General features: G+C 35.8%; 59 protein-coding genes and 1 pseudogene. 46 read left to right on the top strand and 14 right to left on the bottom strand.

What is annotated here, in order from left to right; all coding sequences use genetic code 11:
- Positions 1–205: 205 nt before the first annotated feature.
- From SAY88_RS18950 to SAY88_RS18920, 7 genes are read left to right on the top strand one after another with little or no spacing between them, the layout of a single operon-like run.
- On the top strand, positions 206–1,714 hold the full coding sequence (locus SAY88_RS18950; RefSeq protein WP_332633722.1) for a cobyric acid synthase: 1,509 nt from the start codon (positions 206–208) through the stop codon (positions 1,712–1,714).
- Between the two features lie 13 nt (positions 1,715–1,727).
- Entirely contained in the window at positions 1,728–2,708 is a 981-nt protein-coding gene (cbiB, locus tag SAY88_RS18945) for an adenosylcobinamide-phosphate synthase CbiB (RefSeq protein ID WP_332633721.1), read from the top strand.
- Positions 2,709–2,726: 18 nt separating this feature from the next.
- A complete protein-coding gene (gene cobD, locus SAY88_RS18940) occupies positions 2,727–3,806 on the top strand; it encodes a threonine-phosphate decarboxylase CobD (RefSeq protein WP_332633720.1) in 1,080 nt (359 codons plus the stop codon).
- Positions 3,803–4,354: a bifunctional adenosylcobinamide kinase/adenosylcobinamide-phosphate guanylyltransferase gene (locus tag SAY88_RS18935; RefSeq protein ID WP_332633719.1), complete on the top strand. Its 552-nt coding sequence runs from the start codon at positions 3,803–3,805 to the stop codon at positions 4,352–4,354. The genes cobD and SAY88_RS18935 overlap by 4 nt, the downstream gene beginning before the upstream one ends.
- The gene (locus SAY88_RS18930) at positions 4,351–5,109 is read left to right on the top strand and encodes an adenosylcobinamide-GDP ribazoletransferase (RefSeq protein ID WP_332633718.1); all 759 of its coding nucleotides are present in this window, start codon (positions 4,351–4,353) and stop codon (positions 5,107–5,109) included. Before SAY88_RS18935 ends, SAY88_RS18930 begins: the two co-directional genes overlap by 4 nt.
- A complete protein-coding gene (locus SAY88_RS18925; RefSeq protein WP_332633716.1) occupies positions 5,061–5,699 on the top strand; it encodes a histidine phosphatase family protein in 639 nt (212 codons plus the stop codon). The genes SAY88_RS18930 and SAY88_RS18925 overlap by 49 nt, the downstream gene beginning before the upstream one ends.
- On the top strand, positions 5,651–6,079 hold the full coding sequence (locus SAY88_RS18920) for a bifunctional adenosylcobinamide kinase/adenosylcobinamide-phosphate guanylyltransferase (RefSeq protein WP_332633715.1): 429 nt from the start codon (positions 5,651–5,653) through the stop codon (positions 6,077–6,079). The genes SAY88_RS18925 and SAY88_RS18920 overlap by 49 nt, the downstream gene beginning before the upstream one ends.
- Before the next feature lie 102 nt (positions 6,080–6,181).
- On the opposite strand, the gene SAY88_RS18915 is transcribed toward SAY88_RS18920, so the two are convergent.
- Positions 6,182–6,523 carry a hypothetical protein gene (locus tag SAY88_RS18915; protein ID WP_332633714.1) on the bottom strand — a complete coding sequence of 114 codons (342 nt, stop codon included), beginning with the start codon at positions 6,521–6,523 and terminating at the stop codon, positions 6,182–6,184.
- A 159-nt stretch (positions 6,524–6,682) separates the two neighbouring features.
- On the opposite strand from SAY88_RS18915, the gene SAY88_RS18910 reads away from it, so the two are divergent.
- The 5 genes from SAY88_RS18910 to SAY88_RS18890 all read left to right on the top strand — a co-directional run bounded on the left by SAY88_RS18910 (position 6,683) and on the right by SAY88_RS18890 (position 11,543).
- Positions 6,683–7,882, top strand: coding sequence for a GTP-binding protein (locus SAY88_RS18910; protein ID WP_332633713.1), 1,200 nt, complete (start codon positions 6,683–6,685; stop codon positions 7,880–7,882).
- A 17-nt stretch (positions 7,883–7,899) separates the two neighbouring features.
- The gene (gene dcd, locus SAY88_RS18905; RefSeq protein ID WP_332633712.1) at positions 7,900–8,433 is read left to right on the top strand and encodes a dCTP deaminase; all 534 of its coding nucleotides are present in this window, start codon (positions 7,900–7,902) and stop codon (positions 8,431–8,433) included.
- A 116-nt stretch (positions 8,434–8,549) separates the two neighbouring features.
- On the top strand, positions 8,550–9,548 hold the full coding sequence (locus SAY88_RS18900; RefSeq protein WP_332633711.1) for a CobW family GTP-binding protein: 999 nt from the start codon (positions 8,550–8,552) through the stop codon (positions 9,546–9,548).
- A gap of 162 nt (positions 9,549–9,710) precedes the next feature.
- On the top strand, positions 9,711–10,709 hold the full coding sequence (locus tag SAY88_RS18895; RefSeq protein ID WP_332633710.1) for a permease: 999 nt from the start codon (positions 9,711–9,713) through the stop codon (positions 10,707–10,709).
- Positions 10,710–10,748: 39 nt separating this feature from the next.
- Positions 10,749–11,543, top strand: a complete 795-nt coding sequence (locus tag SAY88_RS18890; protein WP_332633708.1) for a TIGR03943 family putative permease subunit — start codon at positions 10,749–10,751, stop codon at positions 11,541–11,543.
- Here the strand turns inward: SAY88_RS18890 and SAY88_RS18885 are convergent.
- Both SAY88_RS18885 and rpsN read right to left on the bottom strand, forming a co-directional pair.
- Positions 11,540–12,574: a GTP-binding protein gene (locus SAY88_RS18885; protein WP_332633706.1), complete on the bottom strand. Its 1,035-nt coding sequence runs from the start codon at positions 12,572–12,574 to the stop codon at positions 11,540–11,542. The genes SAY88_RS18890 and SAY88_RS18885 overlap by 4 nt on opposite strands.
- Before the next feature lie 30 nt (positions 12,575–12,604).
- A complete protein-coding gene (rpsN, locus tag SAY88_RS18880; protein ID WP_250095498.1) occupies positions 12,605–12,874 on the bottom strand; it encodes a 30S ribosomal protein S14 in 270 nt (89 codons plus the stop codon).
- 419 nt (positions 12,875–13,293) lie between these two features.
- On the opposite strand from rpsN, the gene spoVK reads away from it, so the two are divergent.
- The 5 genes from spoVK (at position 13,294) to SAY88_RS18855 (ending at position 18,962) form a co-directional block, all read left to right on the top strand.
- Positions 13,294–14,247, top strand: a complete 954-nt coding sequence (gene spoVK / locus SAY88_RS18875; protein WP_332633705.1) for a stage V sporulation protein K — start codon at positions 13,294–13,296, stop codon at positions 14,245–14,247.
- Positions 14,248–14,348: 101 nt separating this feature from the next.
- The gene (gene hflX, locus SAY88_RS18870) at positions 14,349–15,701 is read left to right on the top strand and encodes a GTPase HflX (protein WP_332633704.1); all 1,353 of its coding nucleotides are present in this window, start codon (positions 14,349–14,351) and stop codon (positions 15,699–15,701) included.
- A 2-nt stretch (positions 15,702–15,703) separates the two neighbouring features.
- A complete protein-coding gene (locus SAY88_RS18865) occupies positions 15,704–16,960 on the top strand; it encodes a methionine gamma-lyase family protein (RefSeq protein WP_332633703.1) in 1,257 nt (418 codons plus the stop codon).
- A 199-nt stretch (positions 16,961–17,159) separates the two neighbouring features.
- Positions 17,160–18,509, top strand: a complete 1,350-nt coding sequence (gene glnA, locus SAY88_RS18860; protein ID WP_250095502.1) for a type I glutamate--ammonia ligase — start codon at positions 17,160–17,162, stop codon at positions 18,507–18,509.
- 147 nt (positions 18,510–18,656) lie between these two features.
- Positions 18,657–18,962, top strand: coding sequence for a YckD family protein (locus SAY88_RS18855; RefSeq protein ID WP_332633702.1), 306 nt, complete (start codon positions 18,657–18,659; stop codon positions 18,960–18,962).
- 74 nt (positions 18,963–19,036) lie between these two features.
- Here SAY88_RS18855 and SAY88_RS18850 read toward each other — a convergent pair whose 3' ends face one another.
- On the bottom strand, positions 19,037–19,192 hold the full coding sequence (locus tag SAY88_RS18850) for a sporulation protein YjcZ (protein ID WP_332633701.1): 156 nt from the start codon (positions 19,190–19,192) through the stop codon (positions 19,037–19,039).
- A 232-nt stretch (positions 19,193–19,424) separates the two neighbouring features.
- On the opposite strand from SAY88_RS18850, the gene SAY88_RS18845 reads away from it, so the two are divergent.
- A complete protein-coding gene (locus SAY88_RS18845; protein ID WP_332633700.1) occupies positions 19,425–19,646 on the top strand; it encodes a phage holin in 222 nt (73 codons plus the stop codon).
- 222 nt (positions 19,647–19,868) lie between these two features.
- Complete coding sequence (locus SAY88_RS18840) at positions 19,869–20,087, top strand: hypothetical protein (protein ID WP_332633699.1); 219 nt, start codon at positions 19,869–19,871, stop codon at positions 20,085–20,087.
- Between the two features lie 43 nt (positions 20,088–20,130).
- Here SAY88_RS18840 and lexA read toward each other — a convergent pair whose 3' ends face one another.
- Positions 20,131–20,754, bottom strand: a complete 624-nt coding sequence (gene lexA, locus SAY88_RS18835) for a transcriptional repressor LexA (protein WP_250095507.1) — start codon at positions 20,752–20,754, stop codon at positions 20,131–20,133.
- 148 nt (positions 20,755–20,902) lie between these two features.
- Between lexA and SAY88_RS18830 the strand changes: the two genes are divergently transcribed.
- The 8 genes from SAY88_RS18830 to SAY88_RS18795 all read left to right on the top strand — a co-directional run bounded on the left by SAY88_RS18830 (position 20,903) and on the right by SAY88_RS18795 (position 26,672).
- Positions 20,903–21,118: a hypothetical protein gene (locus tag SAY88_RS18830; RefSeq protein WP_332633697.1), complete on the top strand. Its 216-nt coding sequence runs from the start codon at positions 20,903–20,905 to the stop codon at positions 21,116–21,118.
- The gene (locus tag SAY88_RS18825) at positions 21,111–21,761 is read left to right on the top strand and encodes a YneB family resolvase-like protein (protein WP_332633696.1); all 651 of its coding nucleotides are present in this window, start codon (positions 21,111–21,113) and stop codon (positions 21,759–21,761) included. The genes SAY88_RS18830 and SAY88_RS18825 overlap by 8 nt, the downstream gene beginning before the upstream one ends.
- A gap of 87 nt (positions 21,762–21,848) precedes the next feature.
- Positions 21,849–22,088, top strand: coding sequence for a DUF896 domain-containing protein (locus tag SAY88_RS18820; RefSeq protein ID WP_250095510.1), 240 nt, complete (start codon positions 21,849–21,851; stop codon positions 22,086–22,088).
- 143 nt (positions 22,089–22,231) lie between these two features.
- Positions 22,232–24,229: a transketolase gene (tkt, locus tag SAY88_RS18815; protein WP_332633694.1), complete on the top strand. Its 1,998-nt coding sequence runs from the start codon at positions 22,232–22,234 to the stop codon at positions 24,227–24,229.
- Positions 24,230–24,402: 173 nt separating this feature from the next.
- Positions 24,403–24,861, top strand: coding sequence for a sporulation inhibitor of replication protein SirA (gene sirA / locus SAY88_RS18810; protein ID WP_332633692.1), 459 nt, complete (start codon positions 24,403–24,405; stop codon positions 24,859–24,861).
- A gap of 123 nt (positions 24,862–24,984) precedes the next feature.
- Positions 24,985–25,200, top strand: a complete 216-nt coding sequence (locus SAY88_RS18805; protein ID WP_034627753.1) for a YneF family protein — start codon at positions 24,985–24,987, stop codon at positions 25,198–25,200.
- A 360-nt stretch (positions 25,201–25,560) separates the two neighbouring features.
- Positions 25,561–25,953 carry a hypothetical protein gene (locus SAY88_RS18800; RefSeq protein WP_332633691.1) on the top strand — a complete coding sequence of 131 codons (393 nt, stop codon included), beginning with the start codon at positions 25,561–25,563 and terminating at the stop codon, positions 25,951–25,953.
- 344 nt (positions 25,954–26,297) lie between these two features.
- Entirely contained in the window at positions 26,298–26,672 is a 375-nt protein-coding gene (locus tag SAY88_RS18795) for a DUF4183 domain-containing protein (RefSeq protein WP_332633690.1), read from the top strand.
- Between the two features lie 35 nt (positions 26,673–26,707).
- On the opposite strand, the gene SAY88_RS18790 is transcribed toward SAY88_RS18795, so the two are convergent.
- Positions 26,708–27,091, bottom strand: coding sequence for a DUF4183 domain-containing protein (locus tag SAY88_RS18790; protein ID WP_332633689.1), 384 nt, complete (start codon positions 27,089–27,091; stop codon positions 26,708–26,710).
- A gap of 186 nt (positions 27,092–27,277) precedes the next feature.
- On the opposite strand from SAY88_RS18790, the gene SAY88_RS18785 reads away from it, so the two are divergent.
- From SAY88_RS18785 to SAY88_RS18765, 5 genes are all read left to right on the top strand, one after another.
- On the top strand, positions 27,278–27,619 hold the full coding sequence (locus tag SAY88_RS18785; protein ID WP_332633688.1) for a hypothetical protein: 342 nt from the start codon (positions 27,278–27,280) through the stop codon (positions 27,617–27,619).
- Positions 27,620–28,342: 723 nt separating this feature from the next.
- Positions 28,343–28,906 (top strand): DUF3231 family protein, encoded by a 564-nt coding sequence (locus SAY88_RS18780; protein ID WP_431308896.1) that lies wholly within the window; start codon positions 28,343–28,345, stop codon positions 28,904–28,906.
- Between the two features lie 208 nt (positions 28,907–29,114).
- On the top strand, positions 29,115–29,771 hold the full coding sequence (locus tag SAY88_RS18775; RefSeq protein WP_332633686.1) for a hypothetical protein: 657 nt from the start codon (positions 29,115–29,117) through the stop codon (positions 29,769–29,771).
- 131 nt (positions 29,772–29,902) lie between these two features.
- Positions 29,903–30,220 (top strand): hypothetical protein, encoded by a 318-nt coding sequence (locus SAY88_RS18770; RefSeq protein ID WP_332633685.1) that lies wholly within the window; start codon positions 29,903–29,905, stop codon positions 30,218–30,220.
- Positions 30,221–30,545: 325 nt separating this feature from the next.
- Positions 30,546–30,743 (top strand): hypothetical protein, encoded by a 198-nt coding sequence (locus SAY88_RS18765; protein ID WP_332633684.1) that lies wholly within the window; start codon positions 30,546–30,548, stop codon positions 30,741–30,743.
- A 423-nt stretch (positions 30,744–31,166) separates the two neighbouring features.
- Here the strand turns inward: SAY88_RS18765 and sda are convergent, their stop codons facing one another.
- Both sda and SAY88_RS18755 read right to left on the bottom strand, forming a co-directional pair.
- The gene (sda, locus tag SAY88_RS18760; RefSeq protein ID WP_332633683.1) at positions 31,167–31,322 is read right to left on the bottom strand and encodes a sporulation histidine kinase inhibitor Sda; all 156 of its coding nucleotides are present in this window, start codon (positions 31,320–31,322) and stop codon (positions 31,167–31,169) included.
- Positions 31,323–31,769: 447 nt separating this feature from the next.
- Positions 31,770–32,126, bottom strand: a complete 357-nt coding sequence (locus SAY88_RS18755) for a YhjD family protein (protein WP_332633682.1) — start codon at positions 32,124–32,126, stop codon at positions 31,770–31,772.
- A gap of 186 nt (positions 32,127–32,312) precedes the next feature.
- Here SAY88_RS18755 and SAY88_RS18750 point away from each other — a divergent pair, with 186 nt between their 5' ends.
- The 5 genes and pseudogenes from SAY88_RS18750 to SAY88_RS18730 all read left to right on the top strand — a co-directional run bounded on the left by SAY88_RS18750 (position 32,313) and on the right by SAY88_RS18730 (position 36,705).
- Positions 32,313–32,438, top strand: coding sequence for a hypothetical protein (locus SAY88_RS18750; RefSeq protein ID WP_332633681.1), 126 nt, complete (start codon positions 32,313–32,315; stop codon positions 32,436–32,438).
- Complete coding sequence (locus SAY88_RS18745) at positions 32,435–32,578, top strand: hypothetical protein (RefSeq protein WP_332633679.1); 144 nt, start codon at positions 32,435–32,437, stop codon at positions 32,576–32,578. The genes SAY88_RS18750 and SAY88_RS18745 overlap by 4 nt, the downstream gene beginning before the upstream one ends.
- Positions 32,579–32,844: 266 nt before the next feature.
- Positions 32,845–32,940, top strand: a pseudogene (locus SAY88_RS18740) (YneF family protein); the annotation flags it as partial.
- 200 nt (positions 32,941–33,140) lie between these two features.
- The gene (locus SAY88_RS18735) at positions 33,141–34,904 is read left to right on the top strand and encodes an ABC transporter transmembrane domain-containing protein (RefSeq protein ID WP_332633678.1); all 1,764 of its coding nucleotides are present in this window, start codon (positions 33,141–33,143) and stop codon (positions 34,902–34,904) included.
- The gene (locus SAY88_RS18730; protein ID WP_332633677.1) at positions 34,894–36,705 is read left to right on the top strand and encodes an ABC transporter ATP-binding protein; all 1,812 of its coding nucleotides are present in this window, start codon (positions 34,894–34,896) and stop codon (positions 36,703–36,705) included. The genes SAY88_RS18735 and SAY88_RS18730 overlap by 11 nt, the downstream gene beginning before the upstream one ends.
- Positions 36,706–36,733: 28 nt before the next feature.
- Here the strand turns inward: SAY88_RS18730 and SAY88_RS18725 are convergent, their stop codons facing one another.
- Entirely contained in the window at positions 36,734–36,904 is a 171-nt protein-coding gene (locus tag SAY88_RS18725; RefSeq protein WP_332633676.1) for an aspartyl-phosphate phosphatase Spo0E family protein, read from the bottom strand.
- Positions 36,905–37,118: 214 nt separating this feature from the next.
- Here SAY88_RS18725 and SAY88_RS18720 point away from each other — a divergent pair, with 214 nt between their 5' ends.
- Positions 37,119–37,628 (top strand): CcdC family protein, encoded by a 510-nt coding sequence (locus tag SAY88_RS18720; RefSeq protein WP_332633675.1) that lies wholly within the window; start codon positions 37,119–37,121, stop codon positions 37,626–37,628.
- Positions 37,629–37,859: 231 nt separating this feature from the next.
- Here SAY88_RS18720 and SAY88_RS18715 read toward each other — a convergent pair whose 3' ends face one another.
- Together SAY88_RS18715 and SAY88_RS18710 are read right to left on the bottom strand one after the other, a co-directional pair.
- The gene (locus SAY88_RS18715) at positions 37,860–37,976 is read right to left on the bottom strand and encodes a DUF6254 family protein (protein WP_250095518.1); all 117 of its coding nucleotides are present in this window, start codon (positions 37,974–37,976) and stop codon (positions 37,860–37,862) included.
- A 191-nt stretch (positions 37,977–38,167) separates the two neighbouring features.
- Positions 38,168–38,599, bottom strand: a complete 432-nt coding sequence (locus tag SAY88_RS18710) for a DUF2621 domain-containing protein (RefSeq protein WP_250095519.1) — start codon at positions 38,597–38,599, stop codon at positions 38,168–38,170.
- Positions 38,600–38,727: 128 nt separating this feature from the next.
- Here SAY88_RS18710 and SAY88_RS18705 point away from each other — a divergent pair, with 128 nt between their 5' ends.
- The 7 genes from SAY88_RS18705 (at position 38,728) to SAY88_RS18675 (ending at position 44,778) form a co-directional block, all read left to right on the top strand.
- On the top strand, positions 38,728–39,147 hold the full coding sequence (locus tag SAY88_RS18705; protein WP_332633674.1) for a hypothetical protein: 420 nt from the start codon (positions 38,728–38,730) through the stop codon (positions 39,145–39,147).
- 133 nt (positions 39,148–39,280) lie between these two features.
- Complete coding sequence (gene ald, locus SAY88_RS18700) at positions 39,281–40,408, top strand: alanine dehydrogenase (protein WP_332633673.1); 1,128 nt, start codon at positions 39,281–39,283, stop codon at positions 40,406–40,408.
- 205 nt (positions 40,409–40,613) lie between these two features.
- Positions 40,614–42,005 carry a PAS domain S-box protein gene (locus SAY88_RS18695; RefSeq protein WP_332633672.1) on the top strand — a complete coding sequence of 464 codons (1,392 nt, stop codon included), beginning with the start codon at positions 40,614–40,616 and terminating at the stop codon, positions 42,003–42,005.
- Positions 42,006–42,063: 58 nt separating this feature from the next.
- Positions 42,064–42,258 (top strand): hypothetical protein, encoded by a 195-nt coding sequence (locus tag SAY88_RS18690; RefSeq protein ID WP_332633671.1) that lies wholly within the window; start codon positions 42,064–42,066, stop codon positions 42,256–42,258.
- A gap of 276 nt (positions 42,259–42,534) precedes the next feature.
- Entirely contained in the window at positions 42,535–43,440 is a 906-nt protein-coding gene (locus SAY88_RS18685; protein WP_332633670.1) for a phosphatase PAP2 family protein, read from the top strand.
- Positions 43,441–43,649: 209 nt separating this feature from the next.
- Complete coding sequence (locus tag SAY88_RS18680; RefSeq protein WP_332633669.1) at positions 43,650–43,862, top strand: hypothetical protein; 213 nt, start codon at positions 43,650–43,652, stop codon at positions 43,860–43,862.
- Positions 43,863–44,028: 166 nt separating this feature from the next.
- Complete coding sequence (locus tag SAY88_RS18675) at positions 44,029–44,778, top strand: FixH family protein (RefSeq protein ID WP_332633668.1); 750 nt, start codon at positions 44,029–44,031, stop codon at positions 44,776–44,778.
- A gap of 57 nt (positions 44,779–44,835) precedes the next feature.
- Here SAY88_RS18675 and SAY88_RS18670 read toward each other — a convergent pair whose 3' ends face one another.
- Positions 44,836–45,033, bottom strand: a complete 198-nt coding sequence (locus SAY88_RS18670; protein ID WP_332633667.1) for a hypothetical protein — start codon at positions 45,031–45,033, stop codon at positions 44,836–44,838.
- An 854-nt stretch (positions 45,034–45,887) separates the two neighbouring features.
- Between SAY88_RS18670 and SAY88_RS18665 the strand changes: the two genes are divergently transcribed.
- Entirely contained in the window at positions 45,888–46,019 is a 132-nt protein-coding gene (locus tag SAY88_RS18665; RefSeq protein ID WP_332633666.1) for a hypothetical protein, read from the top strand.
- A 454-nt stretch (positions 46,020–46,473) separates the two neighbouring features.
- Here SAY88_RS18665 and SAY88_RS18660 read toward each other — a convergent pair whose 3' ends face one another.
- Entirely contained in the window at positions 46,474–46,638 is a 165-nt protein-coding gene (locus SAY88_RS18660; RefSeq protein ID WP_250095528.1) for a hypothetical protein, read from the bottom strand.
- Between the two features lie 113 nt (positions 46,639–46,751).
- Positions 46,752–47,117: a hypothetical protein gene (locus tag SAY88_RS18655; protein ID WP_332633665.1), complete on the bottom strand. Its 366-nt coding sequence runs from the start codon at positions 47,115–47,117 to the stop codon at positions 46,752–46,754.
- Positions 47,118–47,424 lie beyond the last annotated feature (307 nt).

Here is a 47,424-nt window from a genome sequence, read left to right as displayed (position 1 = left end):
ATGAGCGAAGCCGCCGTAATGTTTTAAGCCATTTAGGAGCGGTCTACTCCTAAAAGGCGCACGGCGAGTGTAGCCATTGCAAGCATGTTCGCACGAATATGTAAAAAACATGTACCTTGCTTGTTGATAAACCAAGCATGTTCGCACATTTAAGGCAAAGAGGGACCTTACCTCTAAATAAGGAACAAGTCAGGAGTGAAATCTCATGAATAAAAAAGCTATCCCTTTAATGATTCAAGGTACACATTCAGATGCTGGAAAGAGCGCTCTCGTTACCGCTTTATGCCGGATATTTGCTCAAGATGGATATAAAACAGCCCCTTTTAAATCACAAAATATGGCTTTAAATTCTTATATTACTGTGTGCGGAAAAGAGATTGGTCGTGCACAAGGGGTACAATCTGAAGCGGCGGGTGTTGAAGCGACAACGGATATGAATCCAATCTTGATTAAGCCAAGTGGAGAATCTCAATCTCAAATAGTAGTTCATGGAAAGCCTTATAAAAATATGCAAGCTGGGGCATATCGGCAAGACTTTTTTCAAAAAGGATTAAACTTAATCCGAGATTCTTACGATCGGTTGTCTAATCAGTATGAGCGGATTGTTATTGAAGGGGCAGGCAGCCCTGCTGAGGTTAATTTAAATGACCGCGAACTTGTGAATATGCGTGTTGCACAAATTGCTAATGCACCAGTGATTTTAGTTGGAGATATTGAAAGGGGAGGAGTGTTCGCTAGTTTAGTCGGAACATTGCAACTTCTTTCAAAAGAAGATCGTAAAAGAGTTATCGGTGTGATTATAAATAAATTTAGAGGAGACGTATCTTTATTGGAGCCAGGCCTTACTTGGTTTGAGGAATATACGGGTCTTCCTGTCTTGGGTGTTGTTCCATACATAGATGACTTAATGATTGAGGCGGAAGATTCAGTTGTTTTAAACACTTACTCAACTAAAGTGGATTCATCTAAAGAACTAGATATTGCGGTCATACGATATCCAATGATTTCAAACTTTACCGATGTCGATCCTTTTTTTGAGGAAACCGACTGCCATGTTCGTTTTGTTAGAAAAGCAAGCGAATTAGGGGAACCTGATTTGCTTATTTTACCTGGAAGCAAAAATACAATTGAAGATATGATGTTTTTACATAAGTCGGGAATAGCCAACAGGATACTAGATTTGACACAAAAAGCTACAATGGTAATCGGGGTTTGTGGTGGTTACCAAATGCTCGGACAATGTATTTTTGATGAGCATGGAATGGAGTCTTCACATAATAACGTTGAAGGGTTAGGACTTATATCTATGAAAACTTCCATGACACCTAAAAAAACAACGGTTCAGTCTAATGGAGTGGCTAATTTTGGAGAGTGGGAAATCCCTGTTTCTGGTTATGAGATTCATATGGGTGAATCTCAATATGATAAGGAATGGAAACCATTTATTCAATTAGCAAATAGAAAAGAAGGAACAATTACACAGGATAAAAAAATAATCGGGACATACTTTCATGGCATTTTTCATAATGATTTATTCCGGGAAGTGTTGCTTAACGAGATCAGGCATACAAAAGGCTTAGAACCTATTTATCATAGAGCTTCTTTTTCTAAAAGAAAGGAAGAAGGATTTGATTTATTAGCCAAGGTTGTAAGGGAAAATATACAGATAAACCGTATTCATAAAATAATGACTGATTTTCAAGAAATAAATTAAAAAGGAAATTGACATGTTAGGTACTCTAAATACGTTTAATGATCCAATTTTTATGTTAATTATTATTCTGATTGCGGCTATTTTACTAGATTTGTTAATGGGAGATCCACGGTGGCTCCCACACCCTGTAGTTCTAATTGGTAAGTTAATTTCATTTCTAGAAGCTAGCTGGAATAAAGGGAAAAATCGAGTAAGGAAAGGGTATGTACTAACTGTAACAGTAATTATAGTTGTTTTTTCTGTTACGTTCTCTATCGTCTTCCTTTCCTATAAATTACACCCGGTTGCTGGCGTACTTGTAGAAATATATTTTATTTCAACAACGATCGCTATAAAAGGTCTTCGATCAGCAGCTTTACATGTTTTTACTCCTCTTGTATCCGGAAACATAGATGAAGCGAGAAGAAATCTTGGCATGATCGTAGGACGTGATACGAAAACTCTGTCTGAGAGTGAAGTGGTTAGAGGTACTGTCGAGACTGTAGCCGAAAATACAGTCGATGGAATTACAGCTCCGTTGTTTTGGGCTATGATAGGTGGTGCTCCACTAGCAATGGTATATAGAGCCATTAATACATTAGATTCGATGGTTGGATACAAAAATGAAAAATTCATGCAATTTGGCCGGGCATCAGCCAAGCTTGACGATCTCGTCAATTTGCTTCCAGCAAGGATCACGGCACTTTGTATGTGGCTTTCTTCTTTTTTTATTAAAGGATCGAAAAAGAAACTAGGATGGAAAATAACTTGGAGAGATGCAAGGAAACACCCTAGTCCAAACAGTGGCTGGTCAGAGGCAATGGTAGCTGGTTTACTAGGAATTCAATTAGGTGGAATTAATTATTATAGTGGTATCAAATCGGTAAGAGCTACAATGGGAGATCCGTTAAGAAAAATAATCCGATCTGATATCGAAAAATCAATTTTATATATGCATGGAGGCTGGAGTATTTTCTTCTTGATCGGATTGTGTGTGCTCTATTTGATTAGATAGTATAAATGAGGTGAAAGCATGGAATGGCCCAATCATGGTGGACAGCCAGAAACAATGAGACAACTCTTTAAAATGGAGAAAGATAGAGAAATACTGGATTTTAGTGCAAATATAAATCCTTTAGGACCACCATCTTGGTTAAAAGAAACATTAAGAAATCATTATGATACCATTACTTGTTATCCAGATCCGACGTATTTAAGTAGTAGCGTCTCTGTGGCTAATTATGAAGGTATTGATGAAGGACAGGTTCTAGTAACGAACGGTGGAGCTGAAGCAATTTTTTTAGTGGCGAAATACTTTGAAAAAGGAAAAGCGTTAATAGTTCATCCAACCTTTATGGAGTATGAACGAGCGTGTCATCATTATCATATAGATGTGGAAGATGTCTTTTATGAACCGAAAAATGGATTTCAATTGCCGTTAACATCCATTCAAGAAAAGCTCACCAAAACAGATGTCATCTTTTTGTGTAGGCCTAACAATCCAACAGGTACAGTGGTGAAAGAGGAAGATTTACGTTTGTTGTTAGAGGAAGGGAAAAAAACAGGGACGACCATTGTAGTGGACGAGGCATTTGTTGATTTTCTACCGTCGTCTATTCCTTCTCTTGTTAAATGGTTACGAACGTACTCTAATTTAATTTTATTACGTTCCTTAACAAAAATGTATACAATCCCTGGACTTAGAATTGGATATATGATGGCAAATGAACCAATCATAAACGCACTAAAGGACGAACAAATTCCTTGGAGCGTAAACTCGTTGGCGGATGCTCTTGTTCCAAAACTACTAGAAGATACTTCGTTTGTTGAGAAGACAAAAGGATGGCTAAAGGAACAATCTCAATATGTGTTTAAGAGTTTAACGGATTTGGATTTTCATATTTATCCATCAAGTGTAAACTTTTATATCTTGCAGGATAAGAAGAAAAATACAAATGATCTATTTCAATTTTTATTACGACATGGAATATTAACGAGGCACACTCATAATTTTAAAGGACTTAATGGAGAGTTTATACGAATTGCAATTAGGTCAAAGGAAGAAAATGAACAGCTAGTCTCTGTTCTTAAGAAGTGGAGAAATGAATCGTGATCACTTTTATTTCTGGTGGTGCTCGCTCTGGTAAAAGTCAATTGGCTGAGCATTTAGCTGTTTCAACTTTTAAAAAGGCACAAAAAAAAAACAAAAAAGGACGCTTATATTACATAGCAACATCGAAGAGAAGCGATGCTGAAATGCAAGAGCGCATCCAAATGCATCAAGAAGAGAGAGTAAAAGAATGGGAAACGATAGAAGAACCATACGATTTCTCATCGTTCCTATTAAAGTGTAACAAAGAAGATGTGATCCTTATTGACTGTTTAACAATATGGTTAAGCAATGTCATGTTTGATTTAAATTATAGTATGAGACAAATAGAAGAGGCTGTTAACAGCTGGTTAACGCTGGCAAAAGAAAGACAATTGCATCTCATAATTGTCTCTAATGATGTAAATGAAGGGTACCCACATTCTTCTGAAGGAGTTCAAACATATATTTATACTTTACAATGGATACATAAGAACATTGTGGAACAAGCAGAACATGCTATTCAAGTCATTGCAGGTCTCCCTATGTATTGGAAGGGAGATGAAAGATGAAACAAATGATGTTTGGTTTTATGTTGGCCATTCAGTTTCTATCAAGGTTACCGGTGCCTTTTCAATGTCCTTGGAACAAACAAACAAGTAAATGGGCAGCTAGATGTTATCCTCTTGTGGGTATTGTATTGGGCCAGGTTATGCTGGTCGTGATATGGGCATTTGAATCGTATCTTCCTATAAGTATGATGACTTTACTTGTTCTTACTATATGGGTCTGGCTCACAGGGGGATTGCACTTAGATGGTTGGATGGATGTCGCTGATGCAGTAGGTTCAAATGCTCCGCTTGAAAAGAAGTGGGAGATTATGAAAGACCCTCATGTAGGAAGCTTTGGTATTATTGCGTTTGTATTCTTAATGGCATGGAAAATGATGATGATTTACGCTTTGCTCGAGTCGAAGGCGGCTATTTATGCTTTCCTTTTTATTTTAGCTTTTTCTCGTTTAGGTGCTGTAATATTAATGATTTTTCTTCCAACGGCAAAACAACAGGGGTTAGCTTGGGAGTGGAAGAAAAGCTTAAATTGGGTAGATAGTTTGTATGCTTGTGTTCCTATCTCACTCATCTTGTTTTTCTTCCAAGACTTTCTCTTTTTCATTCCAGCTTACTTATTATTTATCGTTCTGTATGGAATGTGGATTAGACATCGATTCAAAGGGACAAATGGAGACCTACTTGGCACAGCTATTGAAGGAGGCGAACTATGGGGACTAGCCATCGCATGGACTTATATTTCGTTCGTCATGGGATAACGGATTGGAATAAGGGGCGAAGGTACTTAGGCCATACGGATCGAGGAATACTTATAAATGAACTAGATCAGTTAACAGAGTTAAAAGATGAGTTACAGAAAATAAGTTTTGATCAAATATTTACTAGTGATTTATGTCGTTGCCAAGAAACATTGACGTATTTAAACCTCTCTTCGTACGCTTATATTGATTCAAGATTAAGAGAAATGAACTTTGGTGATTGGGAAGGGAAAACTTATGAAGAGTTAAAACATAATTCAGCATATCAAAGATGGCTCGATAATTGGGAGCATTATAGTACACCCAATGGAGAGTCAGGTGAAAGTTTTAAAGCTAGAATCAACTCTTTCTTTGATGAATTATTTCAACGACTATTAGAAAATACGGCAAATTATAATAAACAAATTCTAATCATGACTCATGGAGGGGTCATTCGCTATTTTGTGTCCAAAATGGTATCGTCTCATACTTTTTGGGAAATTACAGTTAAACATGGGCAAGGGATTAGATTGTCGTTAGATTGGGTGAAAGGAGAATGGGTATGCAACTCATTATCGGAGGTGCCTTTTCGGGGAAAAGAAAAATCGTAAGAGAAATGAAGACAAAATGTAGCTGGTTATCTGCATATGATGGTGATTCAGTATCGAAATGGGACGTAAGATGGGAAAAAGATTCAACGTTAGTAATAGAAGGATGGGAAAACTGGTTAGCTGAAAAGTTGAATAGCAAAAAAAATAGTAATGATATTCGAAGGAACATGCAATCTTTTTTTCAGTCATTAAAAGAAGAAGAACAGAAAAGAAATAATGACATCGTTCTTATTATGTTAGAGATGGGTAGAGGAATTGTTCCTCTAAATCAAAATGAGAGAACGTTAAGAGATCTTATTGGATGGATTGCACAAGATGCTGCCAAAGTTGCAGATGAGGTCCATTATGTATGGAACGGATTATCAAAAAAAATTACATAACGTGCTTAGGGGTGACCCTAAAAGGTCAAAATCATACCTTTTAGGATCACCCCTTGTTTGTCGTTCGTTCCGGTAATAAGTAGCTTCACAATTACTTGTATTTTATTGAACGCTTACCAATTCTACAGGTCCATGGTCGTCACAATGATCGCCATGAACATGGTGTAAACGTCCATTCACCAAATAATCCATATGATCGCCATGAGGGACTAGTTCATGACCACAATCTTCATCATGAGTACAACCACAATTCATGGGAACGCACTCATCAGGGTTTGTTTCTGATACAGGGATGTTACACTCATCCCAATGTCCATTGTGTTCATGATGAAGGTGCCCATTGTGTACATAATCAATGTGATCATCGTGTTTAATCTTTGTATGGCCACATGCCACACTATGCTTGTGAGGATGTTTTTCATGAATATGATGGTCTTGTTCCATTTTCGACACTCCTTTTTGGGTAATATAGATTTTTTTTATCTTGTCCGTAGCAAAGGAAGTTCAAACATATTGAAGAAAATCTTTTGACAATATGTATAGACACGGTTTAGAATATGAAAATAGTAATCATTACGATTTATAAGGGTGTAGGAGGTATTTATGAATAAAATCATTCCAGTAACCGTGCTAAGTGGCTACCTTGGGTCAGGGAAAACAACTTTATTAAATCATATCTTGAAAAATCGTGAAGGCTTAAAAGTTGCGGTCATCGTAAATGACATGAGTGAGATTAACATTGATGCGGAACTAGTGAAGCAAGGTGGCGAATTATCTAGAACAGAAGAAAAACTGGTGGAGATGTCTAATGGGTGCATTTGCTGTACCTTGAGAGAAGATTTGTTAATTGAAGTAAAGAAATTGGCCCTTGCAGGAAATATTGATTACATCGTTATTGAATCAACAGGAATTAGTGAACCAACTCCAGTTGCACAAACGTTTTCATATATAGATGAAGAATTAAATATAGATTTAACAAAATTCTGTCGTTTAGATACGATGGTGACTGTCGTTGATGCAAATCGTTTTTGGCATGACTTTCGTTCAGGAGATAGCTTACTCGATCGGAAAGAATCATTAGGTGAGGATGATACAAGAGAGATTGCTGATTTACTGATTGATCAAATAGAGTTTTGTGATGTCCTAATATTGAATAAATGTGATCTTGTATCAGAGCAAGAGTTAGAAAAACTTGAAACCGTGCTAAGAACATTGCAACCAAAAGCAAAGATTATTCGCTCAGTTCAAGCTAAGATTGATCCTAGCGAGATCCTAAATACACATTTGTTTAATTTTGAAGAAGCTAGCAATTCAGCTGGGTGGATTCGAGAATTGACAGTAGGGCACGAGCAACATACTCCAGAAACAGAAGAATATGGGATTTCTTCGTTTGTTTATATGAGGAGGGAACCATTTCACTCGGTACGCTTTCATAACTGGGTCAACAATATGCCAACTAACATTGTAAGAGCAAAAGGAATAGCTTGGTGTGCAACTAGAAACAATCTAGCCTTATTAATGTCTCAAGCGGGAACGTCTGTGTCCATTGAGCCAGTTTCCTACTGGGTGGCAAGTCTTCCTAAAGCAGAGAAAAATCAAATACTAAAGGAAAATCCTCATGTATTAAACGATTGGGATGTTGAATATGGTGACAGACATACAAAACTTGTGTTTATAGGGACAGACCTTGACATCGATGAAATAACGAAAGAATTAGATAATTGCCTGTTAACAGATACTGAATTTACAACCGATTGGAAAGTGTTAGAAGACCCATTTAAATGGAACTTACAGAAGTCGTAAGAAAGTAGGGAACTGAATTGATTTTATCTGGAAAATCTATTTTGTCAAAGATCAACAATGAAGAGTTGGAGATCTTTCCTCTTAGTAATGAGCAGATTCAGCCTGCATCTGTTGATTTACGATTAGGAAATCATTTTGTGACGATCGATGAGTATAAAGAAAATTTGATAACACTTGATAAGTCTGTTGCTTACCGTGAGATCCTTCCTCATAATAAAAAAATATTCTTGCCACCACAAACTTTTTTATTAGCAACCACTGTTGAAACGATTAGTTTGCCAAACAATGTAACGGCTTTTGTAGAGGGGAGAAGCTCAATAGGTCGTCTTGGCTTATTTATTCAAAACGCAGGATGGGTTGACCCTGGCTTTAAAGGCCAAATTACTCTAGAGCTTTTTAATTCTAATCGCCTTCCGATTGAACTCACGCTTGGCCGCAGAATCTGTCAACTCGTTTTTGCTGAAGTAAATGAAGAAGCTGAAGCATATAAAGGAAAATACCTATATCAAAGAGGGGCAACGCAAAGCGCAATATATAAGGATATAATTTAAAGAGAATTGACATTAGTGACAGATAATTAAGAACACTAAAAAATCTTAAATAGTAATAATTACGATTTATTGAATGTAAGTATAAGTAGGTCGTAAGTAAATAGGAGGTTGAAAAGTTGTCTAAAATACCAGTATTTGTATTGAGTGGGTTTTTAGGAAGTGGAAAGACATCACTGTTAGAGCGACTACTTCAAGAGTGTTCTCAGAGAAATCTATCGGCTGCTGTTTTGATGAATGAAATAGGCAAAACAGATACAGATGGTGAAAGCCTTTCTAGTAAAAGTAAAATGATAGAAAAGCTGTTAGATGGATGCATTTGCTGTAATAAAAAAAGTGAAGTGGTTCAGAGTATGGAAAAGCTCATCGCATTGAAGCCTGATGTTATTTTTATTGAATTAACGGGTGTAGCTAATCCAGAAGAGGTGGCTGATTCTTTAACAGAACCAGAATTAATTAATATTGTGTATTTAGAAAAAGTCATTACGTTAATTGATGCTGAACATATTCTTTCTTACAATAGCTTGTTTGAGTCGGATCGTGAATTAGTGAAAACAACTAGGAGACAAATAGAAGTGGCCGATTTACTTATTGTAAATAAGACCGATTTAGTGTCAGAATCAAAAAAGCAAAAAATATACAAGGTCTTACTAAAACAAAATTCAATGTCGAGGGTTTTCTTCTCCACGTATAGTAATATCGATTTACATCCATTATTGAATCAAGTAAAGTCTCCAAAGCAAACCATAAAGGTTCGAATAAAAAGGGAACCTCACGATCATCATAAGCATCACGATCACCACAAGCATTCTGACAATCATCACAATCACTCTTATTCTCGTATCAATAGCATTACACTGAAACTATCCTCCCCAACCAGCACAGCTGAAATTGAAACATTTCTCAAAAAGTGGAAGTCGAACCTTCTACGTGCAAAAGGGTATTTATCTCTAGGGGATGGTACATACCTCATGCAGCATGTCATGAAACGAGTAAATTGGGAGCGCTCGTCTTACATTGGAGACCCATACGTAGTTCTTATTGGCATCGAGCTGAATGAGGAAAAAATCAAGGAGGAATGGGGACGGACCGTTCAAAAATTAGGTGCGTCATCATAGTAGCCAAGACGTTAGGATTTTTTATTAATCCTGACGTTTTTTATTTCCAAGTAAAAACGAAAAACCATTAATATTAAAACGGAATTATTTTGATTTGTGTTCATGTTGACATCTTGTCCGCATATATTTGAATAAACAAAAGATGGAGGGCTTTTATATAAAATGCGGACTCAACATAATCTTACAGAAGTGATTGGTTTTATTCTTCTTGGAATCGCGGTTTTGATCATATTTTTTAATGATCAGTTTACAATAAATAATTTGTTTCTTCCAGAGTCACTGTTAACTTTTAATATGATTTTTCTATCTATATTAATTGAAGCCATCCCATTTGTTTTAATAGGTGTTTTTATTGCCGGAATCATTCAAGTTTTTGTGACAGAGGAGCACCTTCAAAGGCTCATTCCCAAAAATAAATTTTTAGCTGTCATTACAAGTTGTTTCATTGGTGCTTTATTTCCAGCTTGTGAATGTGGGATTGTCCCCATCGTGCGTCGTTTAATTGCTAAAGGCGTTCCTCTTTTCGCTGGAGTAGGATTTCTTTTAACAGGTCCATTGATTAATCCTATTGTAGTCTTCTCCACCTATATGGCTTTTGGTGAGGATCTCAAGATGGCTCTTCTAAGGATGGGACTAGGGTTAGTCATTGCGATCAATATTGCTGGAGTCATTTGTATTCTTTTCAGGTCAAATCAATTAAAACGAAACAAGGTATCTGTTGCTATGCAAGCACAGACGGTTTCCAAGCAACCAATTGGGAAGAGAATAAAGTCGATGTTCGAACATGCGATTGATGAATTTTTTGATATGGGCAAGTTTTTAATAATGGGCGCTATATTAGCTGCATTTGTTCAGACCTATGTATCGACTAAGTCCATTCTTGGTTTAGGGGAGGGGATTCTTGCTTCAACACTTATTATGATGGGTCTGGCTTATTTACTTTCTTTATGTTCAGAAGCTGATGCTTTTATTGCCGCCTCATTCCGACATCTCTTTCCACAAACCTCATTGCTCGGCTTCTTAATTTATGGACCGATGCTTGATTTGAAAAATACGATCATGATGATGGCTGTATTTAATATTCGTTTTGTTCTTGTTCTTATGGTGGTTATAACAGGTGTTGTATTAGGGGTTTTACTTTTTGTTCATCCATGGATTTAAAAGGAGGGAGAGACGATTATACAAATACAAGTAAGACAAGTGATAAAGGCTTTCGTGTTACTACTCTTTGCTGTATTTATTTTCATATTACATGAGAGTGGGGAGATTACTCGATTTATTAATCCAGATTATCTATATTTCAGCCAAATAGCTTCCGTTATTTTTTTGTTTTTATTTTTTGTACAAGTACCTCGTATGTTTACAACATCACAAGATGAACATGACCATAGCGAGTGTGGACCTTGGGGATGTAATCATGACTCGGGTGAAGGCGGATTTTCGTTAAGAACGATATTTGCCTATGGTCTTATCACCATTCCTCTTCTAAGTGGCTTTCTACTTCCTTACAAAGATTTCGGTGCAGAGGAAGCACTAAAGCGTGGGGTTAGCTATTCAACCCATGATCATGGTCATTTGGAAGACCATAAACTAATTAAAACAAAGATGGATCATAGAGTACAAGAAATGTTAAATCAGCCTGTACTTTATTTTGATAATGATAATTTTGCACGCTATATCAGCATTGTCACAACTTATCCTGAATTTTTTATAGGAAAGCCAATTGAATTGGAAGGTTTTATATTAGAGGATGATGTTCATTCAAAAAATCACACAGTCATTACAAGGTTTCTAGTAACCCATTGTGTTGCGGACGCTCATGCAACCGGACTTGTTATCGAAAGCGGAGATTCATTAGGAATCCAAGAAAATACATGGATCCGTGTAAAAGGGGAATTGAATGTTAGAAAAGATAATCGGAACCTAATCGCTATTATTAATGTTAGCAATTGGGAAGAAATTCAACCCCCAATAGATCCATATGTGTACCCTTAAACTGATAAGCTACTATAATTATTTGGATTGCAAAGACAACGATCTAATAAAGTTTGAATGGCAGACTGATCCAATTCGGATCCAATGAATAGAAACTCTGTTATTATCCCTAACGATGTTGAAGTATCTATTTCAGTTGTGTCAACTTGGATCGAAGAACCTACTTGTGAAATAAAATAAAGTTCTTGTGCAATGGGGTTATAGCACCTTCCTTTCATTCGAAAGATCTCATTTGGGAACTGAGAGAAACTCGACTCTAAGCGAGTAAAATCGATTGGAGTAAAGCTCTGATAAATAAATGTATCAATCCCATGTTGTCCGATGACTTTCAGTTTATTTCTAGATGAAAATAGTTCAATCTGGTGTGTATATAGGGAAGAGGCTGCTTTTGTATCAAAAGCAGTCTTCCTATTATTCATTTGCCAGTTAAACTCTTCAACTAAATATATTAACGCTTTAGGTTGTAAGCTTCGTATGAACATCATTAATTCACCCATTCGTTCATGTGAAAGCTGTTCTGAATTCATCAAAACAATGGAGTCAGCTAATTCCAATTGGTTAATGAGAGTTTCTCCTAACGTATAAGAAGTGGCAAGGGTGGAATCGGTATAAATAAGGATTTCGTGTTCAGAGAAATACGAAATCCAAAACTTTCTGGAATCAATAACGTGAATGTGAGACGTAAGGAACCATTTTTGACTGCCAATAGTTAAGCTCTCAAAAAAAGTGTGAATATCAGAGATTGGATAAACATCCAGAATGATCTCAGTTGTATTATTATTTTGTGCTTCCTTTTTTAGTGTTTCAAGTAGATTAAAAAATGTATTGATCTCTATATCATGAACAGCTTCGCTTATGAACTGAGTAAGAGTAAAAGGATCATCTGCCTTTTTTAAGAACTCAATATTCATTGGCCGAAAAAGAATAACCTTCACGTTTTCATACTTTCTACCTTTCACTTTCTTAATAAGCTCACACTTTTCTTTTAAAGAGAAGCCTGTTATAACAGTTAGAGATTTTTTCTTTTCCACTTTAACACATCCTTATTCCCTTTATAAATCTTACCAGCTAGATTTTTTTACACCAGGCACTTGTCCTTTATGAGCAAGCTCTCTAAACGCAATTCTAGAAAGTTTAAATTTACGAAGAACACCACGTGGTCTTCCTGTCATCTCGCAACGTCTAGTTAAGCGACTTGGCGCTGAGTCCCTAGGTAGCTTACTCAGTCCTATATAGTCACCTTTTTCTTTTAACTCTCTTCTTCTTTCAGCATAACGAGCAACCAGTTCTTGTCGCTTAAGTTCTTTTGCCACTTTTGATTTCTTAGCCATTAAAACCAGTCTCCTTTGATAATAGTAATCATTACGTTTTATATAATATAGAAAAAGGGTAGTGAAGTAAAGTCTACCTTGAAAAAAACTGTACCCTTTTGTTAGAAGAAGCTAGGAAAGGGTACACGTAAATTTGTTTATTTTATGTACGGATGAAAGTGATAATACCTTTAAAATACACGCAACATATAGTGTTTTGAAAATCTTTAATAAATGATTTAAATGCCGGTACAATTAATAATTTGGAATCCTGCCTTTTTGTCATGCGTAAGATGGTAAAGATAGACAAAAAGGAGGGGCATGTATTTAGCTATATATTAAACAACTTCACTAGGCGATTGTCACATGTTCGCCTATTTTTGCGTATAGTATAAAAAGACAAATTGGTGCTTAAACGGAACAACAAAGGGGTGTGCATCATGAGTAACCCGGTTAACTCCAAGAAAAGAGGACGTATTAATGTCGTATTAAATCATAAACCAATTGAAAAGATGGGCAAAAATGAATCCCTTTTTCAAACAGAACTTGAAAAAGAAGAACATGATATTTTAACCCGCTTTGAAGAGAAACTTGAAGAATATGTTGGATTAGAAGAAGTAAAGCGACTTGTGAATGAAATTTATGCTTGGATTTATATTAACCAACGTCGTGAAGAGCTCGGATTAAAAGCAAGTAAACAGGTACTTCATATGATTTTTAAGGGGAACCCTGGAACTGGGAAAACAACAGTTGCAAGAATTATTGCAGATTTTCTTCACCAAATGGGTGTTCTTGCAAAAGGACATTTTATGGAAGTGGAAAGAGCAGATTTAGTTGGAGAATATATTGGTCATACAGCCCAAAAAACGAGAGAGGTTCTAAAAAAGGCTAGCGGTGGTGTGCTTTTTGTTGATGAGGCTTACTCATTAGCTAGAGGGGGCGAAAAAGATTTTGGGAAAGAAGCTATAGATACGTTAGTGAAAGCGATGGAAGATCATCAACATGACTTTGTCTTAATTTTGGCAGGTTACTCTAAAGAAATGGAGTATTTCTTATCGCTCAATCCTGGTTTGCCATCACGATTTCCGATTGCGATTGATTTTCCTAACTATACTACTGATCAATTAATGGAAATGGTAAGGAGAATGTTAGCTGAACGCGAGTATGAATTAACGACAGACGGAGAAATTCATATACGTGATCATATAAGGAGAATCAGATATGAACAAGAAAGAACATTTAGCAATGGGAGATACATTAGAAATATTATCGAGGAAGCGATCAGAATGCAGGCAGTAAGATTACTAAGGGAGAATGAGTATGATCGACAATCTCTTCTTACGATGAAACGTGAGGATTTTAAATTTCACTCCTCCCATGTGAAATTGAACTAACGAAAGGCCAATTAACCAGAACTTGGTTGATTGGCTTTTCTCGTCAATGTCAGACTTTGATTTGTTTTTTCTATTTTCTTCTAGTTCATGGTATGATGCGTATGAACGTCTATGATGGACAAAATAATGGTAAGATCGAAAAACAAAGGAAGTGGATATTCTTGCAGGAGATTAATCATAAAGAAACGGAGAACGTTATCCTTGTTGGGTGTCAATTTGAAACTGATGACATCGCTTTTGATAATTCAATGGAAGAATTGAAAAGTTTAGTCGAAACAGCAAAAGGGTTCGTTGTTGGAACGATTACACAAAAGCGTCAAAAGCCTGAACCTTCTACCTATATTGGAAGAGGGAAAGTAGATGAATTACAAGTCCTTTTAGATGAGAAGGACGTTGATACGATTGTTTTTAATGATGAACTTTCACCGAGCCAAATACGAAATGTTCATACTAGAACGAAGAAAACGGTCATAGATCGGACTCAATTAATTTTAGATATATTTGCCTCACGCGCGCGGTCGAGAGAAGGGAAGCTTCAAGTAGAGCTAGCGCAGCTTTCATATTTACTGCCACGACTTGCAGGACAAGGTTTAGCCTTGTCAAGGCAAGGAGGAGGAATTGGTTCAAAAGGGCCCGGGGAGACACAGCTCGAAAGCGATCGCCGTCACATTCGCCGAAGAATGGACGAAATTAAACATCAACTAGAAGCGGTTGTTGGACACCGTCAGCGTTACAGAGAGCGTAGAAAACAAAATGAAGTATTTCAAGTTGCGATCGTTGGTTACACAAATGCTGGTAAATCAACGATCTTAAATCGCTTAGCGGAAGTGGATACATTAGAAGAAAATCAATTGTTTGCGACACTTGATCCTACAACAAGACAATTTAATTTACCGAGTGGTATGAAAATTCTTTTATCTGATACCGTTGGGTTTATTCAAGATTTACCTACGACACTTGTGGCAGCGTTTCGTTCTACTTTGGAAGAGCTGCAGGAAGCCAGTTTGCTTTTACATGTAGTTGACAGTTCAAACCCTGATTACGAGCAACATGAGCAAACAGTGAAAGAGTTAATTCAGGAGTTAGATTCAGAGAACATTCCACAATTAATTGTTTATAATAAAAGTGAACAAAAAGATGCAAACTTTTTTCCGACACATGATGAGGATTCCATTGAGATTAGTGCATTTGATGAAGATGATCTCAATAGTTTGAAAGAAGCTATTGAAGAAAAGTTAATGGAGCAAATGACAGAATATCATGTTTTATTGAAGGCAGAGGAGGGAAGGTTGCTTTCTAGATGTCGTGAATCAACGATTATTAAGAAGCAAGAGTGGAATGAAGAAACCGAGCATTATGATATTCAAGGATATGTCATTCCAACTACTGCATTAGGACATGAATTGGCCATTCGTTCAATTATTGAACCAAAGAAAGTGAAAGTTGAGGAATAAATATGTTGAAGTTAAAGCACCAAAATAAGCTTGATCAAATGAAAAAAGAAGTAGAGCAGAAAATAAGGGAGCATCACCAAGAAATAGAAGAGGTTACTCTTCATAATCAGGCAAAGGTCATGGAAGCGTTCCGTAACCATCAAGTAGCTGATTTTCATTTCACACCATCTACTGGATACGGGTATGATGATGTAGGGCGAGATACGTTAGAATCGATTTATGCAGAAGTTTTTGGTGGAGAGTCGGCTTTGGTCCGCCCTCAAATTATTTCAGGGACACATGCGATTGCAACTGCTTTATTTGGTGTACTTAGACCTGGAGATGATCTCCTGTACATTACAGGGAAGCCGTATGATACGTTAGAAGAAATTGTAGGAATTCGTGGTAATGGAAATGGATCATTAAAGGAATTTCAAATTGGTTATGATGCAGTTCCTTTAATGGAATCAGGCTGGATCGATGAAGAGAAAATCAGCAATTCAATTACCGCCAAAACGAAAGTGATTGGAATTCAACGTTCAAAAGGGTACGGGGAACGACCTTCCTTTACAATTGGACAAATTCAAGAGATGATTCAGTTTGTTCGATCGATAAAAGAAAATGTCATTGTGTTTGTAGATAATTGTTACGGAGAATTCGTAGAAACAATAGAGCCCTGTGAAGTAGGTGCAGATATCATGGCCGGTTCTTTAATAAAAAACCCAGGTGGTGGTATTGTAAAAACAGGTGGATACATAGTTGGGAGAAGTGATCTTGTTGAACTTGCTTCATACCGATTAGCAGCTCCAGGAATTGGAGCAGAAGGAGGGGCAAGTCTATACAGTTTATTGGAAATGTATCAAGGTTTTTTCTTAGCCCCTCATGTTGTATCGCAAGCGTTAAAGGGTGCTGTATTTACAGCAGCTATTTTGGAGAATATAGGTATGAACACGTCTCCTAAATGGCATGAAAAAAGAACGGATTTAATACAATCCGTTAAATTTCCTACTGCTGAGAAAATGATTGCTTTTTGTCAAGCAATTCAGGCAGCATCACCAGTAAATTCACATGTGTCCCCACAGCCAAGTCCTATGCCGGGCTACAATGATCCTGTCATTATGGCTGCTGGTACGTTTATTCAAGGAGCAAGCATAGAATTAACGGCAGATGGGCCGATAAGGCCACCATATGTTGCCTATGTTCAAGGTGGACTAACCTATGAACATGTCAAAATCGCTGTATTACAAGCGATTGATTCAATTATGGATGTAAACGAGTGACAAAAGTGTTCATAGTGCTTAGAACACAAGGTTTGGCGCACTTACATAAAGTTGACAGTGTACATTGCATCTAGTAACATTAAACTTGCAATAGATTCAATGTACATAATAGTTGATCAGTTTTTTATGGAAGAAGAAACAAGGCCTTTGCGACTTGTTTTTCTAAATATATTTAAGTTTTGAAAGGGGAATACAAGAAATGGCAAAGTTCACAAAAGAAGATATTTTAAGGATTGCTGAAGAATCGAACGTTCGCTATATTCGTCTTCAATTTTCGGATTTACTTGGAACTATTAAGAATGTTGAAATTCCGGTAACTCAATTAACTAAGGCGCTAGATAATAAGATGATGTTTGACGGTTCTTCAATTGAAGGATTCGTTCGTATTGAAGAGTCGGACATGTATTTATATCCTGATTTAGATACATGGGTTATCTTCCCATGGACACCTGAAAAAGGGAAGGTTGCTCGTCTAATTTGTGATGTTTACCTTCCAGGAAAACCTGGAGAAGAACCAACACCATTTGCTGGAGACCCACGTGGAATCTTAAAGAGAGTGTTAAAAGAAGCTGAAAAAATGGGTTATACAGCATTTAATATCGGACCTGAGCCAGAGTTCTTCTTATTTAAGAATGATGAAAATGGCGAGCCTACATTAGAGTTAAATGATAAAGGTGGCTATTTTGACTTAGCTCCAACAGATTTAGGGGAAAATTGCCGTCGTGATATCGTACTAGAGCTTGAAGATATGGGCTTTGAGATTGAAGCATCACACCATGAAGTAGCTCCTGGTCAACATGAAATTGACTTTAAATATGCAGATGCGGTTACAGCATGCGACAATATTCAAACGTTTAAGTTAGTTGTAAAAACGATTGCACGTAAACATGGCCTTCATGCGACATTTATGCCAAAGCCATTATTCGGTGTGAATGGTTCAGGTATGCACTTGAACATGTCATTATTCACAAAAGAAGGAAATGTATTCTATGACGAAGGAACAGAATCACAATTAAGTGATACAGCTATGCAGTTCTTAGCAGGAATCCTTGAACATGCCGAAGCATTCACAGCAATTACGAACCCGATCGTTAACTCGTACAAGCGTCTTGTACCTGGATACGAAGCTCCGGTTTATGTTGCATGGTCGATGCGTAATCGTAGCCCATTAATTCGTATTCCTTCTTCAAGAGGCGTAAGTACTCGTGTGGAAGTTCGTAGTCCAGATCCAGCTGCAAACCCATATTTAGCTATGGCAGTTATGTTAGCTTCAGGTTTAGACGGAATTAAAAAGAAATTAACTCCACCACCAGCAACAGACCGTAACATCTACATCATGAGCAAAGAGGAGCGTGAGGAAGAAGGCATTGATGATCTTCCAGCTACATTAAAACAAGCAATTGATGCTCTTGTGAAGGACGACGTTCTTGTAAAAGCTCTTGGAGAGCATGCAGTTGAAAACTTCGTAGAAGCAAAAGAAATCGAGTGGGATATGTTCCGCACACAAGTTCACCCGTGGGAACGTGACCAATATATGCAAAATTATTAAGAATGACCAACCCTTGACACTAATGTGTTGAGGGTTTTTTCTATTGGCATAAAAGTGAAATTTTTGAAAAAATATTCGAACCTTAGGAGGATAATTATGGTCATCTTACAAACGCTAATTCTAAATACGTAAAAGGAGTTGGTTTTGTTGAGAAAGATTATATTTGGTTTGTTTGTTGCGGTCGTATTGTCTTCAGGAGTGATGCCGGTAGTTGGTGCGGAAGGACTTTCTGATGTGAAATTAACAGAAGAGCAAAAGACGGAGATGGCTAGCTTGCATAAGGAATTGTTTGATCAGAAGAAAATGATCATTAGCAAATATGTTGAATATGGTGTGTTTACAGAAGAAAAGGGTCAGAAAATCATTTCACATATGGACAAGCATTATGACAAGTTAAAGGAAAATGGATTCGTTCCTAAATGGGATAAAAAACATCATAACCATCAAGAGTAAATCTAATTGAAGGGGTTATCTCAAAAGGTCATTCTTTTGACCTATTTGGATAACCCTTTAAAAAGCCGTTTCGCTTACTTATTACTGACAAAACAAGCACCTGCAATAATTAACAAAATAAACAAAACAAGAATTAATATTAAATCAAATTTACTACCGCCAGCCACCTCATTCGTTGTAATTACGGGACTGCCATATCCATACCCTGAATCATAACCATAATAATACATGTAATAGCCACCTTTCTCTAGAAATATGCAAAAAATCATAGAGTAGTGAGGTAATACACCTCTAAATAAAATGTATACGTTAGCCTATGCAAGACTATAAAAAGTGACAAAGAAATCCCCAAAAATAATACTTGTCCATACCCTTCAACTACTACAATAGGTCATTTTCATCTTTTTTCAGACATAGACTAGCTCTAAAAGCATATGCCAGTCATGTAGGGGAGGGGTTCAAATGGATAAAGCATCAATAAGTCGCTTTACAATTTTAATCTTTGCAGTTATTAATACCGTTTTAAATTTACTTGGGTATCAAACGATTTCAGAAGAGTTTATAAATGATGTTGTTGCTGTTATTTCAGGGGCTTATTTTATTTGGGCAGGATGGAAAAATAATTATATTAGTAAAAAAGGTGTTCAGCAAAAAGAGGTATTAAAAAAACATAAACTTCATTGAAATTTACAAACAGCCCCTGCATTTGCAGGGGCTTACATGGTTTAGATGTTTTTCGTGGAGTGATATTCAGAACCATGTTAATAATATAATGACCCAATATTGTTGTAATATAACAACCATTTAAAATGAAACAAAAAATGGTTGTTTTAGGCTTTTAAAAATAGGAATTCTATATTGTTTTCTTGTGGGTTATCACTAAAATTGAGTATAGGGGTGGTAATAATGAGTAAAAAGACTGTGTTGTTGATTATGTATGTATTATCAGTAATGTTTTTCTTTAGAAGTGTCTTTCGTATACTCTTTAACGAAGGTACAGGTGGTTATGGAATGGTTATTGTCAGTGCGTTAGTCATGACATTTGTACTTCTTACTTATTTAAAAGAGAGGAGAAAAGAAAAGGAACAACAAGAAGCGGAGGCGGTTTCTAAATTTTCCAATTGAAGTAAAAACCAAGCATATCCATTATGGGACATGCTTGGTTTCTTTAATGAATGGTACGGAATACACCAATAACTTTACCTAACACTGTACACTCTTTAAGAAGAATAGGAGCCATTGTAGAATTCTCTGGCTGCAGTCGAATATAATCTTTTTCTCGGAAGAAACGCTTTACAGTTGCTTCATCTTCCTCTGTCATCGCTACAATAATATCTCCGTTATTTGCCGTCTGTTGCTGGCGAACAATGACCATATCTCCATCGAAAATACCAGCTTCAATCATACTGTCACCTTGAATAACAAGGACATACGTATTGTCACCTGATACAAGGTGTTCAGGAAGAGGCAAATAATCTTCAATATTTTCAATTGCCGTAATGGGTAGACCAGCTGTTACCTTTCCAAGCACTGGTACATATGTTGTTTTCTTATCTGGGACTGGTGCTGTTTCATTTTCTAAGTCTAATACTTCAATCGCTCTTGGTTTAGTAGGGTCTCTTCTTATAAAACCCTTCTTCTCTAATCTTGACAAATGTCCGTGAACAGTGGAACTAGAAGCAAGACCTACAGCCTCTCCAATTTCTCTGACTGAAGGGGGATACCCTTTCTTTTTTACTTCTACTTTTATAAAATCTAGTATTTCGAGTTGGCGCTTTGATAGTTTTGACATATGTACACCCCACAAAGTTTCCTAATTTGGATAAATTGTACCATGCGAACATATGTAATGCAAACAATTGTTCTAAAAATCCATTGACACAAACAATTGTTCGTATCATCATAATAAACGAACAGACATTCTTAATGAGGTGAAGGAAATGATTAGACGTTTTTCAGGACAAGAAATTTTCATAATATTAGCAGCGGTTGCTGTATTATTATTTATGTATGCGGCCATTATTTTATCTGCACCTACTCATGAAGCAATAGAAGATAAACAGGTATATAGTGAGCGACAAGTAAGTAATAATTTAATAACTGAAGAATATAGCTTGATGGTTGCTACAATATTTGAGAGAACAGTCCATGAGTAAAGCCGTTATTTATTGTCGTGTAAGTACGAACAACAAGGAACAAATATCTTCTTTGAAAAGGCAAGCAAGAGAGTTAGAAGAGATAGCGGTAAGCAAAGGTTTACATGTAATTGATATTATTGAAGAACAGGCTAGTGGATATGATGTTGATAGAGAAGGAATGTTGCAAGTACTAGATTACTTCCAAACAGGGGAAGCGAACATTCTGTTAATACAAGACGATACAAGATTAGGAAGAGGACATGCGAAGATAGCTCTTCTTCATCAAATACGAAAACTCAGTGTTCGTGTATTAACAATCCAAGCTGATGGCGAATTAAGACTTTCTGAAGCAGATGAAATGGTGCTAGAGATTGTCTCTATTGTAGAAGAGTTTCAAAGAAAATTACATAATAGCAAAATAAAACGGGGCATGAAAGAAGCAATAAAAAATGGATACAGGCCAGAGAGAAATATAAAAAATAGTGTTGGAGCAGGGCGATCGAAAAAAGAGGTTCCCATTGAAGAAATAGTTAGGCTTCGAAACATGGATTTAACTTTTTATGATATCGCAGCGACGTTAAGAGGATTTGGCTATGATATATCAAAAGCAACAGTCCATAGACGTTATCAAGAATATCAGAAAGTTGAAACTAAAAAGTAGTGAGCAATAATCCAATTGTTTTAAGTTGAAAACCGCATTCGGTTACGGTAAAGTAAGGGGATGAATCGGTAGAAAGAGGTGCTCATTATGCTTTCAAAAGAAAAACTAGCTAGAATTAATGAACTATCTAGACGAGCTAAAACAAGTGGATTGACGAAACAAGAAGAAAAGGAGCAACAGTCTCTACGGAAAGAATATCTGCAAACATTTCGTGCATCGTTTAAAAATCACCTACATTCGGTAACAGTCGTTGATGAAAATGGCAATGACGTTACACCTGATGCGTTAAAAGAAAGTAAAAAAAATAAAAATAACCCAATGCACTAAAAAGTCTCTAAATTCAGTCTTTAGAGGCTTTTTTGTATGTTGAAAGATTTGTCTGAATGCTTGTGAAATTTCAGGATACAGTATAAGATGTAAAAGAATAGAGAAAGAAATCAGATATTGTGGAAGGGTAGGGAAATGAAAGCATGACGAAACTAGTAGATCAACTTGCAGTAAATACGATTCGTACACTATCAATTGATAGTATCGAAAAAGCAAACTCAGGACACCCAGGTATGCCGATGGGAGCAGCGCCTATGGCGTATAGTCTTTGGACAAAATTTATGAATCATAACCCAGAAAATCCAGAGTGGGTTAATAGAGATCGCTTTGTTTTATCTGCAGGGCATGGATCAATGCTTCTTTATAGTTTGTTACATTTAACAGGATATGATTTATCATTAGAGGATTTACAGCAATTCCGTCAATGGGGAAGTAAAACACCAGGACATCCTGAATTCGGTCATACACCAGGTGTAGAAGCAACGACAGGGCCACTTGGACAAGGAGTTGCAATGGCAGTGGGGATGGCAATGGCTGAGCGTCATTTGGCTAGCACATATAATAAAGATGATTTCAATATCGTTGACCACTATACATATTCAATTTGTGGCGATGGGGACTTAATGGAAGGTGTTTCTGCAGAGGCTGCGTCTTTAGCAGCTCATCTTAAGCTGGGCCGTCTTATTGTCCTTTATGATTCAAACGATATTTCGTTAGATGGTGATTTGCATATCTCTTTCTCAGAGAGTGTAGAGGATCGCTATAAAGCATATGGTTGGCAAGTAATTCGTGTCGAGGATGGCAATGATTTAGATGAAATCAACCGAGCGATTGAAGCAGCAAAACAAGATGACCGTCCAACTTTAATTGAAGTAAAAACGGTCATTGGTTACGGTTCACCTAATAAATCAGGAAAGTCTGCTTCACACGGTGCTCCATTAGGGAAAGAAGAAGTAGCTTTAACGAAGTCAACATATGAATGGCTACATGAAGAAGAATTTCATATTCCATCTGAAGTAAGTGAAATGTTTGCTGAAGTAAAAGCAGAAGGCGCGAAGAAAGAAGAAGAGTGGAATGAACTATTCGCCAAATACAAAGAATCTTACCCTGAGTTAGCAGCTGAATTTGAGCGTGCAAATAATGGGGAGCTTCCAGAAGGTTGGGATTCAGAAGCGCCAGTATACGAGGCGGGATCAAGTATTGCGACTCGTTCATCATCAGGTGAAGCATTAAATGCTTTTGCTAAGAAAGTTCCTGAATTGTTTGGTGGATCTGCTGACCTTGCCGGTTCTAACAAAACATATATGAAAGATTTAGGTGATTACTCACGTGATCATTATGAAGGACGTAATATTTGGTTTGGTGTACGTGAATTTGCAATGGGAGCTGCTGTAAATGGTATGGCTCTTCATGGCGGAGTAAAAGTCTTTGGTGCAACATTCTTTGTATTCTCTGATTATTTACGTCCAGCTATCCGTCTAGCAGCTCTTATGAAGTTACCGGTTATTTATGTATTTACTCATGATAGTATTGCTGTTGGTGAAGACGGACCAACACACGAACCTGTAGAGCAGCTAGCAGCATTGCGTGCAATGCCAGGTCTATCTGTCATTCGCCCAGGAGACAGTAACGAAACAGTGGCAGCTTGGAAGGCGGCTCTAGAAAGTAAGGATACACCAACAGCTCTTGTGCTAACACGTCAAAACTTAAAAACACTAGATCATACGGCAGAGCTTGCGTATGAAGGTGTTAAAAAAGGTGCATATATTGTTTCAAAATCTAGTGGTACAACCGATGTTCTTTTACTTGCATCTGGATCAGAGGTTCCACTGGCAGTAGAAGCTCAAGCTGTTCTTGAGAAAGATGGCATCCATGCTGATGTTGTAAGTATGCCTAGCTGGGATCGCTTTGAGAAACAGTCGCAGTCATACAAAGATGAAGTGATCTCACCAGATGTAAAAGTACGTCTTGGTATTGAAATGGCTTCTCCATTAGGATGGCATAAATATGTTGGGGACCATGGGGATGTATTAGCAATCGACCAATTCGGTGCCTCGGCTCCAGCAGAGAAAATTTTAGCTGAATATGGCTTCACGGTTGAAAATGTTGTAGCAAAAGTTAAAGCATTGTTACAAAAATAATTTATAAAACTGACTCATTAGTCGGGTTTTAGCTGAAATCTAAGTGCTAAAACCCACTCTTTTTGAGTCAGTTTTTTTGTTCGACAAAATTAGTGGTTATCTGCTCCGCTTTCAGACAATCATTTCACTAGAGTTCTCGTATACTAGAGAAAATAAAATGCGAGAGGGTGTCCATGATGAGACATTATGAATTGTATATCTTTGAAGAAGATGTTGCTCGTCAATATTACGGACAAGAAGCAAAGTTATTTTATCTTTTTCTTGAGCATGAAAAAGCGAGAGGGAACCAAAAGGAAATTTTAAGGAAGCAAATTGAATTTATAACCAAGCCAATACCGGCCCTATTATTACAACAAAAACTAAAACAGGATCTTGTGAAAATTGAGGGATATAAAAAAAAGAAAAATACACATGTTATTGATATTCCCGACCGTGATTCTAAAGTAGAGCTTGTGATTGGTGCTGATGCACTCTACTTAACAGCCGTTGGGTCATTTGATGTAGAAACCATGTTCTTTGAAATCCTTAGGAAATGTGAACCAACCTTTTTTGCATTTACAATTGAAGAGCATCGCTATGGTTGGCTAAAGCCTATAAAGCAAGAGGATTTGCTTAGAACAACACAAGTTTAATGAGAAGCCAAGCGATATTTTTCTGAAGTGCTTTTAAATCTCTTGTCATTAAGATATAATAGATAAGGTTGATTCGGGATTTTCCGGACAGGTTTAGATAGCACGAAGGAGGACGTTGGACTTATGTGGATTCATATTTTAGGGTATACCCTAGCTGTTGCAGCAGGTATTGCAATTGGCTTCTTTATAGCACGTAAGACGATGATGTCTTATTTGAAAAAGAACCCACCATTTAACGAGCAAATGCTCCGTGTCATGATGATGCAAATGGGACAAAATCCATCGCAGAAGAAAATTAATCAAATGATGAAAGCGATGCAGAAACAACAAGGTAAGTAAACCCTTGTCACCATTGGCTTTCAAGAGTTTTGGAGAATTGTAAGATTGAGTATTTTTAGCGAATTACTTAATCTTTCTCCAAAAAACATGGTTAATTTTTCTCAAAGAGTACATAAACCATTTTTTTCTGTTACTTAAAACAGGGGAGGTGGTTTTTTTGTTGTTGCTAGACTTAATCGAAGAATATTTATACGACAACCTCTAGAAGTGGTGAAGTTTATGAATTTTACTGGAGCTTCAGTTGTATTCAAGATGGAAACAGAAGATAGAAAGAAGCTTTTTGTCAATAGAGAAGCTACAATTATAGATCCTTCTTCAGGTTAAATTGAGTATGAATTTGCTAAAGGGGATTTGATTAAAATGGGCATTCATATCGCAGAATTCGAAGTGACATTTTCTGATAAAAGAATTAGAACTTTCCCCAAGCATGGTTACTTGAAAATTAATGTTACCCAAGAAATTGATAATGGAAGAGCAACGGAAGCTGAAGAAAATTTAGCTATCAAAGTATCAAAAATTGAGGAATTCAAAACCTTAATGAGTGACGAATACGATGCTTTTAAGAGTGGAGCAGCTCAAATATTAAATGAGGCTCAAGAAGTTATAAACAATGCTAATACACAAGCTGAGAAGGCTGAACAGTCTGCTATTAATGCGAATAATAAAGCTGGTTTAGCAGAGGAAAAAGCAATTTTAGCAAGTGAAAAGGCTAATTTAGCAGATGAGAAAGCACAGTTAGCACAAACTCATTAAAAGGTACATTTGAAGAGATCTTAAATTAAGCATCCGTATTAGGTGCTTTTTTATATGGAAGGAATTAACGGATGGTTAAATACAAGAATATGTCAGCTATAGTTTGAGCGACAGATTAAAGAGTGGTTAGGGTATATGGTAGCTCTGATGAAGAGGGAAAAGAAATTGTGATGAGAAGTTTGTTGGGGATGATTGATAAGAGGATAGGTGATGAGTAGGTTTAAATAATTTCGTTATGTGCTTCAATAAAAAACACGATTACCAAATCAATCTTAAAACTTTTTTATTTTTATGACCAATTACCATGGGACAACATATAATAAAAAAAAATTTAGGTGGTCAAAATGGAGAAAAATAACAGAAAGCATTTTATTACTACGAATAGGGTTTATGATTGGGTAATCTCAACAGATGAAATTAGGATAAAAGTACCGATAAAAAAACCTAAAAAGGTCTCTAAAGTTGATACTTATCAGTACAATGCTTTATCGGATGGAATTAGTGCAGTTTATACAAATGATGATGAACTTAAAGATTACGGAGAACGAGGTATTTTAGATCCTAAAAAAGTCTCATATACTAACCTATTCATAAATGGAGTATTACAACCTCCAAATACTTATGAGGTTGAAAAAGGGTGTTTACGTTTAAAAACCAAAGATATTCCTATTAAAAATACTCCAATTAATCTTCAGTTTGTAACTATTTATCAGTTATAAAAAAAGGTAAGGAATTTATACCTTACCTTTTTGGGTTAAGTTGCAACATCTGTCGTTGAAGTTGGCGAGAAGTTTACTACTTCTAAAACAATTGGAGTGCCTGCTAGAATTGGGTCTCCACCTGCAGGGACGTCAACATCAAGTGAACCCTCAGTTGTTGCACCAGGTGTATAAGTTGATATTCCCTCCATTTGTAGAACTCCGTTAATATAAACATTAAAGTAGCTATTATCAGTATTTAAAACAGGTAGATCAGTAGCTACAGCACCAGCGTCATCAAAGAAATCTGCTGTATCAATTGACAGTGTAGTCCCAGCAGAAGTTTCTCCTGTAGTTACGTGAAAGAACTTTTCTTGTTCTGGGTCTACAGAGGTTGTAGTAGACGCTGTCACAAGTAATTTCATAAGTTGTAGTGCCATGAATAAGCCTCCTTTTTATTTATCGTATTACTGATTATCATAATATGATTTAAAAATCAGAGTTGCTGTAGACAAGTTAATTAAATTAAAGTTTATAAATTATAGAGGTGAGTTATAGCTGAGCGGTAAAAAGGGGCTAAGGAGTGTAAAAAGTATGTTAAGTTGTAAAAGGGAGGAGGTTACTCAATGAGTGAGGGATTATTACCACAGAATCAACAAGCAGCAGCATCGTTATTAGCAAGTGGAAGTAAGGATAAACAGCAAATTGCTAAGACAATTGGAGTGTCTAGAACCACTTTATATAATCGGATGAAAGATGAAAAGTTTAAGGATGAGGTGGACAGCTTGAAACACGAAATAAAAGTTTTCGGTCAAGATATGATTGCTGGTAAGTTGGCTGAAGCGGTACATAAGTATGGGGATCTAATCGACTCTACAGGCAATCAACGTGTGAAAGCTGAAAGATACCAGTATTTCATTAATCGTAACCTTGGTAAGCCTACAAGTAAGCTTGATATTGATACTTGAATCAATACAGCTAATGAGGTTGATAAGGATATTCTTGATGCTGAGTTTGGAGAGTGGGAAGTTGATAAGGTTGATGAATAGAGCATAAAACTATATTCGTACATTATTACGTAAAATGTAGATTACACGTAACTAAGTAACAATCTTCAAAGAAAAAACCCTTATGTATCAAGGGTTTCGTGAAGGGTTTAAAATTATCTAAATTTATTCAATTATACACTCTTGTATACGTTGATATACCGTTAGATTATGCATAGTAGTGGATGAGGACAATGCATAAAATAATGTATAAATAATCCCTTAATATTGTTCAGAATGAAGGGGTGGGGGCGTTCTATTTTCAATTTTGCCAAATCCCCTACAACGAGCTATACAGTTTTTTATAAGATTTTCTTAGTCTTAATTACATTAAAATGCTGTTCCCATATAAGGAAACAACATTTTAAATTTATTGTTGATATCGTAATACTTTTAGGAGGTACGAAAGGCTAATTAAATTTAAATTTATCTGGTCAATAAAGCGCTTTAAACTTAATATTAATGTTCTTATAAAACGTAACATTTCACCGCCTCCTTATTAAGAATTATGGTCTAGAAAGCCTATAATTATTATAGGGGCTAAATAAATTTTTTTGGTAAATGTAACCTTCTTTTCAAAACCTTAATAGATGCATTAATTTTTTACTTGAGCTTAAAACTAAGGTGAATTCAATTAAGAAGAAGGTGAAAAGTTTGTCAAACCCTTTTGAAGCCTTATGGAATATAGTGAATAAAGAAATAGATAATACAAATGAAAAAAATTCACCATTGCATATTGGAGAGGCAATGGATTGTTGGACTTATTTGACTGCATTGGCAGAGTTTATTAGGTTTGAAGAAGCCGGTCTGAATACATCTACTGACGATGAAGTATTAGAAATGTTAAATGATGCTATAAGAATGTGTGAAAATCAGTCTGAGAAATTAAGTAGTTTTATGAAAAAAGAGGGAATTCCTTTACCAGAAACCTCTCCACCGAAGCCTAAATCAGAACCTAATGCAATTCCATTAGGAGTTAAATTATCAGACGAAGAAATCACAAATGGAATTACTTTAAAACTAACTTCGTGTCTTATGATGTCTGCAAAAGGAGAAATCGATGCTATACGTACAGATATAGGCGTAATGTGGTTTAAATTTCATACAGAGATGCTAACTTTTGGAGTGACGTTAAAGTCATTAATGATTAAACGTGGATGGTTAAAAGTACCTCCTTATTATTATCCACCTGGACAACCATCTAATTAAATGAAGACATTTTGTAAAATTAATCTGGTTAATACCAGTTAAATCATAACTTTGTATTCACCAGATTAATTTTTTATTGGAGGTGACCAACATAACTAATTTTAACACAATTGAAAACCGTAATCTCCTTAGAGACTACCTATATAAAGAATTTACTCAAAATAAAGGCTTAAACTCGGCCTAGGCAAAAGAACGAGTGAAACAGCTTATGCTCAAGCATGATAAAAACCTATTCGGTGAAAACAGCCTCGCTTATTCACTTAGTAAACGCTCCTTATCATTCTTCTGGCAATACTTCCTTCAAGATTTCTTTATTCCTAAAGATAATAATGTTGTTCGCCCATTAGCTCCTGTTTATTATGAAGTATGGAAGCAACTTGAAGATATATTTATTCATCATAAGCATGATAAGCAAGAGTTTATCCTTCCTCGTGGATGTGCTAAGACAACCATTATTGATATGGCACTTAGTTGTTATCTTCATTGCTATGGCTTGAGTATATTTACAATTGTACTCGCTAACCGTGAACTAGATGTGGTTAACTTTGTTGATCAAACTAAGAAAGCATTGAAGACTCCTCATATTGTCCACACATTCGGAAACTTGGTGAATCCTCGTAAGCGCGCAGTAAATAAACTTGAATTGGAATTAGACAATGACACTAAGATTCAAGCTTATTCCTCTGGTTCATCTGTTCGTGGTGCTGGTTATATTTCCCTTAAAGGTATTTATCGTCCTATGGTTTATATTGCGGATGATTACATAGCTGAAAGTGACATATTAACCGATGATAGCAAGCAAAAGAAGTATCAAAGTGGCTTTAAGGAAGTAGAAGAAGGTGGAGTGTGCAGCGGTTTTCCGTAATGGTAAATTGATTAAACCAGCTACTAAGTTTTTAGTTCTTGGCACTCCACTTGCTCAAGGTGATTTTATTGATGCAATTTCTAAGAACCCTGAGTACAAAGTATTCCATAGAAGCGTTGTAGACTTTAACAATGAGGCATTGGCCGGAATTCAGAAATATACTTTTTGATGATAAGCGTGAGGAATCAGCAGAAGATGCTAAGAAATATTATCTTAAGCATATAGAACATATGGAATTCCCTACAATTTGGGAGAAGTACAGTTGTTACAATTTAGCTTTGAAATATTTCACTAAGCGCTTAGCCTTCATACAGGAGCTAATGTGTAATGTAGAAAATATTGGTGACAAGTGGTTTAAATCCAATCGTACACAATCAATTGAAGAAATTGAAGATCATACATTTGAGAAAACATTGCTTACTATTGATACTGCTGGTGTGAAGAATTAAAATAAATCTCGCTCGGATTACTTTGCATTTGTTGTTGGATCTAATGGTGACAATGGTTTTAAGTATATTCGTAAAGGGTAGCTTAGGAAGTTTAATGAATTTGATCATTATATAAACCATGTGATTGAGTCGCTTAAAGAGTTTCACCTTCCATGGTGGTACTAGCAATCTAGATAAAAAAGAATTGGATCGAATAGTCAAGTATATTATTAAGAAACAAACAACTGGGCTTTCGCAGTTAGGTGTAAGATTTAGTTAAAGATGAGGTTTACTCGTTGGTTTAATTCCAGTGGGGAAACCTTTTTTTGTTTAAGGAGGTGAGACTATGACCGAAACATGGAAATTAGATAATGAACATTATGTACTCTATACAGATAGCAAAGATATCATAAATCGTATCAAGCGTTATTATGTTGATTTTCACTTGATGGCTACTTATGAGAAGGATGAGAAAGTATTTGCGCTTCAGTATAGATTACCAATTAAAAGAAAACGAGTAGCGCAGCGTTTAGCACGTATATAATTTCATGTACAAAAATACAAAAAATAAGACGTTTTGAGGGTAGTGAAGTGCTTACCCATGTATTTATGCTAGAAGTCGATTATCTTTTCTCATATTAGCTATAAAGTAGAGAACCGAACCATTTACACATGTTTTTGAGGGGTTTACCTTGTTAGTTACAATTGAGTAGCTGGTGAGGTAACCCCCTTTTTTGTTTTAACGTACCTCAGCATATTATAAAATAAAACCTTGTAATTTCATCGGAATTATATTATATTTTTTTTCAAGGGAGTGAGAAAACTGGATACCAACAAGAGAGCACAAAAGTTTAAAAGTTTTTTCAAAGCTAGGTTAAATAGGAAATTAACTTTAAAAGAATTAAAATTTATTAGATGGTTGGCAAAATTAGAGGGTATAAAAAGCAAAAAGGATTGATATATCATTCTATTTAGAGGAAATTTCCATTGTTTGTTTTTCCGTATCAAGTCCTCGGGCATCTAACTCTTCTTTTAAAATGGAAATGAAATCTGTGTCTAAATTTAACCTTATAGCTTCGTAATAAACTTCAGACAGGGTTTGATCGTCTAATCTATTAAACATAGTTACTAAAACCTCTTTCTCAATTTTACATAAGATTATACTTGTTTTTAAGCACGAAATATATTTTAACTTAAAACGATAACGTAATAAAGTGATATTAGGAAAAAAAAAACAGTGAATTATGTTATGAATTGATTACATAAAAGCAATATCGGAATCAAGGCATTAAAAGAGAATTTTTAAAATACAAAAAGCCCTCATACCATCATGTGAGGGCTAACATGGCTTATGTGTGAGTTGTTCGGATGTCTAATAACCATGTTAATTAAATAATTTCCATTAATTTCAAAAAATATTCATGTGAGATTATCTCCTATACTTTGTTACATCTTGTCTCTTTTTGACTATTATTAAAGAAACAGGAGGCGTTATAGATGAAACCAACATTAAACCAATTAGTAAATGAATTCGAATCTAAATTAAATCGAAAGCTAAGGGACATAGAGCTTAAGGTGCTTGAGTTTTTAGTAAATACTGATTCAGATAGCTCTGAACCTTTACTTTCATCAAGTGAGTAAATAAATTAATTTCTTCACGATATCCCCTACAAACCACTAAGTAATTGCACTTTTCAGTTACTTTTCCTTGATCGTATACAGTAATATCAGTTTTGCGCATTTCTTTTTTTAGGTCAAGAATATCCATACTAATTTTATTTATCGTTTTCTCTATTAGACTTAGGTAAGGCTCTTCAAACTTAAAACCTGCATTCTTGACTTTACCTAAGTCATTTTCTAATACTTTACGAGTCAAAGGAAGATATATATATAGTAAGACTAAATCTAGATCATGTCCGTTAAGCATAAGATCACCTTTTTGAATTGATTATATACGAATGTTTGTTCGTTTTTGATAGAAAGGTGATTTTTATTATTTACATCCCTAAATATTTATCTACGTCTTTATTTCCCCCTAGTTTTTTGTCGCTCTCAAATATAACGTATACATCAATTAGGAAGCGATCGAAACGCAAGGAAGGTACTATCTAATATGTCTGACTACGTTTCAGCCTTCAGAGATAAAGAGAAAGTGTACTATCTTAATGCAGAAGGTAGAGAACGTGTCGAATGTAATAAGGTGAGGAAGAAGTCTGTTCAAGTTGGTATCGTTACGTGAAGAGAGTTACAGGGGAATTAGGATTAAATGTAGAGCAGATTGATCAGTTAATGGGGAAAATCACATCATACAAGCTATTCAAGCGTGATAGAGTGTATTATGGCAATGCTGAAATCCTTCTAGTGTTTTTTATTATGTAGCATTGAGGAACGTGGCGATAATTGAATATTGGGTGATGTGTTGTCAGGTACGTATAGTGATGAGTCATTACAGCAACTTGATGGGAAAAGTTATTCGACTTATTTATTTTTAACTGCTTAATCTCTCCAAAAGAAAAAATTAAGGAGTAAAATTAACCATATTTCTTCAATCTATAAATCTTTCTAGACTAAATAAGACTGTCTATGGTATATTTTACTCAACCGAAAAAGTGGTACGTGATGACTGGGAAACCCTTGCTACATCAATGCTCCGTGTCATGATGATGCAAATGGGACAAAATCCATCGCAAAAGAAAATTAATCAAATCATGAAAGCGATGCAGAAACAACAATCTAAATAATTGTATGGACAAGCACCTCAAGTTTGAGGTGTTTTTCTACTTTTGTAAGATTTACTCATAGTGGCCTAAAGTACTACAACCTTCTATTTTTCGAAGGGAAAAGGAATCACCACAAGGTATGTCGAATAATCGTATGAGTTTGTTCTAAAGGTGGATTGTAGGAAAGGTCAACGTTGGATAGGAGAGGTGTCGTGTAAAAAGTGAAAGTATTTAAAGATTTGTGGTGGTTTTTTAAAAAAGAAAAAGTATCATATGGGCTAGGTATTGTTGTGTTAGCTCTTGTTTCCCTTCTTACATTAACACCTCCATTAATTGTTGGGATCATAGTGGATCACATAGTAGATGTAACATTAACAACAAACATTTTACTAATGTGGGTTGGTGTTTTGTTGTTAATTGGTATTCTTACGTACGGATTACGGTTTGTTTGGAGAATCCTCATTTTTGGAGCGTCAATTCGATTAGCAAGGTTGCTTCGAAATCGATTATATGAACATTTTACAAATATGTCTCAACGTTTTTATCAACGTCACAGAACAGGTGATTTAATGGCGCATGCAACTAATGATATCCGAGCTGTGCAAATGACAGCTGGCCAAGGGGTGTTAACATTAGTTGATTCATTAACGATGGGTGGATTTGTTATTATAACGATGGCAGCGACCATTAACTGGAAATTGACGCTGATCTGTTTAATACCGATGCCTTTTATGGCTTATTTAACGAGTTACTATGGAACGCTTTTACATAAGCGATTTCATTTAGCACAATCCGCTTTTTCGCAATTAAATGATACTGTTCAAGAAAGTGTGACGGGAGTACGTGTGGCAAAAACATTTGGCCAAGAAGAGGATGAAATCAATCGATTTAAAGACAAATCAAATGAAGTTGTTGAGAAAAACGTAGCTGTTGCTAAAATTGATGCATTATTTGATCCGACCATTTCATTGATCGTCGGAATATCATATTTTTTAGCAGTGGTTTTTGGAGCACGTTTTGTCATTGCTGAAGAAATGACAATTGGTCAATTAACGAGTTTTACTTTATATCTTGGCCTATTGATCTGGCCAATGTTAGCGTTTGGATGGCTATTTAATATCGTTGAACGTGGACGTGCTTCTTATGATCGAATTTCTTCATTGCTAGCAGAAAAACAAGATATTACAGATGATTTTGCAAAGAGCGATAACAAAGCAACTGGAGACATCGACGTCTCCTTACAAAAATTTTCATATCCAGGAAGTGACGATTACGCTTTGCAGGATATTGAGTTTACACTAAAACAAGGACAAACGTTAGGCATTGTTGGGAAAACGGGAAGTGGCAAATCAACGATAATTCGTCTTCTTCAGAGAGAATTTGATATAGAACATGGGTTCATTACCATTGGTGGGAACAGGCTTGAAGAGTATAAGTTAGATGACTTAAAAGCTAGTTTCGGGAATGTACCACAAGATCACTTTCTCTTTTCGGCAACAATTGCTGACAATGTGGCATTTGCAAAACCTAGTGCATCTATAAAAGAAATTATGAACAGCTGTAAGCTTGCTAGTATTCATGATGATATTATTGGGTTTAAAGATGGATATGAAACCGTCGTAGGTGAACGTGGTGTGACATTATCGGGAGGTCAAAAACAACGGATTGCGATTTCAAGGGCTATTTTGCCAGACCCGAACGTGTTGATTTTAGATGATTCCTTATCAGCAGTCGATGCGAAGACAGAGGAACAGATCCTTGAATCACTAAGAATAAATCGTGCTGGGAAAACGACCATTATTACTGCACATCGACTTAGTGCCATTAAGCATGCCAATTTGATTATTGTTTTAGACGAAGGACGAATTATCCAACGTGGGGATCATTCTACGTTAATGAAAGAAGATGGTTGGTACAGGAGAATGTATGAGCACCAACAATTAGAAGAGTTAGTGGAACAAGGAGGTCAGCAGGATGAAACATAAGGACCAAGTATTAACGAATTACGAGCAAAGAGCAATTCTTTGGCGTTTACTTCGTTATGCGAAGAAACATATGAAATCACTTATGATTGCATTTACTTTGCTCCTCCTTGCAACAGGTGCTGAGCTTCTCGGCCCCATCTTAATAAAGATTTTTATAGATGATTATTTAACACCGCGGAACTTTCCGTTTGAACCATTAGTGTGGTTGGCAGTTATTTACGTTGTACTACATCTGTCTTCTGTTTTTATTAATTACTTTCAAGCATATATGTTTCAAAAAATATCTTTGAAAATTGTTCAGCAACTTCGAGTTGATGTTTTTTCAAATGTCGAACGACAAGGCCTTGCATTCTTTGATCGTACCCCTGCTGGTGGATTGATCTCTCGAATTACGAACGATACAGAGTCTATAAAAGAGTTTTATTTGACAGTTCTTGCAAACTTTGTTCAGAACATCATGTTCCTAATTGGAATATTTATAGCAATGTTTTATTTGAATCCGACTCTTGGTCTTTTCTGTATTGTCTTATTACCGATCATTTTTGGATTAATGCAGTTATATCGAAAAATTAGCTCTAAATTTTATGCGGATATGAGTGAAAAGATAAGTCAACTAAATGCAAAAATGAATGAAACGATCCAAGGAATGGCCATCGTTCAAATGTTTCGTCAGGAGAGGCGTCTTCGAAAAGAGTTTGGTAAGGTGAACGAAGAGCATCTCCAAGCTGGTATGAAGAGCATGAAGTTGGATGGCCTTTTGCTAAGACCAATGGTTGACTTAATTTCAATATTGGCTCTTATTTTGGTTTTAAGTTATTTTGGCATTACGTCTTTTACAAATCCGGTTGAAATAGGGGTCTTATATGCATTTGTTAACTATTTGGATCGTTTCTTCGAGCCAGTCAATCAAATGATGATGCGCTTATCACTTTTTCAACAAGCCCTTGTATCAGCAGGGCGTGTCTTTAAGCTAATGGACTATGAGGAATATGCACCATCAAAGCAAGGTCGAGGATTGCCTAAAATTGAAGAAGGTAGCATTGAATTTAAGAATGTTTCTTTTTCTTATGATGGTGAAACGGATGTTCTGAAAAATATTTCATTTTCAGTAAAAAAAGGAGAAACCGTAGCTCTCGTTGGTCATACAGGAAGTGGAAAAAGTTCGATCATCAATGTGTTAATGAGATTTTACCAACTTGATAGAGGGGATATTGTCATTGATGGACAATCAATTCATCATTTTGATAACAAGGAATTAAGGAATAATATAGGACTCGTTCTTCAAGACCCATTTCTCTATACAGGTACCATATCGAGTAATATTCGTTTATATCGGAACGATTTAACTGACCATCATATAAGAGAAGCCGCTAGATTTGTACGGGCAAATGAATTTATTGAGAGACTACCACTTTCTTACGATGCCAAAGTAACTGAAAGAGGTTCGACCTTTTCAAGTGGTCAGAGACAACTTTTATCCTTTGCTCGAACAATTGTCACAAATCCAAAAATTCTAATATTAGATGAGGCGACAGCGAATGTTGATACTGAAACTGAGGAGGCAATCCAAGATGCCTTGAAGCGAATGCAAGAAGGAAGAACTACAATAGCGATTGCCCATCGGTTATCGACGATTAAGGATGCAGATCAAATTATTGTTCTTCATAAAGGTGAGATTGTTGAACGTGGTAACCATATAGAGTTGTTAGAAAAAAAAGGCCTTTATCATAAGATGTATTTACTGCAAAAAGGGTCATCCGAATTAGAAAATGCTGACTCCCAGATTAAAGTAAAGAAATGAGCGATAATGATAAAAAAGAGAACCACAGTCATTTTTGAAGGTGGTTCTCTTTATTATTAGCATTTTCATAGTGGTTCAGTAAAGTATCCAACTCTTGACTGACGGTTAATACAGCATGCGACGAAAGTCCCTTGATGAGGGCGAGTTCTATTAATTCATTTCGCTTTTTTTCTATTGTTCTAAGTAATCCTTCGCTCATAGAGATTCCCTTCTTCTCTAATTCTTGTAATAATTATACAAATTAACTAGTAAATTTACAACCATAACTCAATAAAAGAAGGGGAAAATAGGTATTATCTCATAGCTCATGTCTGATTCAAGCAAAAACTATTTGAATTAAATTGAAACAAGCCGCGCTTTCCTGTATCTTTAAGTAATGAACAATTATCACCGATAAGAAAGGGGTGAGCAGCTTGGACGAAATATATATATGGATAACATCGGTTGGAGCTGTAGTTATGGCATCATTCGCAATTTTTATACGCTTAAAAGCGACGAAAAGACCGGTATCAGCGAAAAAAATTATTATTCCACCGATCTTCATGTCAACGGGGTTTCTTATGTTTTTATATGAGCCGGCCCGACCAGCCTTTTTGCAAGTAATAGAAGCTGTTTTAGTTGGTATGATTTTTTCAATCCTGCTTATTAAAACATCAAAGTTTGAAATAAGAGATCAACAAATTTACATGAAACGATCAAAAGCATTTGCGTTCATATTAATAGGGTTGCTGTTTGCTCGAATTATTTTTAAGCTGCTAATTGGAGATACAATAAATGTAGAAGAATTAGCAGGTATGTTTTTTTTGCTTGCATATGGAATGATTATACCTTGGCGTATATCTATGTACATGAATTTTCGTCAACTAGAGAAAGTACTAGAAAATTCACTTCAGAACAAAAGTACACTGCCAGTAGAGACTTAAGAAAAATCAAGAATAAAACAACAAAAGTAGACATGTCCCAAAAGGGGCACGTCTACTTTTTATATTAAAAGGGTGGTGACTCAAAAGGTCTGTTTTTGACTTTTTGAGCCACCACCGAAGCAATGAGCGTAGTCGCTACATCTTTACAAGTCTTGAGATGAGTGGGGTTCTATTTCAAGAAGAGTAGCGAACGGAGCATTGCTAACACTGTTCCAGACTTTTAGAACAGCCTTATTCCTTCACATCTTCTTTTGCAAGTCGTTTTAATGATTTAATTTTCCCATGAGGATTCTGTGCCTCTTTACGTGCTCTAAATTGTCGTTCGGCTTGTCTTTTTGATTGGCTCATCCTTCATCACCTTTAATCTTTATTATTGTTATTTGAAAAATATTTGCTCATCTAACTTCTAGGTTGTCAAATAGCAATTATATTATCCAATGTTGAACAGACAAAGATTTGGTAATTAGTTTAAATGAGTAAAAACCACAACCCGAAGAAAAAACAAATGTTCAAGTATTCCATAGTTAGGCCCATGCTTATTAAGACGTTTCTAGAAGATCTTTATATGGTTTCATATCGATGTTTTTCTCTCGCAGTTTTTTCATAAGAAATTTATGGTCCCTTTTTGGCGTTGCAAGTATATATCCTCTAATAATATAATCTTGTGGCAGGTAATCAAGATTATCTTGTAACGCGAGTTCCCCAATTTTTCCTGCAATTTTTCCTTTAGCTACATCTCTAAATAACTCTGGAACAGGTTCGACTAAATCATTTAACAAATCTCGTTGCTCATCATTCCAAAGGTGTAATGTTTTTTCGATATAATAGTCCTGCCAATCTAAAATGGATTTACCATCTTCCTTTGGCAGCCTTTTAAGAAATTTCCGAAACATAAAATACCCACCAATAAACATTACTGTTATTAAAAAAATTGTCCATAAGACAATAAACCACATAAACCAAGTAGGCATCGTTTTTCACCTCAACTTTTTATCATACTTATCCTACCATAAAAAATAAGAACCTGCACTCGAATACAATGAGTGATTCCAAATTGGAAAAACGTTTGGTAAGATAAGTAATCGAGGTGATGAAAATAATGATTTATTTAATAAGCTATGCATTTCATATGCTTGTGTCAGTTTTGTTCTTTGTCTTAATTCCGTTTCCTTTTCTAATTAAAGGTAGCTTATTGGACGAGCCTGGCAGGTTTACACTGTTGTTGAAAATATATAAACGAATCATTTGGCTTGCTCATGGTGGCGTAGTTATTGCCATTGTTTCCGGGTTTCTTATGACGACACAGTGGTTAACAGTGTGGTTTTTTATAGTTGTGTTAATTTGGTTAGCATTAAGTGCCCTTCTTGGTATGACAGCAAAAGCTGTTCGGATTATTCTAGAGAATCTGGAGAAGGATAAAAAAGTAGAAGATGAAATAAATAAGTTAAGATTGTATAGCTTTTTACTAATGATTGCAATCCTATCAATGTTTATGATGAAAATAGTATTATACATATAAAATGGTAAAAAAAGGTTTTTGTTTTGTGGGTGTTCACAAATGGCGCAATGTACGTTTTGCAATGTGAACAATGTCATTGACTGTAAAAGTATCTATACTAACAGTAATAGAGAATGCATAAGGAGGACCAATAATGCTAATTGGAGTTCCAAAGGAAATTAAAAATAATGAGAACCGTGTTGCGATGACTCCAGCAAGTGTTATGACACTCGTTCAGGCTGGTCATGAAGTAATCATTGAAAAGGATGCAGGATTAGGGAGTGGGTTTGAAGACGCTACGTATGTTCAAGCGGGTGCTGAAATTGAAGCTGACCCAGTAGCGATCTGGGAAAAAGTTGACATGATCATGAAAGTCAAAGAACCACTCCCGTCGGAATATGGATATTTTCGTAAAGGCTTAATTTTATTCACGTATTTACATCTTGCGGCAGAATCTGAGCTAGCTAAAGCATTAGTTGAGAAAGAAGTTACTGCGATAGCTTATGAAACGGTTCAAGTTGGAAGAACGTTACCTCTTTTAACACCGATGAGTGAAGTAGCTGGTCGTATGGCAGCTCAAATAGGGGCCCAGTTCCTTGAAAAACCAAAAGGCGGGATGGGAATTCTTTTATCTGGTGTTCCTGGTGTGAAACGTGGAAAAGTAACAGTTATTGGTGGTGGAGTTGTTGGGACAAATGCAGCGAAAATTGCTATGGGCCTAGGGGCAGATGTGACAATTATGGATTTGAGTCCAGATCGTTTACGTCAGTTAGATGATTTATACGGAACCGACATACAAACACTTATGTCCAATCCTTTAAATATCGCTGAAGCCGTTGCTGATTCTGACTTAGTGATTGGTGCAGTACTCATACCAGGTGCGAAGGCTCCTAAACTTGTTACAGAAGAAATGATTAAATCAATGAAACCTGGATCTGTAGTTGTTGATGTAGCGATTGACCAAGGTGGTATTATTGAAACTGTTGACCGAATTACGACACATGATGAGCCAACCTACACAAAACATGATGTTGTTCATTATGCCGTAGCCAATATGCCCGGTGCTGTTCCGCGAACGTCAACAATTGCGTTAACAAATGTGACAATTCCTTATGCACTTCAAATTGCTAATAAAGGAGTGCATCTCGCTCTTACAGAGAATCATGCATTAGAGTTAGGGCTAAATACAGCAGCTGGAGCAGTTACGTATGCTGCCGTGGCATCTGATTTAGGGTTGGAATACATGACAGCAAAAGAAGCACTAGAAAAATTAAATAAATAAGGGCAGACCGGTTAGTAAAGCCAATGGATAAGGGACTTTTCATTGGCTTAAATTAACTGGTCTGTTTTTGCGAGGAAATCCTCATTCTTTGTCGATAGTTAGTTTCCTTATTTTCCAGAAAATGATATGCTTAAACTAATTAAAGATAGTATGTCATTTTATAAAAGATAGTAACTACTAATTATACATTTGGTGGGGTATTAAGATGAACATATCAGAAACGGAGAAAGAAATTTTAGACCGAATTACGGATCCATTTTATGCGCTCGATCAAAACGGGAACTTTACATATATTAATAAAGCTGCTTCTAGAATTCTACAGCAAGACAGGGAAAAAATAATGGGGAAGAGTGTTTGGTCCGTCTTTCCAGAAACCGTTAAATTACCTTTATATAATCAATACAAGAAAGCCCTCGAAAAACAAAAAACGGTTTCTTTTGAAATGTATTATCCGCCATTAAAGTTATGGTTTAGTATTAAGGCTTATCCTTCACAAAAGGGCCTTTCTGTTTATTTTCAAGATATTACCAAACAGAAGCATTCCGTATTAAATCGTGAATCTCATTATGAGTCTTTATTTGAAAACAATCCAGATGCTGTTTTTTCTTTTGACTTAGATGGGAACTTTCTCAGGGTAAACCCTGCAATGGAGAAATTAGCTGGCTACACCGAAGAAGAACTTTGTAAGATATCCTATATGCCTTTAATATTAGATGAGAATTTAGAGCAAACCAACGAGTATTTTATGGAGGCTACCCGAGGAATTACGCAAAATTATGAAACTAAAATAAGACATAAGAATGGAAATATTATTGATTTAAAAGTAACAAACATGCCTATTATTATTGGACAAGAAATTGTCGGTGTATACGGTATTGCTAAGGATATTTCTAACCAAAAAAGAACGGAAAAATTATTGTTTGAATCCGAGAAGTTAACTGCTGTCGGTCAGCTTGCAGCATCGATTGCTCACGAAATCAGGAACCCGCTTACATCGATTAAAGGCTTCTTACAATTAATTAAATCGACAGTAAAGGAAGTACGTAGTGATTTTTTAGATATTATGTCTGACGAAATAACAAGAATTGAAATGATTACTAGTGAGTTGCTAGTGCTAGCTAAACCACAAGCTCTTGATTTCAAATACGAAGATTTAAATAGAATCATTGAAGATGTTGTCATGCTGCTAAGTTCTCAGGCTTTAATTAATAATGTCGAAGTAATTACTGATATTGAAGACCTACCCAATGTGAAGTGTATAGGAAGCCAGTTAAAGCAAGTGTTTATCAACTTAATTAAAAACTCAATTGAGGCAATGCCAAATGGGGGAGAAGTGGTTATTTCTGCAAAGTTGTTTAGCTCAAAAGAAATTTTAATCCAAGTTGTCGACCAAGGAAGTGGGATCCCAAATGAGTTCCTTTCGAAAATTGGTACACCCTTTTATACAACAAAAGAAAAGGGAACAGGTCTTGGATTAATGACAGCATTAAAAATTATTGATTCCCATAGCGGCAAATTGGAGATATCGAGTCTCCAAAATAAAGGGACAACGATTGAAATTTTTTTACCAATTGAAGCAGAGGCTAAAACTAAATAAAATCTACATTAGAAGCTTTAACTGAGAGTGTTCTAGTAAGTAAAGAGGATGATGAAAAATGGAACAACAAGATGTGGTATCAATTTTAAACCAGTTACGTAATCAAGAATTGAAATCGTATAGAGTGTCAAAAGAGGACTTTAATGTTTTTCGAACAATATTACTTAAACAAGAGGATGCAATTGATTTTCGAGGAAATGCCCAGCATAGTGGGGAAACCATTTATACTTACGAACCCGGTTGGACGAAATAAGTAGCTGTTTTTCTTTAGCTCGTACATACAGTAAAATAAATAACTTCTAAAGGAAGTACCTGTTATTAATAATAGGTGCTTTCTTTTTATCCACTTTTTATGAAAGAGGTGGGCAATATGTCTTGTATGAGATAATGGAGCGCATATACCTAAAAAATACAATAGTCTTAATTTTCATACTTTTATTGAAGTTGTACAAATTCGTAATTTCGACAAGAAGATGATCAAACTAAGTAGAATATTTAATAGTTGTAAAAAATACATATGGAGGAATTTATGAGTCAGGCGGAATTTTTAATCAATATTACTCAGTATCAACAACCTTTCTTTAATGCGTTAGCAGCGCTTTTTACCTTTGTGGGAAACGAAGAGTTTTACTTTTTAATTGTTCCATTGGTTTATTGGTGTATTGCAAAACAGGCAGGATTTAGGCTGTTTTACATTTTTTTATTATCGGTTACTATTAATGCTTTCTTGAAAATCACTTATGCTATCGAGCGTCCGATCGGAACGGAAGGAATCAATTCGCTGTATATAGAATCAGCGGAGGTCGGGAGTCATTATCCTTATGATTCATTTCCTAGCGGTCATGCTCAAGGTTCCACAACACTTTGGGGCTATTTGGCGTATTTAGTAGCCAAACCTTTATTTTTGGTGTTTTCAATCATTCTTATTTTGTGTATTTCATTTTCTCGTCTATACACAGGGCTTCATTGGCCGACGGATGTGGTAATAGGTATTATTGTAGCAGTTATTATTTTAATTATTTCTATACGATTACAGGATAAAATCTCGAAGCTATCAGAGAAAGTAAAATGGACGTTAGCAATTGTTACGCCACTACTTATTGTTGCTGTTTTCCCAGAAGAAGAAGGCGTGAAATATGCAGGTTTCTTGTTAGGAGCAGGGATTGGATATTTATTTGAATATAAAAAAGTTAGAATGATTATTTCAAAGAAGGTATGGAGAAAGACAGCTGCCTATGTGGTTGGACTTGTAGGCCTATTTGCCCTTCAAGTTGGGCTGAAAGTGTTGCTTCCTGAAATGTTAGTTTTTGATTTTATACGTTATGGATGCATTGGTTTATGGGGACTACTCGGAGCACCTTACTTGTTTGTAAAGTTACATATTTATAAGAAAGATTATGAAACGACAATTCCGAGTGAACATTTATCAGTTTAATAACTAGAATCCAGCTCTATTTATTATTTTCAATTAAGTTTACAAATAGATCTTAATATTCAGGAGTTCCAAAACGTAATGCTAACTTTTGGGCTCCTTTTATTCATTTAAGGATCAATCGATTTTATGAAAAAATTATTTTTTTGAAGATGCGCCGTTTGGGAATTGATCGCATAGTATGTAGCATCACAAAGAACGGAGCGATGAAAATGGCAACAAAGAATAAAAAGAAAAAAGTAGCCCCGAAAATTACAGCAGCAGAAAAATATCAATATACGATGAAAATAGTTACATCAGCAACCTGTCTAGCTTGTAAACAACAATGCACAAGGGGATTACGGTATATAGATAAAATGAGCAAACCTGGGAATATAGGAAAAGGAGTTGCCTGTCATTTAACAAAAGGCAGAGCTTTTAAATAAAAAACAATAACTATATGAAGAGAGGGGGATCTGTCAATAGATTACCTCTTTTTTTTGAATTGATTACATAAAAGGTGAAAAAATAATGAATTTAGTAGTATAACGTTGAAACTTTTGGTGAGAATGTTATAGGTTAGTAGAGAATATGAAAATGAGGTGAATTTAGGTGCGAAAAACAATAGGAATTGTAGCACTAATTGTTTTATTCTTAATCATCCTAACTGCTTGTGGGCAGACAGAAGAGGAACAAGGAAGTGTTGAACTCGTTGATGAACTTACGGCTATAGAAGTGGAATTAGATATTCCTGAATTTGCGGAAATTGGCGAAGCCGTTACGTTTAACAGCATTGTAACTCATGGTGATGACTTAGTTGAAGATGCAAATGAGGTAATTTATGAAATTTGGCTAGATGGTCAAAAGGAAGCTAGTATTATGGTAGAAGCAGATGCTCAAGAAGGGCATATTTACTCATTAGATTATACGTTTGAAGAGGCAGGAGTGTACCATGTCCAAACACATGTGACAGCACGTGGAATGCATCGGATGCCGACTGAACAAATTCAAATTGGCGAAGAAGAAATAACAGCTGATCATAGTCATAGCCATGACCAGCAACATGATGATAACCATGCTCACCACCACCATCACAATGACGTCGATATCGATACAGAGTTGAAAAATGATCGACTAGTTGTTCAAATTGTAGTGGAAGGTGACAAGTATGAATCAGGTAATGTAACATTTGAAATGTGGCAAGAGGAAGGCGAACAACGAGATTGGTTAGATTTATTTGAAGTCGGCAATGGAGTGTACGAGCTTCGTGATATAGAAGGATTGTCAGGTCAATACTCTGTCATTGTCCATATTCAAGATGAAGAAATACATGAACATGTTAATATGACGTTAGACTTTTAAAATAATAGAAGACACGGATATGTGTTGATCCGCGTCTTCTTTACTTATTACTGATACTTAAGCAGAATTACGTTTTAACTTTTTGACCTTTAAGGCTTTAATTTTGGAAATGTTTAAGACAAAATTATCGTCGGTTACAATACAATCCTCACCGTTAATCTTGAGCCGGTACATATCCTTTCTCACATCTGACTTAGTAGTGAAATTAACTTGCTGTCCGCTATGAAACTCAACGGATACTTGAAATTTTTTCATACTAATCAGCTCCTTAAAGATATTATATCACGTTTCCATAAAAATCTATAATTCCCCTCTATTCAGAGGAGCTATTAACGGTATAATTCTTAATAAAAGGCTGTTTTCGCATACTTTGTTGTTTTTATGAGGTATGTGTTTTCAACATGTTCGTTTCATTGCGCTCCAGCCACTCGCTTTCGAGGCAACTGAAAAAAGTACGGTTTTGACCTTTTTCAGTTGCCTTTAAGCAATGAGCGGAACCGTTGCTTTGTCTTAAAGCCTGCTATGAGTGGTTTTCTCATAGCAGGCGCGCAACGTGTAGAGCCATTGCTGCTTCCTCGAATCCGCTAAAAAGGATTTTTTCTTTCCGCGGGGAGGTGTCGAGTGACTTCCGCTTCATTTCACTACGAGAAAAAACGTTTCTTCACAGCAACAATCTTTACGAAAAAAGCTTAATAAAAAGAAAAAAAGACATGTTTTTGAGGACACTGAAAAGGAATTGCTCTCGCCAGCATCCTCTATGCAATGTGCGCAGCCATCACACTTAATCGAGGCACTGAAGAGGGTTGCCTTTTCGGTGACTTCATTTTTTAAAACGTGTCTTCTTTTAATATGTCAGGTCTTAGTTTATTGTATGGGATTGGAAGCTCGAATATTAATATTAATCTTATTTTCCATTGTTTGTTTTTAAAGTCTTTCAATACTATTTCTTGCATATGTAATGTATGTCTGGAAATAAATAAAAAAAACTATATCATCAATTGAAAACGCTTGCAATATTTTCCCTTTTCACTATAATAAGGTGTACAAGGTATATCGAAACAAAGTTAACAAGAAATCTCCAATGATACTAAAAGGGAGTGACGCTTTTAATGGTAACTTTAAAAGAATTAAGAGAAGAGTTTGAAGAAAAGTTAAATAGACAACTCACAACGGAAGAAATTGAAATACTTCATTTCATGATTGATTCTCAATATCACAGAACGAATGAGGCTTTGGCTTAATTAAAATATATAATCTTATAACCCTATTAATCTATTTATATTATGTATTTAATTGTTAGGGCGCATTGCCTTTTACAAATCTTCCTTGATATCTTCTTTCCTACTTCGATTACATATAACTTCACTACTTTATTAAAGCCCGAAAAAACTTTATCAACTTCCCTTGATTAAAAAGTTACACAACTATATACACATGATAACGAATTTACAGCATATTATGTGATAGAAAGAAAAAAAGGGGAGAACATTATGTTACTTGATTTTCTAAAGGCGCGGTCGTTATTAGTCGGTGGAGTATTGGGGAGCATAATTGGACTCATCGGTATTATAGTATGATTACACCTTTTTTACAAATACGAGTCTATTCAATAAGATTACTGAAAGCTTAGCTGGTAAATGAATGTACACTATGTAAACTCCCCAGCATTAAATCTCCAATGCTGGAGAGTCATTTTTATAGCCAATAATCCATTTCCTTAACATTGTCACTATATTGTTGCCTTATTAATAACTCTTCTTGCTTCATTTCTTCATAAGCCTTTTCTTCAGATTCGGAAGATCCATATTGAAGTACATAATCACCATTTCTTAAGGTGGCTGTAATTTTCCAATGTACCATTAAGATTTCCCCCCTGGTAAGTAATTTCACAAAATTATATTCAGTGACATGGACTTTTATTAAAAGGAAAATAACTTAATTTTAAAAATTGATGACTATTGACGGCAAGTGAATTATGCTCGACTCTTAAATCCATCTAATCGAAAAGGACTATACGTATCAATGTAGTGCGCCATGATAGCCCCAGCGGCTGGAAACTGTTTTCTAAATTCTCTACAAGCATTCACTCTATAATCATTTAGATGAGTAATGACAGGGTCATATTTGACGAGCACTTCTGCCATGACGGAAAGCGATATAAAATGTTCTTTTGTTTGTTCGTCGAATCCTGATTCTTTGATACGAATTTCAGTTACTTTAACGGTGTTGCTACAATAATTTTTTATAACACTCTTGCGCTTCGTAAGAGTCTCATTACATGAGTTCTCTGGAGCGTATAAGTAAATATTTGCTTCACAATAAGCTTTTCCTCTATACAAGTAAAAACCCCCTTGTCTACCTAAAGCCACTAAAATAGTGTGATTACCTTTTTAAAGTATAATCATCTATTATAATAAAAACTTATTTTAGCAGATTACATCTATTCTACCAATCTCAAATTAAGAATTGTTATCTTAAAAACAAGTTAAAGCTTCTTCGTTTACCGGAAACAATGCAAGCTGTTGTTAAATAACATAAATAAAGCGTTTCCTCAGGAGTTCAAGCTAAATTAGCACAGCGGTAATATGTCAACACCCTAAAACTAGAAAATTGGAAATTGATTTAACTACAATCAAAAAAATCCCT

It is taken from the genome of Halalkalibacter flavus (assembly GCF_036663575.1).
Lineage (GTDB): Bacteria > Bacillota > Bacilli > Bacillales > Bacillaceae_D > Halalkalibacter > Halalkalibacter flavus.
Note: the sequence above shows the minus strand (reverse complement) of the source record. Positions and strands in the feature narration are given on the sequence as shown.

Excerpts from the sequence above, each read along its gene's own strand:
- SAY88_RS18950 (WP_332633722.1), top strand. The coding sequence starts at position 206 with ATGAATAAAAAAGCTATCCCTTTAATGATTCAAGGTACACATTCAGAT.
- cbiB (WP_332633721.1), top strand. The coding sequence starts at position 1,728 with ATGTTAGGTACTCTAAATACGTTTAATGATCCAATTTTTATGTTAATT.
- cobD (WP_332633720.1), top strand. The coding sequence starts at position 2,727 with ATGGAATGGCCCAATCATGGTGGACAGCCAGAAACAATGAGACAACTC.
- SAY88_RS18930 (WP_332633718.1), top strand. The coding sequence starts at position 4,351 with ATGAAACAAATGATGTTTGGTTTTATGTTGGCCATTCAGTTTCTATCA.
- SAY88_RS18925 (WP_332633716.1), top strand. The coding sequence starts at position 5,061 with ATGGGGACTAGCCATCGCATGGACTTATATTTCGTTCGTCATGGGATA.
- SAY88_RS18920 (WP_332633715.1), top strand. The coding sequence starts at position 5,651 with ATGCAACTCATTATCGGAGGTGCCTTTTCGGGGAAAAGAAAAATCGTA.
- SAY88_RS18915 (WP_332633714.1), bottom strand. The coding sequence starts at position 6,523 with ATGGAACAAGACCATCATATTCATGAAAAACATCCTCACAAGCATAGT.
- SAY88_RS18910 (WP_332633713.1), top strand. The coding sequence starts at position 6,683 with ATGAATAAAATCATTCCAGTAACCGTGCTAAGTGGCTACCTTGGGTCA.
- SAY88_RS18895 (WP_332633710.1), top strand. The coding sequence starts at position 9,711 with ATGCGGACTCAACATAATCTTACAGAAGTGATTGGTTTTATTCTTCTT.
- rpsN (WP_250095498.1), bottom strand. The coding sequence starts at position 12,874 with ATGGCTAAGAAATCAAAAGTGGCAAAAGAACTTAAGCGACAAGAACTG.
- spoVK (WP_332633705.1), top strand. The coding sequence starts at position 13,294 with ATGAGTAACCCGGTTAACTCCAAGAAAAGAGGACGTATTAATGTCGTA.
- hflX (WP_332633704.1), top strand. The coding sequence starts at position 14,349 with ATGAACGTCTATGATGGACAAAATAATGGTAAGATCGAAAAACAAAGG.
- SAY88_RS18865 (WP_332633703.1), top strand. The coding sequence starts at position 15,704 with ATGTTGAAGTTAAAGCACCAAAATAAGCTTGATCAAATGAAAAAAGAA.
- glnA (WP_250095502.1), top strand. The coding sequence starts at position 17,160 with ATGGCAAAGTTCACAAAAGAAGATATTTTAAGGATTGCTGAAGAATCG.
- SAY88_RS18850 (WP_332633701.1), bottom strand. The coding sequence starts at position 19,192 with ATGTATTATTATGGTTATGATTCAGGGTATGGATATGGCAGTCCCGTA.
- SAY88_RS18845 (WP_332633700.1), top strand. The coding sequence starts at position 19,425 with ATGGATAAAGCATCAATAAGTCGCTTTACAATTTTAATCTTTGCAGTT.
- SAY88_RS18840 (WP_332633699.1), top strand. The coding sequence starts at position 19,869 with ATGAGTAAAAAGACTGTGTTGTTGATTATGTATGTATTATCAGTAATG.
- lexA (WP_250095507.1), bottom strand. The coding sequence starts at position 20,754 with ATGTCAAAACTATCAAAGCGCCAACTCGAAATACTAGATTTTATAAAA.
- SAY88_RS18830 (WP_332633697.1), top strand. The coding sequence starts at position 20,903 with ATGATTAGACGTTTTTCAGGACAAGAAATTTTCATAATATTAGCAGCG.
- SAY88_RS18825 (WP_332633696.1), top strand. The coding sequence starts at position 21,111 with ATGAGTAAAGCCGTTATTTATTGTCGTGTAAGTACGAACAACAAGGAA.
- SAY88_RS18820 (WP_250095510.1), top strand. The coding sequence starts at position 21,849 with ATGCTTTCAAAAGAAAAACTAGCTAGAATTAATGAACTATCTAGACGA.
- tkt (WP_332633694.1), top strand. The coding sequence starts at position 22,232 with ATGACGAAACTAGTAGATCAACTTGCAGTAAATACGATTCGTACACTA.
- sirA (WP_332633692.1), top strand. The coding sequence starts at position 24,403 with ATGATGAGACATTATGAATTGTATATCTTTGAAGAAGATGTTGCTCGT.
- SAY88_RS18805 (WP_034627753.1), top strand. The coding sequence starts at position 24,985 with ATGTGGATTCATATTTTAGGGTATACCCTAGCTGTTGCAGCAGGTATT.
- SAY88_RS18800 (WP_332633691.1), top strand. The coding sequence starts at position 25,561 with ATGGGCATTCATATCGCAGAATTCGAAGTGACATTTTCTGATAAAAGA.
- SAY88_RS18795 (WP_332633690.1), top strand. The coding sequence starts at position 26,298 with ATGGAGAAAAATAACAGAAAGCATTTTATTACTACGAATAGGGTTTAT.
- SAY88_RS18790 (WP_332633689.1), bottom strand. The coding sequence starts at position 27,091 with ATGGCACTACAACTTATGAAATTACTTGTGACAGCGTCTACTACAACC.
- SAY88_RS18785 (WP_332633688.1), top strand. The coding sequence starts at position 27,278 with ATGAGTGAGGGATTATTACCACAGAATCAACAAGCAGCAGCATCGTTA.
- SAY88_RS18775 (WP_332633686.1), top strand. The coding sequence starts at position 29,115 with ATGCTCAAGCATGATAAAAACCTATTCGGTGAAAACAGCCTCGCTTAT.
- SAY88_RS18770 (WP_332633685.1), top strand. The coding sequence starts at position 29,903 with ATGAGGCATTGGCCGGAATTCAGAAATATACTTTTTGATGATAAGCGT.
- SAY88_RS18765 (WP_332633684.1), top strand. The coding sequence starts at position 30,546 with ATGACCGAAACATGGAAATTAGATAATGAACATTATGTACTCTATACA.
- sda (WP_332633683.1), bottom strand. The coding sequence starts at position 31,322 with ATGTTTAATAGATTAGACGATCAAACCCTGTCTGAAGTTTATTACGAA.
- SAY88_RS18755 (WP_332633682.1), bottom strand. The coding sequence starts at position 32,126 with ATGCTTAACGGACATGATCTAGATTTAGTCTTACTATATATATATCTT.
- SAY88_RS18750 (WP_332633681.1), top strand. The coding sequence starts at position 32,313 with ATGTCTGACTACGTTTCAGCCTTCAGAGATAAAGAGAAAGTGTACTAT.
- SAY88_RS18730 (WP_332633677.1), top strand. The coding sequence starts at position 34,894 with ATGAAACATAAGGACCAAGTATTAACGAATTACGAGCAAAGAGCAATT.
- SAY88_RS18725 (WP_332633676.1), bottom strand. The coding sequence starts at position 36,904 with ATGAGCGAAGGATTACTTAGAACAATAGAAAAAAAGCGAAATGAATTA.
- SAY88_RS18715 (WP_250095518.1), bottom strand. The coding sequence starts at position 37,976 with ATGAGCCAATCAAAAAGACAAGCCGAACGACAATTTAGAGCACGTAAA.
- SAY88_RS18710 (WP_250095519.1), bottom strand. The coding sequence starts at position 38,599 with ATGCCTACTTGGTTTATGTGGTTTATTGTCTTATGGACAATTTTTTTA.
- SAY88_RS18705 (WP_332633674.1), top strand. The coding sequence starts at position 38,728 with ATGATTTATTTAATAAGCTATGCATTTCATATGCTTGTGTCAGTTTTG.
- ald (WP_332633673.1), top strand. The coding sequence starts at position 39,281 with ATGCTAATTGGAGTTCCAAAGGAAATTAAAAATAATGAGAACCGTGTT.
- SAY88_RS18695 (WP_332633672.1), top strand. The coding sequence starts at position 40,614 with ATGAACATATCAGAAACGGAGAAAGAAATTTTAGACCGAATTACGGAT.
- SAY88_RS18690 (WP_332633671.1), top strand. The coding sequence starts at position 42,064 with ATGGAACAACAAGATGTGGTATCAATTTTAAACCAGTTACGTAATCAA.
- SAY88_RS18685 (WP_332633670.1), top strand. The coding sequence starts at position 42,535 with ATGAGTCAGGCGGAATTTTTAATCAATATTACTCAGTATCAACAACCT.
- SAY88_RS18680 (WP_332633669.1), top strand. The coding sequence starts at position 43,650 with ATGGCAACAAAGAATAAAAAGAAAAAAGTAGCCCCGAAAATTACAGCA.
- SAY88_RS18670 (WP_332633667.1), bottom strand. The coding sequence starts at position 45,033 with ATGAAAAAATTTCAAGTATCCGTTGAGTTTCATAGCGGACAGCAAGTT.
- SAY88_RS18665 (WP_332633666.1), top strand. The coding sequence starts at position 45,888 with ATGGTAACTTTAAAAGAATTAAGAGAAGAGTTTGAAGAAAAGTTAAAT.
- SAY88_RS18660 (WP_250095528.1), bottom strand. The coding sequence starts at position 46,638 with ATGGTACATTGGAAAATTACAGCCACCTTAAGAAATGGTGATTATGTA.